This is a genomic window from Amycolatopsis sp. NPDC114503 (assembly GCF_055633655.1).
On sequence record NZ_JBVKDT010000001.1, the window covers coordinates 137,405 to 191,499 of the forward strand.

Sequence of the window (54,095 nt, forward strand, 5' to 3'; positions counted from 1 at the left end):
GCCAGCCCCGAGCCCCGATCAGCCGCAGGCCAACCAACCCCCCTCAGCCGACCTCCTCGATCTCCACCCGGTCCGGATAAAACGCGACATGCCCCTTGATCGGAGCCACCGCGTCATACGGAGCCTCGTAAACCCACACCGCGTTCTCGCCGTCCGGCACCGCGGCCAGGCTGTAGTACGACGCGTCGCCCTTGTACGGACAATGCGTCTTGTGCTCGGTGGACGACAGCATCGCCAGGTCGACGTCCTCCAGCGGGATGTACTGCACCGGCGGATAGCTCGCCTCCCGCAGCACCTGCGCGCGGGTGGTGTCGGCGATGGTCTTCTCGCCTGCCTTGACCACCACCCGCGCGGGGTTGGGCTCAACGGTGATCGGGTGGTCCGGCCCAGGGATCAGCTTGTCGGGCATCGTTCTCCTCCTCCGCGCAACGGAAGCGGTGCGCACTCCCAACACTAGGCCGGACCACCGACAAAATCAGACGTCGGCGACCGATCAGACCCCGGCGACCTGCGAGATCCAGCTGCGGTACCGCGTGATGTTGGTGTAGGCGGTGCTGCTCTGCCGGTCACTGGTCGAGGCGACGCCGACCTGCCGTCCGGACGCGAACATCGGGCCGCCCGAGTCGCCGCCGGCGGTGATGCCGTCGCCGTACGTCGCGCACACCGCGACGCCACCTTCGTAGTCGCTGCACGACGGCGTCGTCACGCGCACGTTGGCCACCTTCAGGTACCGCGACTGGCAGTTGATCTCCGAACCGCAGCGGCTCGTCGCGCCCCAGCCGTAGACCTGCACGGTCTGTCCGGCGCGGACGTCGGTCGACGTGCCGAGCGGCGAGTACGTCGCGTTCACCGAGCTGGACAGCCGGACGATGGCCAGGTCAGCGGCACCGGGGTAGCGCGTGATCGCGGTGCCGGTGGCCATCGTGCCGCCGCTGCTCTGGTCGAGGCTGCCGATGCGGAAGGTGTACGTACCGCTGGAAGCGACGCAGTGCTTCGCGGTGAGGATGTACTGCGGGGCGATGATCGTGGCAGTGCAGTTCTGCTGCCCGTTCACGAACAGCCGCGCCGCCCACGGGGCATTGGAGGCATAGCCGCCGCCGATGATCGCCGGGGTCGAGGACGGCCCGCTGGAAGCAGCGGCTTGACCGGCGAATCCGGCTAGGCCAAGCGCGGTAGCGAGCACGAGCAAACAGGTGCGCAAACGCATGGTCTCTCGTTTCTGCGGCGTCGTCGCCGCGGTTCCGGTGGGGACGGGGCCTCGATCATCAGGGCCGCGCCCGGGAACCAGAACCGGCGAAAGTAGCCGGGGACCACCTGTTCTTCTGCCGCCACCGCCGCTACGGACAGTTCCGCGTACTGTTCCTCAGACCCGCGTCCGGCGCAGCCAGTACAGCCCGATCACCGGAAGCACCAGCGGGATGAACAGATACCCCTGCCCGTACACCGACCACACCGTGGCGTCCGGGAACGCCTGCCGGTCGAAAATGCTCAGGGTGCCGACCGTCAGCACGCCCAGCAGTTCGGCCGTGCACGCAGCCAGCGCGATCCGCCACCACGTCCGGCCGCCGCGGGCGAGCGCGATCGTGGCCAGGATGTAGACCAGCGCGGCGAAGGCCGACAGCACGTACGCCAGCGGCGCCTCGTGAAACTTCGTGCCGATCTGGACGCCCGCCCGCGACGTCGCGGCGAGCGCGAAGATGGCGTACACCGCGACCAGGATCCGGCCGGGACCGGTGGCCGTCTTACGCGCTTGCTCCACTCCACACCTCGTTCAGTCGCAGCACCATCACCGGAATCGCCAGGCAGGCGATGCCGAGCACGACCGTGCTCGACCGGCTCTGCTCGGCAAGGGCCCACGCCGCGCCGACCGGCAGCACGACGAGGCAGCCGATCAGGTAGGCGAGGTAGGTCGCGAGGCTGCCCGGATGGTGCCCGCCGGCAAGCAGCACGATCCCGATCACGAGCTGGACGACCAGCAGCACCTCGATCACGCCGAGCGCGACGAGCAGCGGGGTGTCCGGCAGCCGTTTGCGCGCCGCCTGGACGAAACTCCACAGCGCGACGAGCGCCGCGCAGCCAGCGACCGCTATCGCGAACCCGACGATCACCCGTTCCTCCTTTTGCCCGCCGGGCTCAACGTACCCGCCTGTCCCACGGCCCCGGACGGGCGAGGGGCCGACGGCGTGGCCGGGGCCACGTTCACCGGAACGGGTTCCTGGCATTCCGTCAATTCCCGAATGCCACGGAAATCCCGCTCGACCGGGCGACGGTAACTCACTCTCGGTTCGCCAGTGCCGGTTTTATCCGCGCCCCTCCCGGGTCCGCCGAACGCTGAATTGGCGGATTGGCGCGGCGCTCAAGCTGTGCGGGAATAGTTTCCGTCGCCGGAGCACCGGAGAAGAGCACACGCGGAGGGACCCATTTTATGAACGTCCGGCACGAGGCATTCTGTCTCGCCGATCCGTGGTTCTTCGACCGCCGACGGGAAATATCCGCCGACGACCTCGCCGACGCCTCCTATGGTCCACTGTGGACAGTAGAGGAGACCGAGCACTGGCGCCACCTCCGCCCGCCCGGCACCGCGCTGCCGGAACAAGGCTGGGCCGTAGAGATTTCCGCCGCCCCCGGCAACGCCGACCGGGTACTGGACCGCGTCCGCGAGTACTGCCGGACCCGCCGGCTGCACCACCGGCACCTGCGTTCCCGGTCTCTTTTCCTCGACCACAATGCCGAATATCCGACGACCGGCGGAACCGGCGCGATCGCGACTATTTATCCACCAGACAATAACACGCTAGACCGGATCCTCGGCGATCTTTCCGAACTCCTCACCGGCGAGCCCGGACCGGATATCGACGGCGCGCTCCGCTGCGGAGAATGCCCGATTCACGTGCATTACGGCGGATTCACACAACTGTGGACCGAGTACGGCGGCGCCCGCGTGCCCGCGCTGCGCAGGCCGAGCAGCGCGCTCGAACCGGAGCACCAGGGCCCGGGCTTCTCCGTGCCCGGCTGGGTCCGGATTCCGGACTGCGTCGCGGAGTACACCGACGCGCCGGAGCCGCCGCACCCCGTCTCCGAGGTACTCCGCCAAGCCCATGGCACCGCCGTCTACCTGGCCGAACGCGGTGGCGAGCAGGTGCTCGTCGAGGAGGCCTGGCCCTACACCGGGCTCGACGGCAACGGCGTCGACGCGGTCGCCCGGCTGGAGCGGAAGTACGACCTCTTCCAGCAGCTCGCCGGAATCCCCGGCATCCCGAAAGCCCACGCGTACCTCGCCGGACAGCGCCACTACCTGGTGCGGGAGTACCGGCCCGGCGTGTCGCTGGACGCCTGGCTCACCCGGCATTACCCGCTCACCCGCCGCGACTGCCCGGAAAGCGACCTGGCCGCCTACCGCAAACAGGCGCTGGCCGTGCTGGCGCAAGTCGACCGCATCGTCGCCGAAGCCGGCGAGCGCGGCGTCGTCCTCGAAAACCCGCACAACATCCTGGTCGACAGCACCGGCACAGTGTCGCTGATCGGCTTCGACCGCGACGAAACAGCCCTGCGGCTGCGCCTTTTCCTGCCGCTGGCCCCGCTCTACCACCTGGTGCCGGAACGCCTCCGCTGGGCGGCTGAGCTCACCGAACGCCGTTTCTCGCTGCCCGCCGGATACGCCGACAGCATCGCTCCGCACACCGAGCCCGCGCACACCGAACTCGACGAACCGCGTCCGGACTGGACGTTGGTGCGCAAGCAGATCTCCGAAGCACTGCTCGCGTGCGCGACCCCGAACCGCCCGGATCGCCTGTTCCCCGGCGACATCGAGCAGTTCCGCGTCGGCGGCGCCACCTTCGGCACCGGCGCGGCAGGTGTCCTGCACTCATTGCACGTCGCGGGCGTCGGCCGCTTCCCCGAACACGAGCAGTGGCTCCTCGACGCGGTCGAGGGAGAACAGCCCAGCCGCGCGGGTTTCTACGACGGCAGCCACGGAATCGCTTACGTGCTGGAGGAATTCGGCTATCGGAAGGCCTCGGCCGCTCTGCTCGCCGCCTCGCGCGCGCTGGTGGACCAGACCGTCGGCCACGACCTGGCGAGCGGGCTGGCCGGCATCGGCCTGACCCGGCTGCACTTCGCCGCGACCCGCGGGGACAACGAATTCGGCAGGCAGGCGCTGAACATCGGCATCCGGCTGGCCGAAGCGCTGGACACCGCGGAACCGCCGGGCGCGACGGCGCAGGCCGGGCTGTTGTACGGCTGGTCCGGCCCGGCGCTGCTGTTCCTGCGGCTCTACGAACGCACCGGCGAACCGGCTTGGCTGTCGTTCGCCGACCAGGCGCTCGAACGCGATCTGGAGGAATGCGTGCCCGCACTGGACGGCTCGCTGCCGGTCCGCGACGGCAACCGGGGTTCGCGACGCGGTGCCGGGATCGGCAGCGCCGGAATCCTGATCGTCACCGAACAGCTGGCGCGGTACCGCCTCGACGCGAAGGCCGCGCGCAGCCTGCCCGCACTCCGCGTCGCGTGCCGCGGGGAGTTCGCGCTCCACCCCGGCCTGCTGAACGGCCGCTGCGGGCTCGCCGCAGGACTGGCGTTCAGCAGCACCCCGGACCGGCGCACCCAGGACGCGATCGACCGCCACCTGACCCGGCTTTCGTGGTACGCGGTCCCGTTCCGCGGCGGTCTTGCCTTCCCCGGCACCCACCTGCTACGACTGTCCGCCGACGTCGCCACCGGCGGCGCGGGAGTCCTGCGCACGCTCTCCGCGCTCCAGGACGGCACCGAACTGCTCCCGTTCCTCGGGCCGACCCCGCGAATCAGTCATTAGTCCACAGTGGACACAGGTTGTCGACATGTCACCTAGTCGGCAGTTTCACCACGCGGAACCTTGACTGAGTGTCCGGACACTTTTTGAATCACTCATTCAGCCCAGCCCGTTGGTCCGAAATCCGCAGTCAGGGCCGGGGCCTCGGAAAACGCCGGGGGAACTCGGCGCTACCGTCGGTAACCGCTGTCAAGACGGCGTTCGGCTGCTCGTTCAGCGGAACCACGAGGCCCCCGTTCGTGATAGAAACCGGGGCTGTTCCGTTCGGTGGGCCTACGAAGGGTGATCCGAGATTTCCGTGACGAGGACCACTCGCACCCACTGGCGTGTCCGCTTCCCCGGCCGTGTCCGCACTCTCGCCGAGGGTGACCCAGGAGTTCGTGAATCATCGTGGAGAACAAGGACGATCCCGGCAAGGCGTACGACAAGTCGATCCGGAAGAGGCTGACCCGGACGGTCCTGATCCCGAGCATCACCCTGCTCGTGCTGTGGGCGGTGCTGGCGACAGCCTTCTTCATCAACGGCTTGTACGTGCGGCTCGTCGCGGGCTCGGTGCGAGACGTTTCGATCCCGGCGCTCACCGCGCTGTCGTCGCTGCAGCAAGAGCGTCAGCTCGCCCTGCAATACCTCGACAGCCCCAGTTCCGGTCCGCAGCAGCTGCAGCAACAGGAGCAGGACAGCGACGGCAAGCTGAAGGGTCTGCAGGAAGCCTTCGCCGCCACCATTTCCAGCGCGCCGGACGAGATCGCCAGCAAAGTCACCGCGCTGAAGGCGCAGCTCGACCAGCTTCCGGTGCTGCGCTCGCAGGTCAACTTCCGCAGCATCAACCGCGCACAGGTCAACGCCTACTACAACGGCGTCCTCGACTCCGCCGCGACACTGTTCGACACGCAGGCGCGCATCGTCCCCGACGCGACCGCGGTGCAGGGCGCGATCTCGGCGACCTCGCTTTTCCGGGCGGGCGACCTGATGTCGCGCGAGACGTCGCTGGTGTCGGCGGCGTTCTCCGGCAACAACTTCGTGCCGGACGACTTCGTCCAGTTCTCCCAGCTGGTCGGCTACTACCGCACGCAGCTGGCGCAGATCTCGCCGTTCCTCGAACCGGCGGTGCGCCAGCACTACCAGCAGCTTTCGACGAGCGACGCGTGGAAACGGCTCAACGCGGCCGAGGATTCGCTGATCAAGCACGGTCCGTGGACCAGCAGCGACCAGAGCACCGTTCCGGTGTCGGCGGGCGAGTGGCACGCGCTGACCGCGCAGGTCGCGCAAGGTCTGAACCAGCTCACCATCGAACAGGCCGACCAGGTTTCCGCCGCCGCGATCGACTCCGGAAACGCGCAGCTGCGCAACGCCATCATCGGCAGCATCGTGGCCCTGCTCGCCTCGCTGGCCGCGATCATCGTCGCGGTGCGAGTGTCGCGTTCGCTCGTCGACCGGACCCTGATGACGCGGCTGGAGCGGCTGCGCAACGACTCGCTCGACCTCGCGCGCAACCGGCTTCCGAACATCGTCGGCAGGCTCAAGAGCGGCGACCCGGTGGACATCGAGGCGGAGCTGCCGAAGCTGGACCACGGTCGCGACGAGATCGGCCAGGTGGCCGAAGCGTTCAACACCGCGCAGCTCACCGCGGTCAACGCGGCGGCGAGCGAGGCGAAGGCGCGCAGCGGTGTGCACAACGTGTTCCTCGGCATCGCGCACCGCAACCAGGTCCTGGTGCACCGGCAGCTGCAGATCTTGGACGAAATGGAAAGCCGCGAAGAGAACTCGACTCAGCTGGCGTCGCTGTTCCAGCTGGACCACCTCGCCGCCCGTGCCCGGCGGACCACGGAGAACCTGATCATCCTCGGCGGCAAGCAGCCGGGACGGCGCTGGCGCAAACCGGTTTCGCTGATGGAGGTGCTGCGCGCGGCCGTCTCGGAAACCGAGCAGTACTCCCGCGTGCAGGTCGAGCAGGTGCCGGACGTCGCGATCGTCGGCACCGCGGTCGCGGACACCATTCACCTCGTCGCCGAGCTGGTCGACAACGCGACGTCGTTCTCCCCGCCCGGTTCTCAGGTCGAGGTGACGAGCCGGATGGTCGCGCGCGGCGTCGTCGTCGACGTGTCCGACCAGGGGCTCGGCATGAAGGAAGGCGTGCGCGAGTGGGCTAACGCGATGATGGCCGACGCGCCCGAATTCGACGCGATGGCCCTGCGCGCGGACTCCAGCCTCGGCCTGTTCGTGGTGGCGCGGCTGGCTTCCCGGCTCGGCATCACGGTCACCTTCGACCCGTCGCGCTACGGCGGCACCCGGGCGACCGTGCTGATCCCGTCGAACCACCTGGCCGACGCGAACGCGCCCGAAGCCGACGAGCCCCCTGTGCTCGCACCGGTCGGCGCGCCCGCGCAGGAAAGCGCCCAGCGACCGGTCCCGGAGACGCCGCAGCCGACGCCGCGGCCGTACCCCGCGCGCCCGCTTCCGACGCCGAGCCCGCGTACTCCGGAGCCGTATCCCCCGTCCGCGGGCCAGATCCCGGACGTCCCGGCCGCACCGCGCGCGTCCGCCGAACCGGACCTCAGCCGGCTGCAGGGCGACGACCGGCCCCGGCTCCCGCGCCGGCAGCCGCAGCAGAACCTCGTCGCCCAGCTGCAGGACGACCCGGCCGCCGAGGCCCCCGACGCGGACGTCACCAACGCGGGCGAGACCACGGCGCGGACGCTGATGGCGTTCCACAAGGGCACCCGCCGGGCGCGAGGCGGGCAAAATGACTCATAACGACCGAACACCTCACGACACCGAAAGTCAGGGTCTGTCCGCATGAACGAGTACGGGAACTCCACCCCTGATCTCAATTGGCTGCTCGACGACGTCGTCAACCGCGTCGTCGGCGCGCAGAACGCCATCGTGCTGTCCGCCGACGGCCTGCTGCTCGGCAAGTCGTCCGGGATGAGCAAGGACGACTCGGACCAGCTCTCGGCCATCGCGTCCAGCCTGCAGAGCCTCGCCAAAGGGGTGAGCAGGCAGTTCAACCGCGGTCCGGTGCTGCAGAACATGATCGAGATGGAACGCGGGTACCTCTTCGTCTCGGCCGCCGGGCAGGGCGCGTGCCTCGCCGTGCTCGCCGGCGCGGACATCGACGTCGAAATGATCGCCTACGAGATGAACCGGCTGGTCAAGCGCGTCGGCGACTATCTGGCCTCGGCGCCGCGCGAGGCCGCGAACCTGTTGCGGGAGGCGACATGAGCGACGACGGCTGGTACGACGAGGCCGCCGGGCCGCTGGTCCGGCCCTACACGATCACCAGCGGACGGACCCCGTCCGAACACCAGCTCGACCTCTCCACCCAGGTGATGACCCTGCAGCAGGGATCGGACCCGGTCGGGCTCGGCCCGGAGCACCTGGCGATCACGCAGCTGTGCCGCAGACCCTTGTCGGTGGCCGAGATCGCGGTGTACGTGAAGCTGCCGCTCGGCGTCGTGCGCGTGCTGTGCGGGGACCTGATCGACCGCGGCCTCGTCATCACCCGCGCCCCGTCCCGTCAGCCGGCCCAGGCGCCGGACCACGAAACTCTCCAGGCGGTTCTCGATGGCCTCATCAAGCTCTGAAGACGCCGCGGCGTCGGTGCCGACCCCGGTCAAGATCATCGTCGCCGGCGGGTTCGGCGCCGGGAAGACCACCATGGTCGCCTCGGTCAGCGAAATTCCGCCGCTGTCCACCGAGGAGGTGCTCACCGAGGCGAGCACCGGCGTCGACGACCTGTCCGGCGTGGAGCAGAAGAAGACCACCACGGTCGCGCTCGACTTCGGCCGGATCACCATCTCGCCGCGGCACGTGCTCTACCTGTTCGGCACCCCGGGCCAGGAACGGTTCTGGTTCATGTGGGACGACCTGGCGCGCGGCGCGATCGGCACCGTCGTGCTGGTCGACACGCGCCGGCTCGAGACCAGCTTCGCGGCGGTCGATTTCTTCGAGCGGCGGAAGATCCCGTTCGTCGTGGCGGTGAACTGCTTCGACAACGCGCCGCGCTACACCCCGGACGAGATCCGCGAGGCGCTCGTGGTGCCCGACGGCGTGCCGATCGTGATGTGCGACGCGCGGCAACGGGATTCGAGCAAGATCGCACTGATCCGGCTGGTGAAGCACGCGATGACGGTGGTTCCGCAGCCCGCCTGAGCCGGGTTTCAGACCAGCGAGGGGGTTCCCGGCGCGGGGAGCCCCCTCGTTCGCTTTCGTCTGTCCTTAGTGGACCGGTGCCATCCGGAGATTGAAGTGTCGCAGGATCTTCGGCGCTTCGACGATCCGGTACCCCGGCACCTGCTCCGGGTTCTTCGCGATGTCGCCGAGGATTTCGGCCACGTAGTCGTAGTGGCCCTGGGTGTACACGCGCCGCGGCAGCGCCATCCGGACCAGCTCGAACGGGGCAGGCGTGATCAGCTCGTTCTGCTCGTCGAGCGTGCCGAGGTAGAGCGAACCCAGTTCCACGCAACGGATTCCGCCGGCCAGGTACAGCTCGCAGGCCAGCGAGTGGCCCGGGAACCTCGAGGCAGTCAGATGCGGCAGCAGGCGGCCGGCGTTGAGGTAGAGCGCGTGAATGCCCGGCGGCTGCACGATGTCCACCCCGGCCTCGTTGGCCTGCTTCGCGAGCCGAGCCGCTTCGCCCGCACGCGCGGCGAGGTAGTGCGGGTCGACGACTTCCTGCAGGCCCTTCGCGACGCGGTCGAGGTCGTGCGCCGCGAGCCCGCCGTAGGTGCGGAAGCCCTCGGTGGCGATGAGGTTGGTTTCGCAGCGCTGCGCCAGTTCCGGGTCGGTCAGGCCGATGAACGCGCCCATCGGCGAGATGCCGTCCTTCTTCAGGCTCGCGACACAGCCGTCGACCAGGCTGAACGCCTCGCGCGCGACCTCGCGCGGCGTCTTGGCCGCGTAGCCCGCCTCGCGCTGGATGACCAGCCACGCGTTCTCCGCGAACCGTGCGGCGTCAAGGAAAACCGGCACGCCGTGCGCCCGCGCGAGCTTCGCCGCCGCGGCCAGGTTCGCCATGGAGACCGGCTGTCCGCCGCCGCCGTTGTTGGTGATGGTGAGCAGCACCTGGCCGACGCGAGCGCCGTCCGGGCCGCTGAGCAGGCGTTCGAGGGCGTCGAGGTCGATGTTGCCCTTGAACGGTTCGAGGCTGTCGAGGTCGCCGAACTCCGCGCACGGCAAGTCGATCGCCTCGGCGCCGAGCAGTTCGACGTTCGCGCGAGTGGTGTCGAAGTGCGTGTTGCTGACCGAGATCCGGCCGCTCTCCAGCACGTTGGAGAAGAGCACGCGCTCGGCCGCGCGGCCCTGGTGCACCGGCAGGAGATGCGGGTATCCGGTGAGGTCGCTCAGCGCGTCGCGGAAGCGGTAGAACGAATCCGACCCGGCGTACGAGCGGTCCGCGGCGGCCGCGGCGGCCTCCTGCGCGGTCGAGACCGCGCCGGTGCCGGAGTCGGTGAGCAGGTCGATGCTGACCTTGTTCGCGGGCAGGTTGAAGGCGTTGTAGCCCGCCGCGGCGAGCGCCTGCTCCCGTTCGGCACGGGTGGTGACCGGGATTTCGGCGACGACTTGGGCGCGGTACGGCGGGAAGGTCCGCATCGGGGTATTTCCTCCAGTTGTGGGTGACAGCCGAAAACTACCGCGTCAGGTGATCCGGCCGAGCACCGGACGTTTTCTCGGCGGCGCTACCGCATAAGCCTCCGATGACAGGTAGACCGTGATTCCGGAACCGAACTCGCCCATTCTCAGGGACACATGAGCGATCAGTCCGACGCCGTCGCGCAGTGGTCGCTCCGAAACCGCTGCCAGCGCTTTGTCCAGTTGTGTCGGGTCGAAGTCGTACTGCGCGAGAATGGCGTGCACCCGCGCCCGGGCGATCTCGTCGTCGGGCACGTAGCTCCGAATAGGCAGGTAAAGACTGTAGTTTCCCGGAGTACCGCCCATACCCTCGACAAATGAATAACTGGAAACCAGCGGACGGCCCTCGAAGGGACCTTTTCCGCCGCCGAGCACGGCGAGGAATTCGCGGATCAGCATCGGGTCCGTGCCGGGCACCAGTTCCGCCGCGCGCACCGCGTCCTCGGCCTCGGCGGCGTCGTGCGAGACGTACACCTTGACCCGGGAGAGCGGGTCGTCGTCGAGGTCGAGCGCGAAGAAGGTGAAGTTGTCGCTCTCGCCGCGGCGCAGCGCGTGCTCGACGACCGGGTCGAACGCCTCGCCGAGATTCAGCCGCCGGAACCCCTCGCTGACCAGGGAATCCGCCATCGTCGGACCGCTGATCTGCGGGTTCAGGTACACCTTGATTTTCGGCGCGGAGCCGTTGCGGAAGATCAACGAGTACCACAGCGTGAACGGCCCGCGGCGCTCCTCGTGCGGGAGGAAGAGGTCGGCCACCGCGTCGAGCCGGTCGGTGACCAGGCCGTACTCGCCGGCCACCTGAGCGAGGAACTCGCGTGGGTCCGGAGCCCCGACGGTCTCGCCGAGAACCCTTACCACACATTCGCCATTGGCGTCGAATGCGACCGAGAATTCAACAGGCGTGGTGTCGTCCGCCACATTGCACGGGAACTGCGCCGGGGCGTCCGTGGTCAATTCACCGGACTCGCCGAGCAACAACCGGAGAAGATCCAGGTGACGGCGTTCTTCGGGATCGAATCCCACTGCCTGGCACAGCCGGTCGAGTTGACCACCGGCGTGGGTGTACATCGACGACTCGACCATCGGCACACTCGCTCCGACCATGGCGCTGTATTCACCGTTTCATTCGTGCGTTCGGCCCCGCGAAGCATCCGCTGTTCGGCGGAGCGGGCGTTCACGGACCGCCGAGAAGATTAATCCCCGGAATGCCGATCACGATACCTCTGACGGAGCGACAACACCGTACGGAAACCGTGCCTGAGTGTGCTGATCAACACCGGAATTCACCTGAATTCCGCATCGACAGGACCGGATTCGCCAGCTACCCGGGTCCGCCGTGTGGCCTAGCCCACTGCGGTACGCGGCCGGTTTACCGTGCACCCGATGCGGCGGCTCCGCGGCGAAAATTGTCGGTGGCGGGTGAGACGCTCGTCTCATGACACAGACTCCGAAGCATCTGGCCAAAGTGGCCGAGAGCGACCGCCCGCCGATCCCCCGCGTCGCCGACGAACGCGAGACGCTGCTCGCTTACCTGGAGTGGCATCGGGAAACCCTCGAGCTGAAGTGCTCCGGCCTGAGCCAGGAAGCCGTGTCGGCGCGCGCGGTGCCGCCGTCCACAATGTCGCTGCACGGCCTGGTCAGGCATCTGGCGGGCGTCGAACGATGGTGGTTCCGCATCCAGTTCGCCGCCGAGGACGTCCCGCTGCTGCACTACTCGGACGACGATCCGGACCAGGACTTCGACCGGCTGGACGGCGATTTCGGCGAGGCACTGGCGTTGTGGCGCGCGGAGTGCGACCGGAGCCGAGAGATCGTGGCGGCCGCGTCCTCTCTGGACGCACAGGGAGTCGGGAAGACCACGGGAGAGCCGTTCTCGCTGCGGTGGATGCTGCTGTCGATGATCGCGGAGTACGCCCGCCACAACGGACACGCGGACCTGCTGAGGGAGGTGACGGACGGGGCCAAGGGACGGTGAGACGGCTGCCGTTCGAGTCCTGTTTGGAGGTGATGCACCGAGGTTTGCTTTCAGGTGATCGGCAACCGTCGCCCCCGCGCTCTCTCTGTCAGGTTCGCCTGAGTCGCGCCGCCGACACGTTTCCTCGCCGCGAGTAGCCGACGGCAGTGTCTCCAGCGCCGGTCAGAGAAGCTCGTGGCGGGTCAGGGAACCTCGTGCCCGGTCAGAGAACCTCGTGCCCGGTCAGAGAACCTCGTGCCCGGTCAGAGAAGCTCGTACCCGGTCAGGTCGAAGCCACCCGTGCCGCCGGTAACCAGCGACTCTCCCGCCCCAAGCCACCCGGCGTGCGATGCTGGACGGCATGATCGCCGATCCTGACTCCGGCCTGCTCTCCCCGGTGCGCGCCGGAACCCCGGCTGAAGCGGTGACCGGTGACCGGGCGTTCGCGGCTGCCATGGCGGAAACGGAGGCCGCACTCGCGCGGGCGCAGGCGCGGCTTGGCACGGTGCCGTCCGAGGCAGCCGAGCGGATCAGTGCTGCCGCGCGGTTGCTGGGCGAGGGCGAGCTCGACGTCGTCCAGCTGGCCCGTGACGCGCGTGCGACCGGAAACCCGGTGGTCAGCCTGGTGCGCACGTTGTCGGCAAAGGTCCCAGACGTCGCCGATTACGTGCACCGCGGCTCCACCAGTCAGGACATCGTCGACACGGGGATAATGCTCGTCGCGCGCGACGCTCTGCAGTTGATCAGCGCGGACCTCACGGCGATCGCGGACGCCCTCGCCGCGTTGGCGCGCGCCCACCGCGACACAGTCATGCCTGGACGCACCCTCACCGCGCACGCTGTCCCGACGACTTTCGGTCTGAAGGCAGCGATCTGGCGACAGGGCGTCCAGGAGTCCGCCCGCCGGATCGCTGAGGTGCGGCTGCCGGTGTCGCTCGGGGGTGCAGCGGGAACGTTGGCCGCGTACGTCCAGTACGGCGACGGCACCGACGACTACGCGGAACGGCTCGTCGCCGCCTTCGCCGAGGAAACCGGTTTGACCGCACCGATTCTTCCGTGGCACGCGGATCGCACGCCGGTGGCCGCACTGGCTTCCGCGTTGGCTGGGGTGACGACGGCGTTGGGCAAGATCGCCGTTGACGTTCAGGTGCTGGCTCGCACCGAGCTCGGCGAGGTGACCGAGGCGACCGGCGGTGGGTCGTCGGCGATGCCGCACAAGCAAAACCCGGTGCAGTCGGCGTTGATCCGGTCGGCCGCGCTGCAGGTGCCGGTGCTGGCGGCGGGAGTCACGCAGTCCGGGTTGGCCGAAGACGAACGCTCGGCCGGCGTCTGGCAGGCCGAGTGGCAGTTGCTGCGCGAATGCCTGCGCCTGACTGGCGGTGCGACGCATACGGCCGTGGATATGGTGCAGGGCTTGGACATTCACGCAGACCGAATGCAGCATAATCTCGCGCTGACCAACGGGTTGATTGTCTCGGAACGGCTGTCGGCAGCACTGGCCCCGATCATGGGCAAGGCCCGCGCGAAAGACTTGCTGGGCGACGCTTCCCGGCGGGCGATCGAGGAAAACCGTCCGCTGTCAGAGGTCCTCACTGAGACGCCGGAGGTCACGGCCGTCGTTGACACCGAAACGTTGGCCGACCTCTTGGACCCGGCGCAGTACGTCGGCGCGGCGGGGCGAATGGTGGACCGGGCACTGGAAAACCCCGCAGAATAAGCGCAAACGGGAACGCCGCCAGACGAAGTTCCGTCCTGGCAAGCGATCCCGCCGCGCGGTTATTCCATTGTGGACCAGCTAGTGGGCCAAGCCATGCCCGCCAGGTTCGGGACGACGCGGCGGAGCGGCCGAGTCGACCTCGACGGGTTCCTCGTCCTCGGGAAGCAGCACCCCGTGGCGTGCCGGGAGAACCGCGGTCAGCAGACCGAGAACCGCGATGCCGAGGTGCAGCCAGTTGTCCGCGTCGGCGAGGTTGAGCGGGTTGCCCAGGCTGGACACCGGGTTGACGGTGATCGTCCCGGCGAGCATCAGGCCCCAGACGAACAGCGCGCCGTAGCCGATGAGAAGCAGCCAGCCGAACGTCCGGGCGCGACCGGAGCCCAAGGCCAGCAGCAGGCCGATCACGCCGGTCACCACGTGGACGACGTTGTTCAGCGGATTGGCGGAAAATCGCCACAGAGTGACACCGTGTCCGGTGAAATCCCCGAACCCGGACTTCACGAGCCCGATGATGCCGTAGGCGAGAAACAGGACCCCGAGCAAAATGGCCAGCACCTGGGCGGGCTGTACCCCTTCCACCCGGACGCGGGCTCGATGCGCACGAACCATGACTCCAGTCCTTCCGTACCGAAGGTGACGGTGGGTCAACTCTGAAGGGATCCCCCGCCCCGACCGGCCCGAAACCCGAATTCGGCCGCCCCGGACCCGCCCGCTGGGCAAGATCGGCGACGCACGCCGGACTGTCGGGGCTGCTGAGCCGATCGGAGACCCGCGTGAGGTACGAGGTGGACCGGCTCGCGGTCTTGGCGGCGAAGAAGCCGAAGAGAAGAAGCCGAAGAATGGGCGCGGCGGGTCTTCCGGCCCCGGAAACGGGAGCGATCGGCAGACACGCGCGGCCTTCAGACCTGTGGAGCGACCAGCGGGACCCGCCACACCCAGACCGGCCCGACGACCAGCCCAACCCCCGCCGCACTCACACCAGCCCAGCGATCAGCAGGACCCGCGCCGCGCTCAGACCACCCAGCGACCAGCAGGCCCCGCCGCGCTCAGACCACCCCAGCGACCAACAGGCCCCGCCGCACCCAGACCGGCCCAACGACCAACCCAACCCCCGCCGCACTCAGACCAGCGCGGCGACCAGCAAAGCGAAAGCACCGATGATCACCGCGACTCGCACATAGTGGTAGCGGTCCCAGCGGTTCATCTGCTCTTTCCAGTCCGCGGGCCGGTTCTCCGGAGTCCAGGTCTTGCCCTGGTTGTTGATCGGGACGAGCAGCAGAATCGACATCACCACGCTCACCACCAGCAGCCCGGCTCCGATCACGACGAGCCCGGTGCCAGGGCGGTCCCACGCCGCGACAGCCCAGATCGCGCTCAGGACAAGCGACCCGATGTACCAGAACGGCATGATCGCGCCGAGCATCCGGCCACCGTGGGCGCGGCCTAGCTGATTGCTGTCGTCGGGGAGCCCGTTGAGGATCGGGTTGATGACGAAGGCGACGGAGAACTCCACCCCCACCATCACGCCGACGACCACGACGGTGCAGACCTCGAGTGCGCTGAGCATGATGACCTTCCTAAAATCTAGCAGTGCTAGCCGATGAGTCGATGCTAGTACTACTGCCGCTCGGTTGTCTAGCAATGCTAGACTCACCTCATGTCGGTACACGAACGCAAGCAGCGCGAACAAGCGGAACGCGAGCGCCTCATCGTGGCGACGGCCCGGGAGCTCGCCGAGCAGCAGGGCTGGGACTCCGTCACCACCCGCAGGCTCGCCGAGCGCATCGAGTACAGCCAGCCCGTCCTCTACAGCCATTTCCGCGGCAAACGCGAGATCATCGGCGCTGTCGCGCTCGAAGGGGCCGCCGAACTGGCCGCGGCGGCGCGGGCCGCAGCGAGCGCCGGAGGCGGCCCGCGCGCCAGGGTCACCGCCCTCGCCCTCGCGTACCTCGATTTCGCCGAGCAGCACCCGGCGGTCTACGACGCCATCTTCCAGCTCGACGGCGGCCTCGCGTTCGCGCAGGACGACACCCCGGAACCGCTGAAGGACGCCTTCGCCGCGCTGCTCGAAACACTCGGCGAGGTCGCCGGCGAAGGCGTCCACCCGGCTCTGTTCACCGAGCTGTTCTGGGCGTCCCTGCACGGGATCGCGACCCTGACGCGCGCGGGACGGCTGCCGCGGGAGTTCACCGAGCAGCGGGTCGAACTGCTCGTGGACCGGCTCGCCGTGGTCTGATCCACCCGGCCGGAAGCCGAGACCCACACCTGCTTGCCCGCAGACCACCCGGCCGTCACGCGTACTCGCCGGTACCGAGACCCATCCCACAAACCCGCCCGATTCGGCGAACCCTGATCAGGTGATCGGGGAAGTCGGGGCATGCGCAGGGCGAACTCGTTCCTTTTGGCCGGCCTCATTCTCGGTGCCGTCATCGCGTTTCTGGTCACCGAGGCCGGGCCGTACCGGCAAGTGGTCACCGCCGCCGCGCCGGCCAACGGGTCCGGCGTCATCTCCCCGGCAGGCGACTCGAGCACCCCCGATTCGAGCACCCCCGGCTCCAGTCCCGTCCCGAAACCGAGCACCGGCAGCGCCGCGCCGCAGCAGGGCCCCGACCTCAAGACCGAACTCGCCGCACTCGTCCCCCAGGGGCACGTCAGCGTGGTCGTCTACGACCGGGCCAGCGGCACGACCCCGGTTTCCCTCGACGCGCATCGGCGCTACACCTCCGCGTCCCTCGTGAAGCTCATGATCGCCCTCGACGCGCTAGATCGCGGCACCAATCCGGGCACCGTGCAGGAAATGCTGTCCCGCAGCGACGACGACACCGCCAACCGGCTGTGGGTCGCGGGCGGAGAGACGCGCATTGTCCGGGACGCAGTGGCCGAGATGGGCCTCGCCGAAACCACGCCACCGGAAAACCCCGGACGCTGGGGCGACACGGAAATCACCGCCGCCGACCTCACGCGCGTCTACCGCTACCTGATGGACCGCGCGCCGGCCCAGCAGCGCGACACGATTCTGCGGGCGCTGCGCGACGCCACCGAGAACGGTGCCGACGGATTCCGCCAGTACTTCGGCATCCCGGATGCTCTCGGCGACGCTTCCTGGGCCGTCAAACAAGGCTGGTCCTGCTGCAACCCCGGGCGCATCCTGCACACCTCAGGTCTCGTCAAGGACAACCGGTACCTCGTCACGGTCCTCACCGAGAATCCCCGCTCGGTCGGCTACGACACCGCCGAAGCTCAGGTCACCGAGGTGGTCAAGCACCTTCCCGGGATCCGCTGAGCGTCACTGCTCCACCGCGGTCAGCCCGCCGCGCGCGCCCGTGCTCGGCAACGGCCACGGCTTCACGCCGCCGGTGACGTCGGCCCGCGGCCCTGGCGCCGACGGTCCAGGAATCCGCTGCCCGATCCACGTCAGGACGTCCGGCAGCTGCGCCTTGAACGTGTTCATGTTGTGCCCCGCGTCCGGGATGCGCCACGTCGTGAACTGCACCGGAGCCTGTGCGGCCGCGCGCATCTGGTCGACCGCGCGGCTTTCGTTCTGTTCCTTCTCCCCGGAGATCGCGAGAAGTTCCAGCGGGGCCGGGTGCTGCCGGACGTTGATCTTGACATTGTTCGCGTCCTCGATGTCCTTGCGGCCGCGGAAAAGATTCTCGGTCTCACCGTCCACTTGCGCCTTTTCGTACCCGCTCACGCTCGCCGCCTGCGCGTACCACTGCGGATGCCGCGTCACGAGGTTCAGCGCGCAATAGCCGCCGGACGACCAGCCCGCGATCGTCCACGCCCGCCGGTCCGGGTTGACGCCGAGGCGCTGGATCGCCCACTCCCGGACGTCCGCGGACAGGTAGGTGTCGTTGGGGCTTCCGTTGACCTCGTCAACACATTCGGTGTCGTGGCCGATTTTCGGCGTTCCGGTCGGGTCCGGGATCAGCACGACCACCGGCGGCAGCAGATGCTTGTTGATCGCCGCGTCAAGCTGCTCGGGCAAGTGGTACCCGATCGGGGCGGTGGTGACCTCCGGGCCGGACGGGTAGTTCGGGATCCAGGTGATCGCCGGGAACCGCATCGACTTGTACGGATGCTGGAAGTATTGCGGCGGAAGGTAAACCGTAACGTCGCGGGTGAGCCCAGTGCGCCGTCCGGTCACCGTCACGTGCGCGATGGTCCCCTTGCCGACTCGCGCGTGCGCCACGCCCAGGTCGCGCGCCCGGCCGAGGTCGACTCCGTTGTCGCCGCCCTCGACGTCGATGCCCTCAGCGGCGAACGCGCCGGTTCCGAGCAGCGAGCCGAGCGTCGGGAAGAATCCGCCGATCATATTGCCGGTCAAGCCAAGCGTGACGATTACCAGACACAGCGCGACAACTATGGTGGCACTGCGGCCGATTTGCTTGCGCTTGCGCCATTTGTCCCAAAACCACGGTACCGAGACGACCGCGACGAACGCGAGCACGCCGATCACCGTCAGCGTGACGGGTGAATCCAACCTGATTTGGCTCAGGTGCACGGGAACCTCCAGGACCGATCGCGCGCCCGGAAGGCGGGACCCGCTGCTCTAGATACGTTTGAGGGGCCATTCTCGTTGTGATCACGTGACGTCGATCACGCCAGAATGGCCCCGTCAAACTCAGCAGAACCTCAGGATTGCCCGTTAGTCCCTGATTAGTTGCCGAATGCGCCACGCAACACCGTGATCGCCTGTGTGATCGCCGCTTCCGCCGCATGCGTTTCACGAAGCGCGTTCACCATCACGAAGTCGTGGATCACGCCCTGGTACCGCACCGCCGTCACCGGCACGCCCGCCTGACGCAGCTTCGCGGCGTACGCCTCGCCTTCGTCGCGAAGCACGTCCGCCTCGCCGGTGATCACGAGCGCCGGCGGCAGTCCGGCGAGCTGCTCCACAGTGGCGCGAAGCGGCGAAGCGGTGATCTCGGCGCGCTGTGCCTCATCGGTCGTGTACTGGTCCCAGAACCACTTCATGCCTTCGCGGCTGAGGAAGTAGCCGTCGGCGAACTTGGTGTACGACTCGGTGTCGAAGGCGGCGTCGGTGACCGGGTAGAACAGCACCTGCTGAAGGAACTTCACGTCGCCGCGCTCCTTCGCCATGAGCGTCAGCGCCGCAGTCATGTTCCCGCCGACGGAGTCGCCCGCGATCGCGATTCGCGTGGTGTCGAGCCCCTTCTCCGCACCGCTGCGGACAACCCACTTCACGGCGGCGTAGTTCTCTTCGATCGCGACGGGGTAACGAACCTCCGGCGAACGGCTGTATTCCGGGAAGACAACTGCCGCGCCGGTTCCGGCGGCGAGTTCGCGGACCAGCCGCTCATGGGTGTGGAAGTCGCCGAAGACCCAGCCGGCGCCGTGGATGTAGACGAGCACCGGCAGCGGCCCGGTGACGCCCTGCGGCTTCACGATCCGGACCTCGACGTCGCCGTTCGGTCCACCTGGGACGGTCAGTGTCTCGATGTCGGCGGGCGCGAGTTCGACGTCGCCGTCCTGCACGCCGTCGACCGCCTTGCGGCCTTCGGCGGGCGGGAGCTGGAAGAGGTACGGCGGCTGGTCGGTGGCCTCGGCGAACGCCTGGGCGGCCGGCTCGAGGGCGAGGTTCTGCGGGTTCGCGGTCATGACTTCCTCCGGTAGCTGCGTCGTGCGGACTGCCCAAAACATAACTCCACAACTTAGTTGTGCACAACCAGATGGCACACAATGAGATCTAGAGCACTTGAGTTGCCCTTCCCGACTCGGCGAGAGAGGATGGAGAGCTGGAAAGAAGAAATCCGCGGGAGGCCACCGATGACCAGCCCAGACACCGGAGAAACCGGTTCGCTGCTGCTTGACGACCAGCTGTGCTTCGGCCTGTACTCGGCTTCCCGGGCAGTCACCGCGCTCTACCGCGCGCTGCTCGAACCGCTCGACCTGACCTATCCGCAGTACCTGGTGATGCTCGCGCTGTGGCAGCAGGACGAGCAGCAGGTCAAGGAACTCGGCTCCGCGCTCAACCTCGACTCGGGCACGCTGTCGCCGCTGCTGAAGCGGCTGGAGAAGGCCGGGCTCATCAAACGCGAACGCCAATCCGACGACGAGCGCTCGGTCCGCATCCGGCTTACCGAAGAGGGAAACGCGTTGCGCGCCAAGGCGGAACGGATCCCGCCGCACGTCGGAGCGGCGATGAACCTGGACAACGCCGAACTCGGCCGGATGCGCGCCGCGATGGATCAGCTGACGGCTTCGGTCAACGCCTACCGAGAGTCCTACCGGCCGAGCTGAACCGGACGCCATGGTTAGCATGAGCGCCAGGGCGAGCGTGAGGACGGCGATGAGCACACAGGACGAAGCACTGCGCGCGGTGGAAGCGAGTCTGGACCGGCCGTCCGCGGCCCGCGTCTACGACTACTTCATCGGCGGCACCACCAACTACGCGATCGACCGCATCTTCGCCGAGAAGGTGCGCGAACGGCTGCCGCTGATGGGCGACTACTGCCGCACCAGCAGGCAGTTCCTCGGCCGCGCGGTGCGACAGAGCGTGCGCGAGGGCATCCGGCAGTTCGTCGACATCGGCTCCGGCCTGCCCACCGCGGGCAACGTGCACGAGGTGGCCGACGACGAGCGCCCGGAACACGACACTTCCGTGCTGTACCTGGACAACGAGCCGGTGGCGCTCGCGCACTCGCAGGTGCTGCTCGCCGACACCGCGGACGAGGACCGGCACCAGGCGATGGCCGCCGATCTCCTGCAGCCGGCCGAATTGTGGGATCGGGTCGCCGATTCGCACGTGATCGACATCCGCGAGCCGGTGGCGCTGATCGTCAACGCGGTGCTGCACTTCATCAAGGACGACCAGGACCCGGACGGCATCCTCGAGTTCTACCGCAAGCAGCTCGCGCCGGGCTCGTTGCTCATTCTTTCCCAGATGACCAACGAAAACCCGGTGGACGACAACGAACGCCAGGCGCTGGTCGACATCATCAAGTACTACGAGTCGACCACCAACCCGGGCATCCTGCGCACGAAGGCGGAGTTCGAACGGTTCTTCGGCGGCTGGCCGCTGCTCGAACCGGGCCTGGTGTACGCGCCGGCGTGGCATCCGGACGCCGACACGGTGTTCGCGAAGACCCCGTCGGAGTCGCGGGTGATCGGTGGCGTGGCCCGCAAACCGCAGGCCTGACAGGGGTTTTCCCACCCGGCCTCCACCCTCGGGTGGAGGCGCGGGACGGCTTGGCCCGGCACTGTTGGCGCTGTGCCGAACACCTTCGACAACATCCTGATCGGCCTGGTCGTCCTGACCTGGCTGATGTGGCGACAACTTCAAGTCCGCCGCGCCGACCGTCCACCGGTGGTGCTGCTCGTCATCAGCGTGCTCGGGGCCGCCTCCCTCGGCGTCGCGATCGCGAAGACCACGCCGACGACCGCAGCGATCCTGGTGCTCACTGGCAGTCTCGTGGTCGCTGGCGGTTTCGGCGTGGCCCGCGGGTACACCATGCGGATCTGGCGGGCCGACGGAACCCTGTGGCGGCAAGGGAATTGGCGAACCGCCGTGCTATGGCTCATTTCCTTCGGCGTCCACTTAGGACTTGACTTCGCCATCGACGCGACCAACGAAGCGAAAGGCCTCGGCGGCGCGTCAATCCTGCTCTATCTCGCGATTTCTCTTGTCACCCAACGACTCACCGTCCGCAGCCGCGCTCAAGACGCCTTGCGCAGGACATCCAACGCCGCGTAGACCGCGTCCCGCCCCAGCTCCACCGCACGCCGCAGCACCGCCGGATCCCGTTCCAGCACGGAAACATCCGGCGCGCCGGGCGGAGGCCGCACGCTCGCCAGCCGCGGATCTTCCCGCAGCTGGCGCTCATCCTCCAGATCCCGGTGGTACTGCGTGCGCCAGGCGTCGATGGTGCCCGGCGCGTGGCGGCGGAGAAACCGAGGCACGACAACGTCCTGCACGCGCGGCGGCCGCACTGGCAGTTCGTCCTCGCGCCGGGTCCGCAACACCAGGACATCCGTCGCGCCGTGGGCCAACGCGGTCCGGAACGGCAGCGGCTCGGCGATCCCCGCGTCCACGAACCGCCGCCCGCCCATCGCGATCGGCGGCCCGGCCAGCACCGGCATGCACGACGACGCCGCGAGCGCCGTTTTGATCCCGTCCACGTCCTCGATGAACGGATGCAGATCGGTCGACTCGCCGGTCTCGGCGTCGGTGGCGAGCGGATGGAAGCCGACCGGATTCGCCAGGATCGCCGGGAAATCCATCGGTTCGAGCACCGAGTAGACCTGGTGCACGAGGTACTCGAGATCGACCACCGCCCGGCCGCGCAGGGCGTGCAGCGGGTTGATGATCCGCCGCATGACCACGGGGTTCCACCAGGTCCGCACGCCGGTCCGCGAACGCCCGCACAACAGCCAGGCCGCGTTGAGCGACCCGGCGGAAGCGCCGTACACGTCGTCGAACGCCAGCGCGGCCCCGAGCTCGTCGAGCGCGAGCGCCATTCCACTCGAATACGTGCCGCGGCTGCTGCCGCCCTCCACAGCGAGCGCGAGCCTGCGGCCGTCCGTCCGCCGCCCCGGCACGCTGCCCTCGGCGATGCGCTCGGCAAGCAGTTCGAGAACCGGATCCACCCCTCCATCTTGATCCTCTTCACCGAGCGGATCGACCCGTTTTGCCCCCTCTGCGGGTGACCTGGCTTGCACTCAGTTGCACTGCACCTAGTTGCATATGACACTGTCCGGCATGGCACTGGAGCACGCGATCCTCGTCTCGCTGTCGGAGCGCTCCGGCTCGGGATACGAGCTGGCGCGTCGGTTCGAGAAGTCCATCGGGCTGTTCTGGAGCGCCTCCCACCAGCAGATTTACCGCGTGCTGAAGCGGATGGAGGAGGCCGGCCAAGTCGCCGTCGACGTGGTGGCCCAGGACGGGCGGCCGGACAAGAAGGTCTACACCGTCAGCGAGCCGGGTCGCGTCGAACTGCGGCGCTGGCTTGCCGAACCGTCGCCGCAGGCTGGGCCGCAGGAGTTGGCGGTGAAGCTGCGCGGGGCGTCGTTCGGCGACCCCGAAGCGGTCGCCGCCGAGATCACCCGGCACCGCGACGCGCATGCCGAGCGGCTTGAGCTGTACCGGCAGATCGAGAAGCGCGACTTCCCCGCCCCGGACCGGCTCCGCGGCCGTCCGCTGCACCAGTACCTCGTGCTGCGCGGCGGAATCCGGGTCGAAGAAGGCCAGGTCGAGTGGCTGGAAGAAATCCTGACCGCGTTGCAGGCCGACGAGAAGGACTGACGATGACCGAGTACCCGAACCTGCTGTCCCCGCTCGATCTCGGCTTCACCACGCTGCGCAACCGCGTCCTGATGGGCTCGATGCACACCGGGCTGGAGGACCGTGCGTCCCGCTTTCCGCAGCTCGCCGAGTACTACGCCGAACGCGCTCGCGGCGGCGTCGGCCTGATCGTCACCGGCGGGTTCGCGCCGAACCGCACCGGCTGGCTGTTGCCGTTGGCCTCGAAGCTGTCCACGGCCGCCGAGGCGAAGAATCACCAGCTGCTCACCAGCGCGGTGCACGCCGAGGGCGGCAAGATCGCGCTGCAGATCCTGCACGCCGGCCGCTACGCCTACCACCCGCTGAGCGTTTCCGCGTCGAGCCGCAAAGCGCCGATCAACCCGTTCCGCCCGCGCGCGCTCACGGCGTACGGCGTGCACCGCACCATTCGCGCGTTCGCCGATTGCGCCGCGCTGGCCCGCGACGCCGGGTACGACGGCGTCGAGATCATGGGTTCCGAGGGCTATCTGATCAACCAGTTCCTCGCCGAACGCACCAACCGGCGCACCGACGCCTGGGGCGGCACCGTGGAGAAGCGCCGCCGGTTCGCGGTCGAGATCGTCCGGCGCACCAGGGAAAAAGTCGGGCCGGACTTCATCATCGTCTACCGGCTGTCCATGCTCGACCTCGTCGAAGGCGGACAGAGCTGGGACGACGTCGTCGCGCTGGCCCGCGACGTCGAGGCGGCCGGGGCCACGATCATCAACACCGGCATCGGCTGGCACGAGGCGCGCGTGCCGACGATCGTCACGTCCGTTCCGCGCGGCGCGTTCACCTGGGTCACCGGCAAGCTGAAGCCGCACGTTTCGGTGCCGGTGGTGACCTCCAACCGGATCAACCTGCCGCACGTCGCGGAACAGGCGCTCGCCGACGGCGACGCGGACCTGGTCTCGATGGCCCGGCCGCTGCTCGCCGACCCGGACTGGATCCGCAAGGCCGAAACCGGCCGGGCGGACGAGATCAACACCTGCATCGCGTGCAACCAGGCTTGCCTTGATCACGCGTTCAGCCGGAAACCCGTGTCCTGCATGGTGAATCCGCGGGCCGGACACGAGACGACCCTGAACCTGCTGCCGACCCGGAAGGTCAAACGCGTCGCCGTCGTCGGGGCCGGACCGGCAGGGCTCGCCACCGCGACCGCGCTCGGCGAACGCGGGCACGACGTCGAACTGTTCGAGGCCAACGACGAAATCGGCGGCCAGTTCGGGATCGCGCAGCGGATTCCGGGCAAGGAGGAATTCGCCGAGACCATCCGGTACTACACCCGCCGCCTGGAGGTCACCGGCGTGAAGGTGCACCTCGGCACCCGGGTGACCGCCGCGGACCTGACCGGCTTCGACGAGGTCGTGCTGGCCACCGGCGTCACGCCGCGGGTCCCCGCGCTTCCCGGGATCGATCATCCGAAGGTGCTGTCCTACGTCGACGTCGTGCGGCACGGCAAACCGGTCGGAGAGCGGGTCGCGGTGATCGGCGCGGGCGGCATCGGCGTGGACGTCAGCGAATTCCTCACGCACAGCTCGTCGCCCGCGTTGGATCGCGACGCCTGGATGGCCGAATGGGGCGTCACCGACCCCGCGCTCGCGCCCGGCGGGCTGGCGAAGCCGAAGCCGGAACCGTCGCCGCGGCAGGTCTACCTGCTGCAGCGCAAGAAGTCGCCGATCGGGGCCGGGCTCGGCAAGACGTCCGGCTGGGTGCATCGCGCGGCCTTGCGCGCCAAGGGCGTGGAAAAGATCAGCGGCGTTTCCTACGACCGGATCGACGACGCCGGTCTGCACGTCACGGTCGACGGGAAACCGCGGCTGCTGGAAGTCGACACCGTGGTGGTCTGCGCAGGCCAGGAATCCGTGCGGGACCTCGCCGGCGCGCTCGGCGAGGTGCCGGTGCATCTCGTCGGCGGGGCCGACGAAGCACGGGAACTCGACGCCAAACGGGCCATCGACCAGGGCACCCGGCTGGCCGCCGTCCTGTAGCCGCTTGCGCGCACTGGCAGGATGGCCCCGTGCGAGACGTATGCGTAATCGGGCTCGGGCTCATCGGCGGTTCCCTGCTGCGAGCCGCCGCGGCGAGCGGCAGGACCGTATGGGGAACCACAGTGTCCGAAGTGGACGCTGACGCGGCGAGCCGCGGCGGCTACGACGTCACCACCGACGCCGAAGCCGCACTACAGCGGGCTGCGGCCGCGGACGCGATCGTGGTCATCGCGGTGCCGCTGCCCGCGGTGGAGAACCTGCTGCGGCAGGTCGCGCAACACGCGTCGCACTGCATCCTCACCGACGTGGTCAGCGTGAAGGGCCCGATGCTCGACGCAGTCCGCCGCCGCGCGCCGTACACGCGCTACGTCGGCGGGCATCCGATGGCGGGCACGTCGCACTCCGGCTGGCTGGCCGGCAACACGATGCTCTTCCGCGACGCGGCCTGGGTCGTCGGCGTCGAAGAGGAAACCGACCTCACCGCCTGGGCCGAGGTCACCCGGCTCGTGCTGGACGTCGGCGCGCACGCCATCCCGCTGCCCGCCGATTCGCACGACGAGACAGTCGCCCGGATTTCGCACCTGCCCCACCTGTTCGCCGCGATCCTCGCCTCGGTCGGCGCACAGGGCGGCCCGCTCGCGATGACGCTGGCCGCCGGCTCGTTCCGCGACGGCACCCGGGTGGCCGGGTCGTCGCCGGACCTGGTGCGCGCCATGACCGAAGGCAACCGCGACGCCCTGCTCCCGATCGTCGACGACGCACTCGGCCGCCTCGGTGCCGCCCGCGGCTCGCTCGCGTCCACCGGCGGCCTCGCCGCGACCATCAACGCAGGTCACGAAGGCGCTTTGGCGTTGGAAGCGGCTCGCGACGCGGCGTTGTCCGGCGTCCGCATCGACCTCACCGCCGACGACGCCCGCGAAGGGCTCGTGGCGCTCGGCGAACGCGGCGGCCGGATCACCGGACTGGACGGAGCGGTCGCACTCGGCGAAGTGTCTTGACTTGCCTGGAACGCCTGGTGTGTGACGATTGAATCCTCTCAATCCCAACCCCGGGGAGGCATTCGATGGGCATCAACTTCGACGAGCTCAAGAACAAGGCGACCGAGGCGCTCCGCGACAACAGCGGCAAGCTCGAGCAGGGTCTCGAGAAGGCGGCTGAATTCGCGAAGTCCAAGGTCAGCGGCCACGACTCGCAGATCGACGGCGGCGTGGACAAGGCGAAGGACCTGCTCGGCAAGGTCACCGGCAGCCGCGATGAGGGCGGCGAGAAGCCCGAAGACGGCCCGAAGCCCGAGGGCGGCCAGCCCGGCGGACAGCAGTAACCCTCCGCCTCCAGGTTGGGTTGGGTCGGGTCGCGCCCCAATGCGGCGTTCGGCGCATCCCACGCACCCGGTGGGGTTTTCTCAGCAGCGCGCAGGAGTTCCCCCGGTGCGCGATGCCAAGGTTCGTGAGGGCCACCCTGAGGGACTCTGATTCCCTCAGGGTTCCCCTCACGGACTTCCGCTACAGCGATTCCGCCGCGCACGGCAGCCTTCGGCGCAGAGTCGCGGCTCAGGTGCGCCGGTGGTACGGCAGGAACCGGCGCACCAGCCGCAGCGGCGACCGTTCCACGAGGTCCGGCCCGCGCACCGCGTCGAAGGTCGAGCCGAGCTGGTCCACCACCCCGGCGAGGCGCGGGTTGTCCGGCATCGGCACCGAATCCGGGTCCCGCTGCTCGCGGACCGCGGAAGCCAGCTCCGCCAACGCATCCGTGAGCAACTCGATGTCCGCGGGCGACGGGGCGGGCGCGCCCTCCCCGATCGTCACGCCGACCTCGGTCACCGCGTCGGTCACGCGCTCCAGGCCCGCGATCACCGGCCACCACGCCACCGCCTGCCGGCCCGCCGGCGACGGCTCCACGATCACCTGCTGAAACGCCGTCCGCAGGTCCGCGAGCGCGCGGTACGCCCCGCGCCGGGCCCGAGACCGGGCAAGCCGTGATTCGCTGGTCGAGTTCAGCACCATCGCGGTTTGGACGTACTTGGCGACAGTGTCGAAACTGTCCGCCAGCCGCCCGCCGACGGTCGGCCGCCGCGAACCCGGCCACAGCAGATAGCCGACGACGAGCACGATCACACAGCCGATCACGGTGTCGACCAGCCGCGCCAGCACGACGGTCCAGCTGCCGGTGTTCGCGAGGTCCATCTGCAGGATGATCAGCGGCGTCACGAACGTGCCGAGCATCCCGTAATTGCGCACCTTCCCCACCGCGGCCCCGCCGGCGAACACCGCGATCAGCGCCACCAGCACCCAGCCGCGCGCGCCGAAGGCGAGCACCACCGCGCCGATCCCGACGCCTACGACCGTACCCATCCCGCGCAGCACCGCGCGGCCGAACACCGAGCCGAAGTCCGGTTTCAGCACCACGCCGACGGTGAGCGTAATCCAGTACGACCGCTCGAACGGCACCATCAGCGCCACCACTTCGGCCACCGCGACGCACACCGTGAGCCGAAGCGTCGCCAGCCAGGTCAGCGGTCCGGAGAGCCCGCTCGCCCACTCGCGCACCCGGCGCAGCAGCGAAACCTTCTTGCGGCGCTTGCGGTCGTCGAGCTTTCCGATCCGCGCCAGCCCGGCGTAAAGGGCACTGACCACCGCGTCGGCGTTCTCGTCCGACAGTTCGGGCGCGGGCGGCAGCGGCTGGCTCGCGAGCACCGACGCGGCCACGCGCGTCAGGTAGTCGATCACCTCGTCCGGCACGCGCTGTCCGGCGTTGACCATCGCGACCGACGCCTCGACCGCGGGCGTCGTCGCGGACAGCCGGTTCAGCAGCCGGCGATACGTGGCGTCTCGACCGGACAGCCACGAGCGCGCGACCAGCAACCGGTCGTACGCCGTGCTCATCGCAGTGGTCAACTGGTGGCGCGCGACCCGCGAGGTCGGTTCGTCTTCAGCCGACAGCATCGCCGCGAGCTCGATGTAGACCTGCGCGACAGCCGTACGTTCGGGGCTCGTCGCGCGAAGCGTCCAGGTGCCGAGGGCGACCAGCAGGCCCCAGCCCGCGCCCGCGCAGAAGAGGCCGAAGAGCACTTCGGTGCGTACGCCGGTCGCGTGCTGCGCGGTGCCGAGTACGCAGAAGACGAACATCTGCAGCCCGGCCACCGAGGCGTTGCTGCCCGCCGCGCTGATGAGCGCGGAAACCGCGGCCACGACGACAATCGCCGGGATCGACCAGGCGAGCATGCCGCCGGTCAGCAGCCCGAGGAGGTACCCGACCGCGGCGGCGAACGTCGCCCCGCCCAGCCGACGCGCGCGGTAGCGGTAGGCCCCGGCCGCCTCGGACAGCACGGTCGGCAGCGCTCCGGTGGAGATCAGCGCGCCCACCGCGATGTCGCCCGCCGCATACGCGACCGCCAGCGGAGTAGCCAGAGCGACCACCGCGCGAGCGACCATGTTCCACGGAATGGGAACAGGTTTGGAACGCAGAAGCTGCGTCAGCCAGTGCGGCGCGGCGAAGTCGGGGCGGCTCACCGCACCATCTTGACCTACGGGGGCCGTCCGGGATTGATTTGTCACTCGGCCAACAACGTGTTCGAGGAGCTTTCATGCCGGGTCGCAGGTATTCGTTCGAGGTCAACAAGGTGAGCAGCGCGCCGCCGCCAGTGCTGTTCCGGCTGGAAAGCGACGGGACGCTGTGGTCGACGTGGGCGCGGCCGCTTGTCTGGCAGTCCCGGTGGTCGGCGCTCGGCGACGACGGCCGCGTCGACGCTGTCCGAGAAGTCGGATTGTGGCCGGTTCTGTTGCACGAGCGGACGCTGCAATACGTACCGGATCGACGGCACGTCTACACATTCGACGGTTTCAGCCCGGTTCACGACTATCGTGCGGAGGTGGTGTTCACGCCGAACGCCGACGGCGGCACGGACCTCAGGTGGTCGGGTTCGTTCGCCGAACGCATCCCCGGAACGGGGCCCGTCGCCCTCGCAGCGTTGCGCAGCGTGATCGGATTTCTCGCCACCCAGCTGGCCAAAGCGGGCAATCGTGCTGCCTGACGGGGGTGCGTTGGACCACAACGATCAACTCAGACCGGAGTACAGACGTCATCCCCTCGGGTGACCCCGAGGGAAAGGAAGCAGCATGGCGAAGCGGTGGCTGGCGGCGGCATTGGCCGGTTTGCTCGCATTGTCGGCGTGCTCCAGCCCTGATTCGAGTCAATCCCCGGAACAGGCGAACCCCGCTCCGGGGGCCGCGAAGCCGGGTCCGCCGCCCGGGCCGTACCCGTTCGGCACCGTGCAGCAGAAGGCCCCGGCGATCCAGGACGGCAAGGTCGGCGTGGTCCGCCGCATCCAGACCGACAAGCCGTACGTCTTCATCACCATGGACGACGGCGCGGTGAAGGATCCGTCCGCGCAGGGCCTGATCCAGCAGTCCGGCGGGCATCCGGTGCTGTTCCTGAACAACCGGTACGTGAAGGGCCACGAGGCGTACTTCAAGGCGATCCTGGACTCGACCGGCGCGGTGCTCGGCGACCACACGGTCAACCACCCGAACCTCAAGGGCAAACCGCTGGACTTCCAGAAGAAGGAAATCTGCGATGACGCGGACGACTTCCAGAAGTCGCTCGGGGTGCGGCCGAGCCTGTTCCGCCCGCCGTTCGGCAACTACGACCAGAACACGCTGAAGGCCGCCGCGGAGTGCGGCATGCGCGCGAGCGTTCTCTGGACTGCTTCGGTCAACGACGGCGTCGTCCAGTTCCAGTCCGGCGACAAGCTCCGTCCGGGCGACATCGTGCTGATGCACTTCCGCAAGACGTTCAAGGAAGACTACGAAGCCTTCATCGCCCAGGCCAAAAAGGACGGCCTGACGCCGGTGCCGCTGGCCGACTTCCTCGGCTGACCCGGCATCGCGCGTCTCGTGAGCGGCGGCCGGTTAGAACCGCCCGTCTCGTGAGCGGCGATACCGGTTCTAACCGGGACCAGCGCTCACGAGGGCCCGTCGCCGTAACCCTCCTCGTGCGCGGCGATGCCGGTTCTAACCGGCACCAGCACTCATGAGACCCGCGCCCCGCCGCTCACCGTCAGCCGCACGTGCCGCTCACCCGCAAGCCGCGCGCCGCCACACCTCCGCAAGCCGCCGCACCTCCGCAAGCCGCGCGCCGCCGCACCTCCGCAAGCCCACCCGCCACACCTCCGCAAGCCGCGCGCCGCGGTCCCCTGGCGTGTTCAGCCAGCCCCGAGGCACACGAACGGCCGCCGCATCGGGTCCACCGCCACCGCTTCGGCCAGTGCCAGCGCGGGTGAAGTCCCCTCCGCCAGCCGCCGGTGCAAGTCCGCCATCGTGTCGGCCGCCGCGCGGTCGCCGACTCGGGCCACCGCGCCGATGACCGTCCGCGAACCGCTCGCCAGCAGCGTTCCGGCGAAGCCCAGCGCTTCCTCGCCCGGCCGGATGTGGCTCATCGCCAGCTCGCACGCGGCCAGCACCACCCGCTCCGGCGGGTTCGCGAGCCGGGTCGTCTCGTGCGCGAACAGCGGGCCGTCCACTAGTTCCACGCGGGAGAACAACGCATTCGCCGGCTCGTGCGCACCGTGCGCGACCAGGTGCGCCAAGCGGGTGCCGTCAAGCGCGGTCAGGACCGTGGCGCTCGTCGCGTCGTCGCCCTCGACCAGCTGCGCGTCCGGGTAAACCGAACGCAGTTTGCTCACCTCGCCGACCGCACCCGGCACCCCGGGACCGCCCGCGAGCAGCACCGGCCCGTCCTCGGCCGGACGTTTCGCGGTGATCCACGCGGTCGCCGACGGAGCGATCGACACCGGATGCCCGCGCAGCGACGGCAACGCGCCCCACGGCATCGCGTACAGCTGCCCGATCGGAACGATCACCAGCTCGCGATCGTCGAGGGTTTTGACCAATGACGCGGAAATCAGCGCGTCGAGCTTCTCCGCCCGGCGGCGCGCGGACGCGGACACCGTCTCCGCCATGATCGGCGACAGATGGTCCGGCGCGAGCGCGTCGAGATCGGCGTGCAGCTGGGTCGCGGTCTCCACGATGTCGTCCAGCGGCCCCAGTTTGAGCAGCCGGAACGTCCCGCGGTCGACGACCAACGAGTACAGCTGGTTGTTGTACGGCACCAAACTCACCAGCACGCGATCGCCGAGCGCGGCGACGACCTCGTCCGGCGTCGCGACCGGACGCGGGCGGCCCCACTGGCTCGTGTACCAGCCGAGCCTGCTCGCCTCGCGCTGCAGCTGGGTGTAGCGCTGCTCGAGCGCCTTCACCGGCTCGCCTTCCAGCCGGGCGCGCTGGATGGTGCGCTGGACATGCCGCATCTCGTTGATGTGCTTGGCCAGCACCGGATCCTCGATCACCGGCAGCGGTTCGTAGCGGTAAACCTGCGCCCGGGTGCGTTCGAGCCACGCGAACATCCGCCGCGCGCCCGCCGCGTTCCGCCGCGCGCGGCGCAGCACGAGCCGCATCGCCAGCCTGCCGAGCTCCTCGCCGTGCACGGCCGTGCCGCACAACAGATCGAGCCCGCCCATCCGGTCGCGGATCGTGCCGAGCTCGCGCAGTCCGGCGCGGGCTTGGGCGAGAGCGGCGCGCGGCCGGTCCTCGGCGACGGCCAGCTCGGCCCGGCACAACCGGAACAGCATCCGGTGGTCGACCGGCGACGTCGCGCGCGGGGCGGGCACGTGTGTGAGCACGAGCGAGGCTTCGGCGATTTCCTTGCGGCGGATCAGCAATCGCACCGCGAAGAGCCGCGCGACCGCCGCCTCGTCGCGCAGTCCGAGCGCGGCCAGCCGTTCGGCGATGGAGACGAGTTCGGCGGGCAGCCGAGAGGTAGAGCGGCCTTCGCGGTCCGACAGCACCTGTTGCGCTTCCGCGCGAAACCGGGCGAGACCGGCGATCTCCGCCCACGTTCGGTTGCCACGCCGGAGAAATCGGCGGCGTGCGTCCGACGCGGACTTTCGCGCCAACGCGAAATCGCCCTCCAGCAACGCGGCCGCGGCCCGCGCGACCTCGGCTTCCGCGATGTGCTGGCCGGATCCGTTGGCACGCAACTCCGGAAGCGCTTCGTCGAGGTGCCTGGCCGCCTCGTCGGCGAGGCCCGCGGTGAGCAGCGCACGGGCTTGGTCGAGCCGGATCAGCGGGATCGAACCGGGCGATTCGGTGACGAGGATCCGCGCGGCTTGTTCGTAGCTGGACAGCGCCTGCGGGACGTCGCCGATGAGCTGCGCGTGGTCGCCGAGGTTTTGCCGGATCTTGCCTTCGAGCAAGGTGTGCCCGTTTTGGCGGGCGAAGCCGAGCGCGCGCTCCAGGTCGGCTTGCGCGGCGTTCGGATGGTTCAGCGCCATCTGCACGAGCGCGCGGTTCAAGAGCATGACGACCAGCGTCCGGCGGCCGTCGTCGAACTCGGCCTCGATTCCGGGGATGACGGCGTCGTACACCGCGAGCGATTCGCTGGACCGGCCGCCGCGCATCAGCACCACCGCGCGCTGGCCGGTGACCAACAAGCCCAGTTCGCGGGCGACCTTGCTCTCCGGGAGCTGGTCGCGGAGCTGGCGCGCGGTCTCCAGGTGCACGAGACCGGCGTCGGTGGAGGAGACCTCGGCTTCGGCCGCGCCGAGGCTTACCAGGACGCGGACCTGCAATTCCCGGTGCTCAGGCAGCGGTTCGGCGACGCGCGCCAGCCGCGTAAGAGCACTGCGGAACAACCGCACCGCGATGCCGGGCCGCTGGTCGGACGCGGCGGCCCGGCCGCGCGCGTACAGATCGGACGCCGCCGCGATCGTACGATCATGGACGGGCGCGGACACGGACTCTATGGGAGCACACCTCCGCCACTCTCCATAACGCCCGTCCGGGTTTCTCAGAGCACGACGGTCGGCGTGACGACGGTGCGGCGGTGCGCGCCGGCGCCGAGGTGCACGAGGATCTGCGTGGTTCCGCAGGGGACGCGTTCGAGCACGAAGCGGCCGCCCTCGTCGGTCGCCGTCGCGAACGTGCCGTGATCGGCGACCCGGACCTCCACGTCGTACTCGCCCGCGGGCGCGAGCCAGCCGTCGATCCGGTGCACCTTCCCGATTTTGGTCAGGTTGATCATCACCGTCAGGTCGCTGACGGTGAAGGTGATCGTGCCGGTCGCCGTGCTGCGCACGCCCGCCAGTTCGTCGAGCCGCTCCCAGCGCGCGACCTCGACGTCGAGGTTCTCGAGCTCGAGCGCGAACTGGACCCGCTGCACCAGATCGTCCGGCGGCGGGTCGAGTTCGTCGAGAAACCGGCCGATATCGGCCAGGATGGCCTCGTCGTCCGGAATCGCTTGGCCGTGTCCCGGCCTGCCGATGTTGTCGCTCACCGGGCACCCCCTTCTCCTGCGAGCAGATCGCGCATCGAGTCGAGGCAGCGGCCCCTGGTGGGCCCCACGCTGCCGCGCGGCATCTGCATAGCCTCGGCGACCGCGCGGTATTCGGCGCGGCCGGCGAGGACGGTCAGCCGCAGCAGCTCCTGGCAGCGTGCGGGCAGGCGGAGGAAGGCGCGCCAGACCCGGCGGTCCCGGTCGGCGCGGACGGCTTCCTCCTCAGGCGCGGGATGATCGCTTTCGAGCGTCGCGGCGACCTCGTCGGACAGCGGCACGGGCTGGGTGCGCCTGCCGTAGGGACGGGTCGCCTCGCGGCGAGTCGTGGTGATCAGCCAGGCGGCGAGCGCGCGGGGGTCGCGCAGCTTCGCGAGCTGGCTGAACAGAGCGAGCCACACGGTCTGGACCACGTCCTCGGCCAGCTGCCGATCGAGCCCGTTGGCGCGCGCGACGTGCCAGACGAGCGGCGTCAGCTCGTCGACGAGTTTCGCCATGGCGCGCCGATCACCGCCCTGTGCCGCTTCCATGCAAGCGGCGTGCAGGTCGGCGCCGGTCAGGCCTTCCCAGGGCGGGTCTACCTCGGTGGTGTGCACGTCGGTCACCGTAGCTGCCTCACTCCGGAGGTGGGCCGACCTGGGCGAGCAAGCCACCGGTCGTGTCGGCACGGCCGGGCTCGTCGCGGGTCGCCTCTCCGGTCGGGTACCGGATCGATCGTGAATTGTGCGCGCTCTTTCGGTGGGTTCGGTGATGCGGACGGTGTGCAGGGGCACGGTGTGTGCCCCGTGGGTGGGCTCTTGGTTGAGGAGCGGACAACTGGCTCTGGGATACATCAATCTCTGACTTTTTTTCAGGTGGGTTTTTCTCGGAGCCGGTTGGGGGCGGCTTTGGTGCTGTCTTGCTGCGGCTTTGGTGCTGCGGCTTGGGCGGTCTTGCCGCGGTTCCGGTGCTGCGGCTTTGGTGCGGTTCCGGTGCTGCGGCTTTGGTGCGGTTCCGGTGCTTCTTTGACGCGGCGGCTGTGCGGGTCTTGCTGCGGTTTTCGTGCCCGTTCGCCGGACGGGCGGCGATGTCTTGCGCAGGTGCGGCTGGCTCTTGCGGACCCGGCGGTCCCGACCGGGTGCCGGGACACGACCGGCCGGGCTCCCCCTCCAGCACGGTCGTGTCCCGACAGCTCCGTCGGACCCGATGAGTCCCCCAACGACCCATCGCGCCCCGCCGACCCGGATTGGCCGGACGGATCCCTCCCCTGAATCCGCCCTTCCGCACCGGCCCGGAAGCTGCCAGCCATTTCGTCGGTTCCCGCCGCCTCAGCCCGTCGACCGGATCGATCCCTCCCCCGGATCCACCCGGCCGACTCAGCTGCCGACGCGGTTAGCGGCACAGTTCAGGTCGGCTCACCGGCCCGGTCTGGCGGGGCGGATTCCTCCCCGAACCCGCCCGGCCACAACCGAACCGCAAGCCGACCTTCCAGCCGGACCGGCTCGAAAAGCCCACCGGCCCCGCGAACCCCTCCCCGAGATCCGCTCAGCCGGACGGGCCCGCAAGCCGACCCGCCAGTCCTGCCGAACCAGCCCGCGAGGCCCGCCAGCCGAACGGATCCCTCCCCGGATCCGCCCAACCACGCCAGCCCGCACGCCGGTCCGCGAGGTCTGACCGCCCCACCGCTCCAGCTCGCTCAGCGGCCGGCCGGGTCCCCTCCGAAACCCGTCCTGCCGGGCCGGGTCCCCCAGACCCGGGCCGAGCGGAGCTGGACCGGCGGTGTGGCCAGTCCTTGTCGTCACGTCCGTCTCTCGCTTCGCGCCGGCCGCCGGCCTGATCGCCCCCTTGTGCCGATCAGGTCGCCGGGTCAGCGCTCGTGCACGCGGAGCGTGCGGTCGTGCGGGTGCGCACCGGCCAGCGCGGGCTGTTCGCGCGCGCCGACCGGTACTCCCCGCCCCCATGAGGGCCCGCTCCCCTGTCGGGCCCCGCCGGAAGGGAATTCCTCCCCGAACTCCCTCCGGCCGACGACGTCCGGCAGCCCCCTCGGCTCCCGGGCGTCGCCCGTCTCGCTACTTGGCAGTACCGGTGTCGTCGAGCGGCTCGTGGTTGCCGTCCGGCTGCACTCCCCGGTTCGCCCCAGGTGCGGGGCTCGTCTTGACGGGCGGAACGGTGGTTCCCGGCTGCCGCTCGTCCTTCTGATCCGCAGGCATGTGGCCCTCCCTTTCCTTGGTTCGCCCCATAGGACGCATCCAGAGTGCGCCTAGATACACGGAGCGCCAAAGTTTTTGGGAATTTTGCGGGCCCGCCGGTCAGGACGGCCGTGTCACCTCCCCCGGATGCCAACCGTCAGTGACGATCGGTAATCCCTCCGAGAGCGCGGCGGCCCAAGCGCGGTAACCGTCCGGGCCGGGATGGAAACGGTCAGCGGCGAACATTCCCGGACGGAGCAATCCGGGCGCCAACGGGATGTGCGTGACCCCGGGAAGCCGGGTCAACTCGCGAGCCGCCCGGTCGAGCGCGACGGACCGCGCGCCGAGCACGTCCCGCAGCGGCCGGGGCAGGGACGGGAAACTCGCGAGCGGCGGCACGCCCGCGAGGACGACCGGGACGTCGCCGGCCCTCCGCCGCACCTCGACGACGATCGACAGCAGATCCCGCCGGTACCGCGCGGCCGAGTTCAGCTCCAGGGTGTCGTTCACGCCGAGGACGACGACCACGACGTCCGCCGCCCGGACGCGCGGAACCAGTTCGTCGAGCACGACCCTCGCCGACGCGCCGGTGATGCCCAGCGCGTGCCATCGCACCTCGCGGTCTGGGTACACGCGCGCCAGCCCCGCCGCGAGCTGGCCGGTGAGCGCCTCGGCGTGGGTGAGCGCACCGACGCCGTCCACCGTCGATTCGCCGATCACGGTAAGCCGCAGCGGTCGCCCGGAACCGAGCGTGCCTTCGATCGGCCCGTCGGCCCCGGGAAGCCGCGGAGTCGCCCGACGCACCCGCACCGCCTGTGCGACGAGCACGGGTGCCATCAGGAAGAGAAGGAACAGCCGTAGAACTGCCATGCCTCCGACAGTAACGAGGGCCTACGACAGATCCGGGCTCGCGGAGGGAGTTGTCCACAGGGGATGTGAGTTGTGGACAACCCTGGGGATAGTTTGGGGAAAGCCGCCAGCAACATGTCTGCAACTGCCGACAGAACCACCAGCCACCCACGTCAGCATCCGTGGGCACTCCCGCCGCAGGTGTCGGCAATCGCAGACAGTCTCGTCACTGCGCGATCGACACCGTCTTCCCGATCAAAGCATCGTCCTCGGCCGCGTCCAGCAAAAATCGCGCCACGTTCGCCCGCGGGATCTGGAACCTCCGCCGCACATCCCGCCCGACCTCGCTGCGCACCCGCTCCCGCGCGGGCTTGTTCGTCAGCCTGGTCGGGCGCACGATCGTCCACCGCACGTCCGAGGCCCCGTGCAGGATCGACTCCATCCGTTGCAGGTCGGCGTATCCGTTGCGCAACACCGCACCCAGCAACGGTTTCAGCACCAGCCTCGAGAACAGGCTGTCGCCATCCCCAGGCAGGCCGGACGCGCTCACCACCACGAACCGCGTCCGGGAACCGCGCAGCGCGGAGACCACGGAGCGGGTGCCGTCGGAGTTGACCGTCGTCGGCTTGAGGTCCGTGGGGCCAAGAGCCAGGACGACAGCGTCACGGCCGGTCACCGCATCGGCCAGGCCGGGGTCGGTCAGGAAGTGAACCGCGACGTCCAATCGGGGGTGCGCGGGGACGGTCAACCGCGCGGGGTCGCGGACCACGGCGGTGACGTGCCATCCGCGCGCCAGCGCTTCCCGCACCGCCAGGCCGCCGATCCGGCCGCTCGCGCCTAGGACGGTGATCTTCATGAGAGGCCTCCAGACAGGAGTGAGCAAACACTTACCAGCTAGGGTAAGTGAACACTCACCACACTGAGAAGGCCCTCAGGGAGCACGCATGGGAAGCCGCGAAGAGATCGTCGCCGCAGCAGCGACGGTCATGCGGGAGCAGGGGTACGCGCACGCCACGACCAAGGCGATCGCGCAGGCCTCGGGTTACTCGGAAGCCCTGCTGTACAAGCATTTCCGCGACAAGACCGCGCTCTTCCTGGCTGTACTGAAAGAGGAGCTGCCCGACCTTGTCGCCACCACGGCAAGGCTCACCGAAAACCCCGGGAAGGCAGAACTCGGCGACAATCTCGCCGAGCTGACCACCACGGCGCTGGCCTTCTACTGCGCGAGCTTCCCGATCTCCATCTCGATCTTCTCCTCGCGCGATCTGCTCCGCACCCATCGGGACAGTCTCGAAAACGGCCCCGACCTGCCGATCCAGCACGTCGCCGGCTACTTCGCCGCCGAGGTCGAGCTAGGCAGGCTGCGCAGCGACCTCGACGTCGAAGCGGCAGCCCGGCTATTGCTCGGCGCGTGTTTCCAGGAAGCGTTCCTGGCGTCCTTCGAGGAACGAGAACCCCGCCCAGACCTCGCACACCGGCTCGCCGCGACCCTCGGCAAGCTCGGCTAGTCGCGGTTTTTCCGCAACTCGTGCCAGCGGTCGTACAGGTTGTTGACCTCGACCAGCATGAACGCCAAGAAGTCCCGCATCTCGGCCAGCCGCTTCCCGGCGGGGGTGTCCTCGCCGAGGGCGTCGATGCCCTCGGTGGTCGCGTCGCGCCACATGATCAGGAAGCGGTCGCGCTTGAGGAAGGTCGCGTACCAGAGGTCGTCGTAGAGCCGGTAGTGGTCGCGGCGCTCGCCGGGTTCGCGGACCTTCGTGACGAGACCGACCTGGTCCAGATACCGCACCGCGCCGGAGATCGCGGCCGGGCTCACCGACAGCTGCTCCGCCAGCTCGGCGGCCGTCAGCTGTCCCGAGTCGGTCGTCATCAGCGCCGCGAAAACCCGCGCCGACATACGTTGCATGCCGATCTGGGACATCACCAGGCCCAGGCTCTCGACGTAGCGGCGGACGGCGTCCTCGTCACGCTCTGTCTCAGGCGTCGTCATCCATCCATCCTCTCCCAGCCGTTTCCAGAAGATCACTCGGTCCAGAGGTTTTCCAAACTTCACAACTTCGTGAAAAGAGTGTAGCTTCCGAGTCATGGGAAACGCCATTGCGATCTCCGGCCTGCACAAAGCTTTTGGCCGGGTGAAGGCCCTCGACGGCCTTGATCTTCAGGTTCCCGCGGGGGAAGTGCACGGATTCCTCGGCCCGAACGGCGCCGGGAAGTCCACCACGATCCGGGTGCTGCTCGGACTGCTTCGCGCCGACGCCGGCGAGGTCCGGCTGCTCGGCGGCGACCCGTGGCGCGACGCGGCGAGCCTGCACCACCGGCTCGCCTACGTGCCCGGCGACGTCAACCTCTGGCCCAACCTGTCCGGCGGCGAGGTCATCGACCTCCTCGGCAGGCTGCGCGGCGGGCTCGACCAGAAACGCCGCAAGGAACTCGTCGAGCGCTTCGACCTCGACCCGCGCAAGAAGGGCCGCACATACTCGAAGGGCAACCGGCAGAAGGTCGCCATCGTCGCCGCACTCGCGTCCACTGTGGACCTTCTGCTGCTCGACGAGCCGACCTCGGGCCTCGACCCGTTGATGGAGGCCACCTTCCAGGAAGTCATCCAGGAAGAGCGCGCGCAAGGCCGCACGGTGCTGCTGTCCAGTCACATCCTCGCTGAGGTGGAAGCCTTGTGCGACAAGGTGAGCATCATCCGGAGCGGCCGCACGGTCGAATCCGGCACGCTCACCGAACTGCGCCATCTCACCCGCACCTCGATCTCCGCGGAGCTGTGCGGACCGCCGAACGGCCTGGCCGAGCTCTCCGACGTGCACGACCTCAAGGTCGACGGCAACCGCGTCCGCTTCGACGTGGAAACCCGCTCGCTCGAGGACGCGCTGCGCCAGATGACCCAGATCGGCGTGCGCAGCCTGGAAAGCAGGCCGCCGACGCTCGAAGAACTCTTCCTGCGCCACTACGCGGACGACCTCGAGGCGGGGAAATGACCGGCACGCTCACCGGAACCGGACCGCTGGTCCGGCTGGCGCTTCGCCGCGACCGGATCATCCTGCCGATCTGGATCGTCCTGCTCAGCCTCATCCCGGTGGCCACGAGCAGCAGCTACGACCAGTTCTATCCGACCGCCGCGAGCCGGGCCGGGCTCGTCGCGTCGGCTGCCGCGAACCCGTCGTTCGCGCTGCTCTACGGCCCGGCGTTCAACCTCGGCACGGCGGGCGGGTTCATCGCCTGGCGGATGGGCGGGTTCCTGGCGCTGCTGACCGGGCTGATGGCGGTCTTCACGCTGACCCGGCACACCCGCGCGGAGGAGGACACCGGCCGCGCCGAACTGCTGGCGTCCACTGTGGTCGGTCGATACGCGCCGCTCACCGCCGCTCTGGCGGTAACCGGCGGGGCGAGCGTGCTGATCGGTGTGCTGCAAGCGATCACGCTGGCGTCGAAGGTTCCCGCATCGGGTTCCGTCGCGCTTGGCGCGAGCACCGCGCTCGCCGGACTGGTCTTCACCGGCGTCGCCGCGGTGGCCGTACAGCTCGGCGAATACTCGCGCACCGCGAACGGCATCGGCACGGCCGTGCTCGGCCTCGCGTTTCTGTTGCGTGGCGCGGGCGATTCGACCACCGACGCGCACTGGCTGTCGTGGCTGTCGCCGCTCGGCTGGGCGCAGCAGATCCGGCCGTTCGCCGGAGAACGTTGGTGGGTACTGATTTTGCCCGTCGCGACCGTGCTCGTACTGGTTGCCGTGGCGTATGTGCTGCTGCCGCGTCGCGACGTCGGCGTCGGTCTGCTTCCGCCGCGGCTCGGCCCCGGCGAGGCCGCGCCGTCGCTCCGGTCGCCGTCCTCGCTGGCCTGGCGGCTGCAGCGAGGCCCGCTGCTCGGTTGGCTGGTCGGGCTCGCGGTCGGCGGCGCGTTGTTCGGGACGATCGCGCAGGGCATTTCCGGCCTGGTCGGGGGCACCGAGCAGACCAGGCAGATCTTCGAGCGGCTCGGCGGATCGCACGGAATGGTCGACGCTTTCCTCGCGACGATGGTGAGCCTGTTCGCGATGCTCGCCTCGCTCTACGGCGTGCAGGCGACGCTGCGGATGCGCACCGAGGAAACCGCGATCCGGCTCGAACCTCTGCTGGCCACGCGGGTCGGACGGCTGCGCTGGGCGGCGAGCCACCTCGTGTTCGCGTTCCTCGGCAGCGCGTTGCTCGTGCTCGTCGGGGGCGTGCTGCTCGGGCTGTCGAACGGGCTGCGCAGCGGGGATGTCGGGGGCTCGGTCGGGAACATGGTCGCGGCCGTCGCGGTGCAGGTGCCCGCGGCGTGGGTGATCGTCGCGGTGGCCGCGCTGATCTTCGGGCTGCTGCCGAAGCTGGCGACCGCCGCCTGGGGCGTGGCGGCGCTGGCGTTGCTGATCAGCATGTTCGGGCCGGTGGTCAACGCCCCGCAGGTGCTGCTGGACGTCTCGCCGTTCCAGCATCCGCCGAAGGTTCCCGGCGAGGTGTTCACCGCGGTGCCGCTCGTGGTGCTGCTGGCGGTCTCGGCGGTCGTGCTGGCGGCGGGCCTGGCCGGCTGGCGGCGGCGCGACGTCGGCTGAGCTCAGCGTTCGTCGCGGAAGAACCCGGTGGTCGGGCCCAGCGTGGTCGGCGGGGGCGCCGACGGGCTCGAGACGGTCGGGGTGACCGACACCGTGGCCGTGGTCGTGCGCGGCGGCGGGGCCGGGGGCGTCGGCGGGCGATAGGTCACGGTGATCGGCGGCAGCGGGAGGCCGGTCACCGTGACCGTCGCCTGCTGCACGGGCGGCGGGGCGGGCGACGACTCTCCGGCCGGACGCGGAGTGCGACCGGCGACCAGCAGCGCGGCGACGAGCAGGCCGCCTGCCAGCCCGGCGAGACCGGTCACGACGACATAACCCCAGGTGGGAGCGGTGTCCGACATCCGGCACCTCCTCGCCGCACGGTCACTCGGCTACGAGGGTTTCGTCGCGTTGATCATAGGCGTCGTTACGCACTGTGCAACTTGATATCTACCGACTCAACTTATATAACACTAATCCTATGAGGGGGATTCTTCACTCGCCGGACTTCCGGCGGCTCTGGCTCGCCGACGGCCTCAGCCAAGTCGGCAACCGCATCGACTTCCTGGTGATCCCGCTGCTGGCCACCACGACGCTCGCCGCGTCCGTGGCCGAGGTTTCGCTGCTGCGGACGCTGAGCACGCTGCCGTACCTGGTGCTCGGGCTGCAGGTGGGCGCGTGGTGCGACCGGATGCGCAACCGGCCGGTGCTGATCACCGCCGACCTCGGCCGCGCGGTGCTCATCGGCTCCGTTCCGCTCGCCGCGCTGTTCGGATCGCTGACGCTGGGCCATCTGTACGTCGTCGTGCTGCTGGCCGGCGTGTTCACCGTCTTCTTCAACGTCGCGCACCAGACCTACCTGCCGAACCTCGTCGAGCGCGGCCGACTGCCGGACGCGAACGCCCGGCTGCAGACGAACCTGTCCGTCGCCGCGATCGCCGGACCCGGCCTCGGCGGGATGATCGTGCAGTTCATCGGCGGCGCGGGCGCGATGGCTGTCGACGCGTTGACCTACCTGTGGTCCGCTGCGTGGCTGGGCCGCATTCGCACGCCGGACGTCCGGCCCGAGCCCGCTGAGCGGAACCTCCGCCGAGAAATCGGCGAAGGCTTGCGGACGGTTCTGCGCAATCCGCTCCTGCGGGCGATCGCCATGCACGGTGCCGCTTCGAGCCTGTTCCAGTCGATGTTCATGGCGGTATCGATGGTGTTCATGGTCCGCGACCTGCATGTCGCGCCGTTCATGATCGGCTTGCTCGGCACGATCTCGCTGCTCGGAGCCCTGCTCGCGAGCGGAGTCGCCCGAACACTCGGCGCTCGCTTCGGAGCCGCGCGGGCGTTGTATTTCGGTGCCGCCGTGTACAGCGTTTCGTTCCTGTTCAACGCTTTCGCGACCCAAGGCTGGGGCCTCGCCTGGTGGGTAGCGGGCGGTTTCGGGTCGAGTTTCGGGATCATCGTGCTCGGCGTGTTCGAGACGAGCTTCCGGCAGGCGGTCACCCCGCACGAACTGCTGGGCCGGGTCTCGTCGGTGTCGCAGACGGTCATTTTCGGCATCGCCCCGATCGGCAGTCTGCTCGGCGGCTTGATCGCGGAACTCACCACAACCCGGGTCACGCTGTACGTGTGCGGCATCGGAATCCTTGCGGCGTCGGCGATTCTCGTTGCTTCGCCGCTTCGCAAGATGCGCGATCTGCCGCTAGCCGAGGACACGGTCAAGAAAGATTAGGGGAACCGCAAGCGCGGCTAGGACAGCTCCGATGAGGCTGACCCAGGTGAGAGCAGTGCCTTGAGTGAGCACGGCTGCCGCTAGGACGGGAGTCGCGCTGATGCCCAGCTGGAAAGCCGACACCGTGGTCGCGCCAGCGAGTGTCGGAGCGTCGGCCGCGATGGCGAAGACCCGGCCGTAGATCGCGGGGTTCACCACGAAAGCAGCGATCCCGAGCAGGAACACCGTGGGAATCACCGCCCACGAACTGTGGATCGCGAGGACCATGACCACCGAAAGAAGCACGATCGCGACGGCTCCGCTCACGAGCGCGGTGTGCGGTCGCTGGTCGGAGATGCGTCCGCCGACGGACAGTCCGACGAAAGCGCCGATGCCGAAGAGCGCGAGGATCGCGGGGATCCAGACCGTGGGGACGCCGGTGATCTCGGCGAGCATGGCCGAGAGGTAGTTGAACGTGATCATGTACGCCGCCGTGGTCAGGATCGTGATCCCGTAAATACCCCAGAGCCGCGGTTTGCGGATCGTGGCAAGCTCTCGCGACACGCTTGGCCGAGCCAATGACCGGGTCGCCGCGGGGATTCCGAGCGAGCAGCCGACGATTCCGGCGAGCGTCAGTGCGACGACGGCCCAGAATCCGCCGCGCCACTGGGTGAAGTGGCTGAGCAGGGTGCCCGCTGGTCCGCCGGCGACCATCGCCACGCTCAAGCCGCTGACCACGACCCCGGAGGCGCGGGCGTTGCGGTCCGGGGTGACCAGGCTGATGGCGGTCACGGACGCGACGGCGAAGAAACCGGCGTAGGCAACGCCTGAGACCACCCTGCTCACCAACAAGACCTGGTAGTCGCCCAGCAGCCCGACGGCGACACTGACCGCGAACACTCCTTGGGTGGCCATCAGTGCGGTGCGGCGGGGCCAGCGCAAGCTGAGCACGGCGAACGGCGGGCCGCCGAGGACGACGCCGAGCGCGAACGCGGTGATGAGAAACCCGGCTGAGGACAGCGAAACCTGGAGATCGCCCGCCACCGCGGGCAGCACGCCCGCCAGAAGGAACTCCGCGCTGCCCATCGCGAACAAGCTGAAGGCGAGCAGGTACACGCCGACGGGCAGTCGGCCGCTGCTCGTGTCGACGAGGCGCACGTCGTCGGTGATGCGGGTTCTCGGATCCATGTGGACCACCTCCACGAACAGGATCGGAAAGCTCAACCGGAAGCGGCAAGAAACGTTGCCGTTTCCGGGACGCATTGGTTGACTGCGCCGCATGAACGAGCATCCCGCCGTCGACTCCGTGCTCGAACAGATCGCGCCCCGGCTGCGGCGCGCCAGGGACAAGCAGGGCATCAGCCTCGCCGACCTCGCGCGGTCCACCGGCATCTCGACCAGCACGCTGTCCCGACTGGAATCCGGGCAGCGCAAGCCGAGCCTCGAACTGCTGTTGCCGATCACCGCGGCGCTGGGCGTCCCGTTCGACGAGATCGTCGCCGCGCCCCGGGTCGTCGACCCGCGCGTGCCTCAGCAGGCCGCCAAGCGGGACGGGCGCGTGCTGATCCCGCTGTCTCGGCACCAGGGAGAAGTCCGCGCGTACAAACAGATCATCCCGGCGCGCGACGAAGAGATCCACCTGCGCACCCACGACGGGCACGAATGGCTCTACGTGCTTCGCGGACGCCTACGCGTACGCCTGAGCGATCACGACTTCATCATGGGACACGGCGAAGCAGCCGAGTTCGACTGCCACATCCCGCACTGGTTCGGTGCCGCCGGCAAGGGCGACGTCGAAATCCTCAGCCTCTTCAGCAAGTCCGGCGAACGCATCCACCTACGCGTCGGCCGCCGCGACTAGACCTTGCGCAGACCGTCGAGCAGTACGCGCACGAGATGCCGACTGTCCGGCGTAAACCGCTCCACCGCGAGCGCACCAACGATGAGCGCGCGCAGGTCTTCGCCGTCGATATCGGCTCGTACAGCGCCCACGGCTTGCGCGCGTTCCAACAGCGCGGTGAGGTTCACGCGAAACCGCTCCGCTGCTTCGGCCTTGTACGCAGACCCGCTTGTCTCACCGAGCGCTTCGCAGATCGCACGGTTACGCGACGCCTGTTCGATGACGCGCGTGAAGTAGTCGTAGAACGCTTCGCCCGGGACGTCGGAGTCGATCAACTCCTGCGCCTCGACGCCGTATTGCTCCAGCCGCTCCACCACGACTGCCTGGAACAGCGCTTCCTTGCTGGGAAAGTGCCGATAGACGGTGCCCGCGCCGACGCCGGCCAGCCGCGCGATGTCGTCGAGCGGCACGGAGAGCCCGTCGACGGCGAAGGCCGCTTCGGCGGCAGCCAGCACGCGGGCGCGGTTCCTCCGCGCATCCGCGCGGAGCGCAGGCTTCTCCACCGGCCATCTCCTCTGCTCTCAAAGTGGTGCGGTCGTCCGATTCTTCCCCGGAACGTTCGCCGCCGCTTCTGACCGTGTCCCAGATCTCCGAGCCGTCGTTGACAAACGGAGTGAGAACTCCGTATCTTCGGAAGCGGGTGCCCCGTTCCGATTATCCGCCCGTCTTCCCGAATGAGGTTTCTGATGCCCCGCACCGTGTCCGAAGTGGCCGAGATCGTCGCGAACGCGCTGAGCGCCTTCGACGCCGCACCGTTCGCTGACGTCCTCGCCGAGGACGCCGTCTACGAAGTCCCGTTCACCGGCCACCGCTCGACCGGCCGGGACGCCGTGCTGGCCACGCTGGGAGCCGGCAGCACCGTCGCGGCCCGGATCGGCCTGGAGAGAGTCGAGGTCACCACTACGGAAACCGCGGACGGGTTCGCCGTCGAACTCGTCGCCGAGGGCCGCAATCCGCACACCGGCCACAGCTATCGGATCCCGTCGTCCGCCGGGCTGCTGACCGTGCGGGACGGCGAGATCACCCGGTACCGCGACTACCCGAACCACGGCGCGGCAACCGCGTTGATGGGGACCAAAGAGGTCTTCCAGCGCTTCCTCGACGCGGCCGTCGACAACCGCTGGGACGACCTCGCCGACCTGTACTCCGAGGACGTCGTGATCGAAATCCCGTTCGCGCCGGCGGGCGTGCCGAAGGTGACGCGCGACCGAGAGGAGTTGCGCAAACGCTTTCACGAGGCAGGGCAGCGCCGTCGGATCACCAAGGCGGACCGGGTCGTCGTGCACGAGACCGGCGATCCGGAGGTGCTGGTGGCGGAGTACGACCTGCACGGGGAGTTCGAGGGCAAGCCGTATGTGTCGACGTACGCGATGGTGCTGACGGTGCGGGACGGACGGATCGTGCACTCCCGGGACTACTCGGGCGCGCCTAGGTTCGAGGAGTAGCCCCGCGGAGGTCGTGGTCCGCACCAGGGGCCGTGAACTTCAGCAGGAGAGAACCTTCAGCCTCGACCTCCGCGCGTTCGGCGGCGGTCAGCGTCCGGAAAGGCTCGATCTCCAGCGTCGCCGACGTCTTGTCCTGCCGGAGTTTCCAGGCGCCGGCGACCTGACCGTCCATCAGGAAAGGGGCACGCATCCCGTTGCCGGTCATGACGCGTTTGCGGTCTTCGGCGGAGATCACCCGGGTGCGGTCGGCGTGCGAGGCCAGCAGGTTGTCGTACTCGGGCAGGAAGCGGGCCGGTGCGGGAGCGTCGGCGGCGGGACGTGGTGCGTCCGGCAGGTCGAACAGTTCCGTCCCGCGTTCGTCCCGGAAAACCGCCAGCCTCGGCCGCAAGCTTTCCAGCACCGGACGCAGCCGGGTCCGGCCTGCCCAGGTCTGCACGTCGGCGGCCGAGGCCGGGCCGAAGGCGGCGAGGTAGCGCAGCACGATCTGTTCGGCTTCAGCGGAGGAGGCCGGTTCGGTTCCGGTCCAGCCGGCCGCCTCCGCGTACCGGGTGGTGCCGCCGACGCCCCAGACCGCCCGCGGCGGCACCTGCACCAGCGGCACGCGGTTGCGCACGACGGTGGCGAGCGCGTGCGGGTCGCGGTCGGGCCACCGCTCGTGCAACGCCGCGCGGAGTTCCTTGGGAGTAAGCGGCCGGGCGCGGAGCAGCGCCCGGCCCGACTCCGCCACGGCCGCACGGTCCAGACCGGCCAGCGGCGCCTTGAACGCGGTGTCGAGTTCGCGGTCGAGCGCGTCCTGCGACCACGGACGCAAGACGCGATAGTCCGCCACGGTGACCAGGTGAACGGTGCTGCGCATCAGGGCGACCCGCACCAGGCGGCGTTCGGTCAGCGCGTCCGCCAAATCGGCGGTGCCGAATCCCCGAATCCGGCTCCACAGCCCGAAGTAGGGCGCATACGGCGCCTGCGCTTGCATGCCGACCAGCCGCGCGACCGCCTCCTCGACGGTCGCGTCGGCTCGTTCCAGCAGCCACTGGCGGGCCAGCAGGGCTCGTCCCAGCGCTCGCGGCCCCAGCACTCGCGTCACGGTGCGGTCCTTCCGGTCAGCTGCTGAAGTCGGCTCGGTGATCCGCGGTCCACTGGGCGTAGCCGCGGGCCGGGTGCCCGGTGATCCGCTCGACGAGATCGTTGACCGGTGCGGGTTTGCCGACCGACTGCGCCATGAGGTCGAACAGGGCCGCCAGGAATTCGGGGTCCATGAACTGGCTCATCTGTTCGCGGACGGGTTCCGGATCGAGGTCTTCGACAACGAGCGGGCGGCCCAGCGTCTCGCCGAGAATCCGGACCTGGTCCGCCTGGGTCAGCGACTCCGGGCCGGTCAGGTCGTAGGCTTGTCCCGCGTGCCCGCCGGAGGTCAGGATCCGCGCGGCCACCTCCGCGACGTCTCGCTCGTGCACAGCGCTGAACGCCGCTTCCGCATAGGGCGCGCGGATGACGTCGCCGTGCGGAAGCTGCATCGCGAACGTCAGCGAGTTGATGGCGGGGAACAGCAACCGCAGGAACGTCCACTCGATGCCGGTCTCCTCGACGGCCCGCTCCACGTCGCGGTGGTACTGGGCGATGACGTCGGGCTGTTGCTCGGCGCCGGGAACGACCGCGCCCGACGACAGCAGCACCAGCCGCCGCACCCCGGCGTTGACCGCGGCCGCGAGCAGCGGAGCGACGTCCATCCCGTATTGGAGGACCAGGAAGGCGGCCTCGACACCGGCCAGCGCCGGCGGCAGCGTCTCGGGCTTGGTCAGATCCCCGCGGACGACGTCGACTCCGTCCGGGAGCCCGGCCCGCTCCGGCGCACGGGTCAGCGCCCGCACCGGGGCGCCCGCGGCGACCAGCTCTTCCACTGCCTGACGTCCGAAGTGGGCCGTGGCTCCGATGACGAGATACATGGGGTGTTCCTCCGGGGGTTCGTTTCCTGACTTGTCCCCACCGTAGGAACGGATTAGGCAAGCTACGTTCCTATTCGCGCGAGATACTGAAAAAATGCTGGAAACCTCGGCGCGGCTGCTGCGCTTGCTCTCGCTTCTGCAGACACCCCGCGAGTGGACCGGAGCCGAACTGGCCGACCGACTGTCGGTCAGCGCCCGCACCATCCGCAACGACGTCGAACGCCTGCGCACCCTCGGCTATCCGGTGCACGGCAGCCGAGGCGCGGTCGGCGGGTACCGGCTCGGCGCCGGGGCCGCGCTGCCGCCGCTGCTGCTCGACGACGAGGAGGCGGTCGCGGTGGCGATCGGGCTGCGCACCGCCGCCGGAGGCACGATCAACGGAGTCGAGGAGACTTCGCTGCGCGCGCTGGCCAAACTGGAGAAGGTCCTGCCCGCCCGGCTCCGGCGGCGGGTCGAAGCCATTCAGCGCTACGCCGTCGCGGTGCCCAGGGACGACCTCGGCCCCAGGGTGGACGCGGACGTGCTCAGCACCCTCACCGCCGCTTGCCGCGACCACGAACGCGTGCGATTCGGCTACCTCGGCCACGACGGCGCCGAGAGCAGGCGAGACGTGGAGCCGTACCAGCTGGTCAACTGGGGACGGCGGTGGTACCTCGTCGCGTTCGACATCGAGCGGGCCGATTGGCGGACCTTCCGGGTGGACCGGATCAGCCCGCGCACCCCGGGTGGCCCTCGGTTCGTTCCTCGCTCGCTTCCGGAGGAGGCCGTCGACCGGGTACGCCGGGGCGCGTCTTCAGCCTCGTGGCGTTATCGCGCGCGGGTCTTGGTGCAGGTGCCCGCGGAACGGCTCGCGGAGCGGATCAATCCCGCTATCGGCGCTGTCACGCCGGTCGACGACAACCGTTGTGTGCTGGATACGGGCGCGGACAGCGTCGAGACTCTTGCTGTCCATCTCGGTTCGCTCGGGGTCGATTTCACGGTGACGGAACCGCCCGAACTCGTTGAAGCGCTGCGGGTTCTCGGGGAGCGGTATCAGCGCGCTATCGCATCGGAGTCGTGAGTCTCACTGATTCGCGGTCTGCGAAGCAGCCGGAGTGAACACATGCTCCACCGCGGCCACCGTCCAATCCCACACCCCCGGCACCAGCAGCACCCCCGCCAGCGCGAACACCGGGAACACCAGCCGCGTCTCCACCTTCTTCCCGGTGTGCAGCCGCAGCGGTTTGGGCGGGCGGAGTTCGTACCAGGTCTCCCCCGCGATCGGCAGCGGGAACAGGAACGGGCAGCCCGACTCGGTCAGCGAATCGCCGAGGCAGTGGACGAAACAACCGGCCGCGACAGCCACCCCCAGCCAGCCCGAGATGTCCGCCAGCTGGGCCACCCGGTCGTCCGGCGCGGTGAAGTACCACCAGGCCACCGCACCGCCGTAGGGCAGCAGCAGCCAGTCGCCAAGGGCGGCGACGGCGAGCAGCAGGCCGAACAAAAGCACGCCCAGCACAGCCCAAGCCCCGCCAGCGGAACAGCCGGCGGAGGTAGCCGCGCCGAGGGCGACAGCGAACAACAGCGTGTGCGAGAGGTGCCGGTGCGTGCCGGTCACCTTTTCGTCGCGCGGGCCCTTCGTCAGGGCGTATACAGCTGCAGACACCCGGCGCAGCAGCCAGGACAGCGCGCCGGTCAGCCAGCCGAACAGACGGGTCGCGCTGGCGCTGGGATGGTCCAGGTCCGGCAACAGCGCGAACCCGGCCGTGGTGGCCGCGAAGACCACCGCCTGGTGCACCGAGCCGACGCCGACCGCGGGCGCGAGGGCGAGCCCCGCGCACCAGCCGGTCAGGGCGTGCGTGCGCCCCATCATGATGGTTGTCCCCCAGGTCGCGGGCCGTTTTGCTCATCCGGCCACAAGCTAGGCCGTCAGTCCGCGCGACCGTATCGGGAGATCAGGCCGGAGGTTCCTCCGACACGCTCAGGTGTTCGGCCACGCCGGTGAGCTCGATCACCCGGCTAACCGCCGGGCTCGGCACGACCTCGAGTTCGACGTCCTGTTCCCCGGCCTGCCGCTGGGCGTGCAGGACGACGTTCAGCGCCGAAGAGTCGAAGAAGGTCACCCCGGTGAGGTCGGCCACCACGCGACGGGAATTCTTGTCCGCGATCAATCCGGCAAGAGCTTCCTGCAGCTGCGGGCTGGTGAGCAGATCGAGCTCACCCGTGACCACGACCCTCGGCTCGGCGGCCGCGGTGTCCAGCGTGATGCCGAATCCGGGCGGAGTGGCGTTCTGGTCGGCTGCGGGCATGCAGTTTCTCCTCGTCAGGCGCTGCTCCTGCGCCGGTACGCGCCTGTTGTCTCAAGAGGCAACCGTGTCACGGTCCCAAGCATCTGGAGACCCAACCCTAACCCAGTGGGTGACCGCCGCCGCGTCGGCACATGGCTACACCTTCACGCATGGGCTACCGGCGGACGCACAGCACCCCGCGCGCCGCAGGTGGGCGCGCGGGTCGTGGGGATCGGTCAGCTCAGGCGGACACCGTCTTGCGCTTCGCTCGCCGTTCGCGCATGAACAGCTCGCGGCGCTCGATCTCGCCGAGCCCGCCCCAGATTCCGTACGGCTCTTCGACGGTCATCGCGTGCTTGCGGCACTGCGCCAGCACCGGGCAGGTCTGGCAGATCGCCTTGGCACGGGACTCGCGGCGCTCGCGCGCGGAACCGCGCTCGTTGTCGGTATGGAAGAACAGGCTGCTGTCCGCTCCGCGGCACGAGCCTTGAAGCTGCCACTCCCACTCCTCGGCCACCACGTTGGGCAGTCGGCTCACGTCAGCCATGTCGTCCCCACCTTTCCCGGGATCAGCACCACTCGACGGCTACATGCCCGCCGGTCGCGGCGGTCAAACCCGGGTTTGGTTTGCTCACCCCCCGGGCATGTGGCAGATCGGGCACGAAAGACTGGCGTGGCACGCCGGAGAGAGGACAGCACGTGGAGGAGAACGCCCCGCTCGAGCGCGAGGACGCACAGCTCATCGAGGTGCGGACGGCGGCTATCCCGCACGTGGTGCCCACTCTGCGCACCATCGTGGCCGACATCGCCATGCGGCAGGACTTCGACCTGGACGCGGTCGAGGACCTGCGGATGGCCGTGGACGAGGCCTGTTCGATGCTGCTGCCCTCGGCCGCCGACGGCAAGCTGACCTGCGTGTTCTCCTGGCTGGAGGGCCGGATCGAGGTCACTGTGTCGGTGGTCTCCGACCGCGCCGACCACGGCGACGAGACCGGTCTGTCCTGGCAGCTGCTGACCGCGCTCGCGACCTCCGCGCGGCGCACCGTGACCCCGGCCAACGGCCGGTACCTCTCCCGGGTGCAACTGGTCCGGGAGAGTGAGGCGGCCAGCTCGTGACGAACCCCGCCGGCGGCGACAAGCCCACCGACGTGGCAGGCCTGTTCCACGAGCTGACCGAGCTGCCCGCGAATTCGCCGCGCCGCGAGGAGATCCGGGACCGGCTGGTGCGCGAGCATCTCGAACTGGCGCGCAACCTCGCCCGGAAATTCCGCAACCGCGACGAGGCGATGGACGACCTCGTCCAGATCGCGACCGTCGGCCTCATCCACGCCGTCGACCGCTACGACCCCTCGCAGGGCACGGACTTCCTGGCCTTCGCGGTGCCGACGATCTCCGGGGAACTGCGCCATCACTTCCGCGACAACAGCTGGTCGGTCCGGGTGCCGAGACGGCTCAAGGAACTCAACGCGACGATCTCGGCCGCGCGCGAGGAACTGACCGTGCGGCTGTCCCGCGCGCCGAAGCCCAGTGAGATCGCGCGCCATCTCGGCGTGCCGATCGAGGACGTCTACGAGGGCCTCCGGGCCGGACAAGGCCGGTACGGGGCCTCGCTGGACAACCTGCTGGAGAACTCCGCGCACACGCGCTTCGGCGCGCCGGACGCGAACCTCGGCCAGGCCGAACTGCGCGAGGCGCTGCGGCCGATGCTGGACAGTCTTCCCGAGCGCGAGCGCAAGATCGTGGCGTTGCGCTTCGGGTCCGGGATGAGCCAGTCGGACATCGCGCGCCGCGTCGGGGTTTCCCAGATGCAGGTGTCCCGATTGCTCGCCGCGACCCTGAAAAAGCTCCGTACCGGACTGGCCGAGACTGACATCACCGAGGGCACCTGATTCGCCTTCGGCCGAGTTGGGTAAACACCACATGCGAGCACAGCGGCCGGGAGGTGCGGAAGCCATGACGACGTCGAGGATGCCAACCAGGAGCACCGGGGCGGCCGCCGCCACCGTGCGCCTGGAGCTCCCGGACGACGTCACCGCGCCCGCCATCGCGCGAGCCCAGGTTCGCGCCGCTCTCGCCCAGCTCGACGTTCCCGCCCAGGTGCGCGACGACGTGCTGCTGGCGACCTCCGAGCTGGTCACCAACGCCTTCGAGCACGGGGACCGGCCGGACCGGCTCGAGCTCCGCCTCGAACACGGCGAGCTGATGATCCGGGTCTTCGACACCTCTGCCTCCATTCCGCAGCTGAAAGAACCGGTCGCCCCGTCCGCGACGCGCAGCCGGGGCCTTCAGCTGGTGCGCGCGCTGTCCCGGCGCTGGGGTTACGACCCGGCCGAGGGCGGGAAGTGCGTCTGGGCGGCGTTCGGCCTCGGCTGACGACTGCCGCCCACCACGAGCCCGGCCGCGCCGAGCGCTCCCAGCCCGACTCCGAGCCAGCCCGCGATCATCCGCGGCCGTTCGGCCACCGCGCAGCCTTCTTCGCCGTGCGCCTCGGCGATCAGCCAGCCCTCCGGAGCGCTGAGCGCCGTGCCGCAGCCGATCCGGACGCTCGTGGTGTCCGTCGGCGGATCGCCCTTGCCGAACATATTCGCGGGCAGTCCCAGCATCTGGTCGCTTCGCGTGCCGTAGATCGTCTGGACGTCGATGGGGTTTCCGTTGCCGTCGAGGTAATAAAGGGCAGTCACCGGCAGCAGGAAGAACACGATTCCGGCGATGAAGGCCGCCGCGCTCGCGAGCCCGATCCACAGCGCTGGACGACGGGCGAGCGGCCTCCGCGGTTCGCCGGGGAATGCCTGGTCATCCGGGCCGGGGGACGTCTCGGGGCGGGGATCGTCGGTCATCGTCGAGCCTCCTGATCGGGAGCGGCTGGCTCGGTTGTAGTCCGGTCCGCCGGGAGGGGTCCCCTGGCGGCGCTGTCCGGTTTTGTCTCGTTCGCTCCCGTTGCCGGTGCCTTACGCTCGCCGGATGCTGGACGCAATCGGGGTGACTGGGGACGAGGAGCGGGTCTACCGGCTCCTCGTCGGGATGTTCGACGCCGGACCGCGTCAGGTGGCCGAGCAACTCGGGCTCAGCCCGGCGCAGGTGTCGGCGATCCTGCGTTCGCTGCACGCTAAGGGGCTGGTCAGCCTGGTCGCTGGCGAAGAGCCGCGGTACGCCCCGTCGCCGCCGGACGTCGCCTTCGGGCCGTTGCTGATGCGCGGGCAGGAATCGCTGGAGTGGGCGCGCACCGCGGTGAGCCGGATGGCCGAGGAGTACCGCGGCGGCGCGCGCCGGCGGGACGCGACGCAGCTGGTCGAGGTGATCACCGGCAGCGCGGCGATCCGGCAGCAGCTGACGAACATCCAGGTCGGCGCCCGGCACGAACTGCTGTGGTTCTGCCGCGCCGGGCACATCGCGATGGCGTCCGGCGAGAACGCCGACGAGTACGACGCGCTCGCCCGCGGCGTGCGGTACCGGGTCGTCTACGAACGGGCGATGCTGGAAGAGCCCGGCATGATCGAGAACGTCGCGCACGGGATCCGGCACGGCGAGGAGGCGCGGTCGTCGACCGTGGTGCCGGTG

57 protein-coding genes (1 of these 57 cut by a window edge) are annotated in these 54,095 nt (G+C 69.3%); 29 read left to right on the forward strand and 28 right to left on the reverse strand.

The annotated features are described in order from the left end of the window. Window positions 1-43: 43 nt before the first annotated feature. The 4 genes from ACZ7OI_RS00710 to ACZ7OI_RS00725 form a co-directional block, all read right to left on the reverse strand. Window positions 44-409: a DUF427 domain-containing protein gene (locus tag ACZ7OI_RS00710; protein WP_470262154.1), complete on the reverse strand. Its 366-nt coding sequence runs from the start codon at window positions 407-409 to the stop codon at window positions 44-46. An 84-nt stretch (window positions 410-493) separates the two neighbouring features. Beyond that, window positions 494-1,207, reverse strand: a complete 714-nt coding sequence (locus ACZ7OI_RS00715) for a S1 family peptidase (protein ID WP_470262155.1) — start codon at window positions 1,205-1,207, stop codon at window positions 494-496. Window positions 1,208-1,363: 156 nt separating this feature from the next. Further along, a complete protein-coding gene (locus ACZ7OI_RS00720) occupies window positions 1,364-1,720 on the reverse strand; it encodes a hypothetical protein (RefSeq protein ID WP_470263411.1) in 357 nt (118 codons plus the stop codon). 22 nt (window positions 1,721-1,742) lie between these two features. Further along, a complete protein-coding gene (locus ACZ7OI_RS00725; protein ID WP_470262156.1) occupies window positions 1,743-2,108 on the reverse strand; it encodes a hypothetical protein in 366 nt (121 codons plus the stop codon). A 317-nt stretch (window positions 2,109-2,425) separates the two neighbouring features. Here ACZ7OI_RS00725 and ACZ7OI_RS00730 point away from each other — a divergent pair, with 317 nt between their 5' ends. The 5 genes from ACZ7OI_RS00730 (at window position 2,426) to ACZ7OI_RS00750 (ending at window position 8,959) form a co-directional block, all read left to right on the forward strand. Then, window positions 2,426-4,810 carry a class III lanthionine synthetase LanKC N-terminal domain-containing protein gene (locus tag ACZ7OI_RS00730; RefSeq protein ID WP_470262157.1) on the forward strand — a complete coding sequence of 795 codons (2,385 nt, stop codon included), beginning with the start codon at window positions 2,426-2,428 and terminating at the stop codon, window positions 4,808-4,810. A gap of 387 nt (window positions 4,811-5,197) precedes the next feature. Then, a complete protein-coding gene (locus ACZ7OI_RS00735; protein WP_470262158.1) occupies window positions 5,198-7,561 on the forward strand; it encodes a sensor histidine kinase in 2,364 nt (787 codons plus the stop codon). A gap of 42 nt (window positions 7,562-7,603) precedes the next feature. After that, a complete protein-coding gene (locus ACZ7OI_RS00740; RefSeq protein WP_009071597.1) occupies window positions 7,604-8,029 on the forward strand; it encodes a roadblock/LC7 domain-containing protein in 426 nt (141 codons plus the stop codon). After that, window positions 8,026-8,391: a DUF742 domain-containing protein gene (locus ACZ7OI_RS00745; RefSeq protein ID WP_009071595.1), complete on the forward strand. Its 366-nt coding sequence runs from the start codon at window positions 8,026-8,028 to the stop codon at window positions 8,389-8,391. The genes ACZ7OI_RS00740 and ACZ7OI_RS00745 overlap by 4 nt, the downstream gene beginning before the upstream one ends. Then, window positions 8,372-8,959, forward strand: coding sequence for a GTP-binding protein (locus ACZ7OI_RS00750; protein ID WP_067583957.1), 588 nt, complete (start codon window positions 8,372-8,374; stop codon window positions 8,957-8,959). Before ACZ7OI_RS00745 ends, ACZ7OI_RS00750 begins: the two co-directional genes overlap by 20 nt. Window positions 8,960-9,025: 66 nt before the next feature. On the opposite strand, the gene ACZ7OI_RS00755 is transcribed toward ACZ7OI_RS00750, so the two are convergent. After that, window positions 9,026-10,399, reverse strand: coding sequence for a tryptophanase (locus tag ACZ7OI_RS00755; protein WP_470262159.1), 1,374 nt, complete (start codon window positions 10,397-10,399; stop codon window positions 9,026-9,028). A gap of 45 nt (window positions 10,400-10,444) precedes the next feature. Continuing rightward, window positions 10,445-11,542 (reverse strand): tryptophan dimethylallyltransferase family protein, encoded by a 1,098-nt coding sequence (locus tag ACZ7OI_RS00760; RefSeq protein WP_470262160.1) that lies wholly within the window; start codon window positions 11,540-11,542, stop codon window positions 10,445-10,447. Between the two features lie 331 nt (window positions 11,543-11,873). On the opposite strand from ACZ7OI_RS00760, the gene ACZ7OI_RS00765 reads away from it, so the two are divergent. Together ACZ7OI_RS00765 and pcaB are read left to right on the forward strand one after the other, a co-directional pair. Next, the gene (locus ACZ7OI_RS00765) at window positions 11,874-12,413 is read left to right on the forward strand and encodes a DinB family protein (RefSeq protein ID WP_470262161.1); all 540 of its coding nucleotides are present in this window, start codon (window positions 11,874-11,876) and stop codon (window positions 12,411-12,413) included. A 340-nt stretch (window positions 12,414-12,753) separates the two neighbouring features. Beyond that, entirely contained in the window at window positions 12,754-14,109 is a 1,356-nt protein-coding gene (gene pcaB / locus ACZ7OI_RS00770) for a 3-carboxy-cis,cis-muconate cycloisomerase (protein WP_470262162.1), read from the forward strand. A 78-nt stretch (window positions 14,110-14,187) separates the two neighbouring features. Here pcaB and ACZ7OI_RS00775 read toward each other — a convergent pair whose 3' ends face one another. Further along, complete coding sequence (locus tag ACZ7OI_RS00775; RefSeq protein WP_470262163.1) at window positions 14,188-14,718, reverse strand: DUF4383 domain-containing protein; 531 nt, start codon at window positions 14,716-14,718, stop codon at window positions 14,188-14,190. 511 nt (window positions 14,719-15,229) lie between these two features. Beyond that, complete coding sequence (locus ACZ7OI_RS00780; protein ID WP_470262164.1) at window positions 15,230-15,676, reverse strand: anthrone oxygenase family protein; 447 nt, start codon at window positions 15,674-15,676, stop codon at window positions 15,230-15,232. 90 nt (window positions 15,677-15,766) lie between these two features. On the opposite strand from ACZ7OI_RS00780, the gene ACZ7OI_RS00785 reads away from it, so the two are divergent. Together ACZ7OI_RS00785 and ACZ7OI_RS00790 are read left to right on the forward strand one after the other, a co-directional pair. After that, window positions 15,767-16,345 (forward strand): TetR/AcrR family transcriptional regulator, encoded by a 579-nt coding sequence (locus tag ACZ7OI_RS00785; RefSeq protein ID WP_470262165.1) that lies wholly within the window; start codon window positions 15,767-15,769, stop codon window positions 16,343-16,345. A gap of 141 nt (window positions 16,346-16,486) precedes the next feature. Beyond that, window positions 16,487-17,392 carry a serine hydrolase gene (locus tag ACZ7OI_RS00790; protein WP_470262166.1) on the forward strand — a complete coding sequence of 302 codons (906 nt, stop codon included), beginning with the start codon at window positions 16,487-16,489 and terminating at the stop codon, window positions 17,390-17,392. Between the two features lie 3 nt (window positions 17,393-17,395). Here the strand turns inward: ACZ7OI_RS00790 and ACZ7OI_RS00795 are convergent, their stop codons facing one another. Both ACZ7OI_RS00795 and ACZ7OI_RS00800 read right to left on the reverse strand, forming a co-directional pair. Continuing rightward, the gene (locus ACZ7OI_RS00795; RefSeq protein WP_470262167.1) at window positions 17,396-18,613 is read right to left on the reverse strand and encodes an alpha/beta hydrolase; all 1,218 of its coding nucleotides are present in this window, start codon (window positions 18,611-18,613) and stop codon (window positions 17,396-17,398) included. A gap of 155 nt (window positions 18,614-18,768) precedes the next feature. Continuing rightward, window positions 18,769-19,731: an alpha/beta hydrolase gene (locus ACZ7OI_RS00800; RefSeq protein ID WP_470262168.1), complete on the reverse strand. Its 963-nt coding sequence runs from the start codon at window positions 19,729-19,731 to the stop codon at window positions 18,769-18,771. Window positions 19,732-19,899: 168 nt separating this feature from the next. Between ACZ7OI_RS00800 and ACZ7OI_RS00805 the strand changes: the two genes are divergently transcribed. The 3 genes from ACZ7OI_RS00805 to ACZ7OI_RS00815 all read left to right on the forward strand — a co-directional run bounded on the left by ACZ7OI_RS00805 (window position 19,900) and on the right by ACZ7OI_RS00815 (window position 21,826). Continuing rightward, on the forward strand, window positions 19,900-20,373 hold the full coding sequence (locus ACZ7OI_RS00805) for a MarR family winged helix-turn-helix transcriptional regulator (protein ID WP_470262169.1): 474 nt from the start codon (window positions 19,900-19,902) through the stop codon (window positions 20,371-20,373). Window positions 20,374-20,422: 49 nt separating this feature from the next. Beyond that, window positions 20,423-21,271, forward strand: a complete 849-nt coding sequence (locus tag ACZ7OI_RS00810) for an SAM-dependent methyltransferase (RefSeq protein ID WP_470262170.1) — start codon at window positions 20,423-20,425, stop codon at window positions 21,269-21,271. 72 nt (window positions 21,272-21,343) lie between these two features. Further along, complete coding sequence (locus ACZ7OI_RS00815; protein WP_470262171.1) at window positions 21,344-21,826, forward strand: hypothetical protein; 483 nt, start codon at window positions 21,344-21,346, stop codon at window positions 21,824-21,826. Here ACZ7OI_RS00815 and ACZ7OI_RS00820 read toward each other — a convergent pair. Continuing rightward, window positions 21,790-22,719, reverse strand: a complete 930-nt coding sequence (locus tag ACZ7OI_RS00820; RefSeq protein WP_470262172.1) for a patatin-like phospholipase family protein — start codon at window positions 22,717-22,719, stop codon at window positions 21,790-21,792. The genes ACZ7OI_RS00815 and ACZ7OI_RS00820 overlap by 37 nt on opposite strands. A gap of 112 nt (window positions 22,720-22,831) precedes the next feature. Here ACZ7OI_RS00820 and ACZ7OI_RS00825 point away from each other — a divergent pair, with 112 nt between their 5' ends. From ACZ7OI_RS00825 to ACZ7OI_RS00840, 4 genes are all read left to right on the forward strand, one after another. Continuing rightward, window positions 22,832-23,374 carry a PadR family transcriptional regulator gene (locus tag ACZ7OI_RS00825; RefSeq protein ID WP_470262173.1) on the forward strand — a complete coding sequence of 181 codons (543 nt, stop codon included), beginning with the start codon at window positions 22,832-22,834 and terminating at the stop codon, window positions 23,372-23,374. Between the two features lie 2 nt (window positions 23,375-23,376). Further along, window positions 23,377-25,383 (forward strand): oxidoreductase, encoded by a 2,007-nt coding sequence (locus tag ACZ7OI_RS00830; protein WP_470262174.1) that lies wholly within the window; start codon window positions 23,377-23,379, stop codon window positions 25,381-25,383. A 29-nt stretch (window positions 25,384-25,412) separates the two neighbouring features. Next, window positions 25,413-26,381: a prephenate dehydrogenase gene (locus ACZ7OI_RS00835; RefSeq protein ID WP_470262175.1), complete on the forward strand. Its 969-nt coding sequence runs from the start codon at window positions 25,413-25,415 to the stop codon at window positions 26,379-26,381. Window positions 26,382-26,446: 65 nt separating this feature from the next. Further along, window positions 26,447-26,704 (forward strand): antitoxin, encoded by a 258-nt coding sequence (locus tag ACZ7OI_RS00840; protein ID WP_470262176.1) that lies wholly within the window; start codon window positions 26,447-26,449, stop codon window positions 26,702-26,704. Window positions 26,705-26,933: 229 nt separating this feature from the next. Here the strand turns inward: ACZ7OI_RS00840 and ACZ7OI_RS00845 are convergent, their stop codons facing one another. Continuing rightward, window positions 26,934-28,892: an FUSC family protein gene (locus ACZ7OI_RS00845; protein WP_470262177.1), complete on the reverse strand. Its 1,959-nt coding sequence runs from the start codon at window positions 28,890-28,892 to the stop codon at window positions 26,934-26,936. A 74-nt stretch (window positions 28,893-28,966) separates the two neighbouring features. Between ACZ7OI_RS00845 and ACZ7OI_RS00850 the strand changes: the two genes are divergently transcribed. Further along, window positions 28,967-29,413, forward strand: a complete 447-nt coding sequence (locus tag ACZ7OI_RS00850) for an SRPBCC family protein (RefSeq protein ID WP_470262178.1) — start codon at window positions 28,967-28,969, stop codon at window positions 29,411-29,413. 85 nt (window positions 29,414-29,498) lie between these two features. Next, entirely contained in the window at window positions 29,499-30,257 is a 759-nt protein-coding gene (locus ACZ7OI_RS00855) for a polysaccharide deacetylase family protein (protein ID WP_354738935.1), read from the forward strand. A 326-nt stretch (window positions 30,258-30,583) separates the two neighbouring features. Here ACZ7OI_RS00855 and ACZ7OI_RS00860 read toward each other — a convergent pair whose 3' ends face one another. From ACZ7OI_RS00860 to ACZ7OI_RS00885, 6 genes are all read right to left on the reverse strand, one after another. Next, window positions 30,584-33,172, reverse strand: a complete 2,589-nt coding sequence (locus tag ACZ7OI_RS00860; protein ID WP_470262179.1) for a CHAT domain-containing protein — start codon at window positions 33,170-33,172, stop codon at window positions 30,584-30,586. A gap of 53 nt (window positions 33,173-33,225) precedes the next feature. After that, window positions 33,226-33,711, reverse strand: coding sequence for a carboxypeptidase regulatory-like domain-containing protein (locus tag ACZ7OI_RS00865; protein ID WP_344287786.1), 486 nt, complete (start codon window positions 33,709-33,711; stop codon window positions 33,226-33,228). Further along, window positions 33,708-34,313, reverse strand: coding sequence for an RNA polymerase sigma factor (locus ACZ7OI_RS00870; RefSeq protein WP_470262180.1), 606 nt, complete (start codon window positions 34,311-34,313; stop codon window positions 33,708-33,710). Before ACZ7OI_RS00870 ends, ACZ7OI_RS00865 begins: the two co-directional genes overlap by 4 nt. Window positions 34,314-35,756: 1,443 nt before the next feature. After that, window positions 35,757-35,897 (reverse strand): hypothetical protein, encoded by a 141-nt coding sequence (locus ACZ7OI_RS00875; protein ID WP_158242475.1) that lies wholly within the window; start codon window positions 35,895-35,897, stop codon window positions 35,757-35,759. A gap of 99 nt (window positions 35,898-35,996) precedes the next feature. Next, window positions 35,997-36,746 (reverse strand): SGNH/GDSL hydrolase family protein, encoded by a 750-nt coding sequence (locus tag ACZ7OI_RS00880; protein ID WP_470262181.1) that lies wholly within the window; start codon window positions 36,744-36,746, stop codon window positions 35,997-35,999. Between the two features lie 205 nt (window positions 36,747-36,951). After that, complete coding sequence (locus ACZ7OI_RS00885) at window positions 36,952-37,581, reverse strand: NAD(P)-dependent oxidoreductase (protein WP_470262182.1); 630 nt, start codon at window positions 37,579-37,581, stop codon at window positions 36,952-36,954. Between the two features lie 88 nt (window positions 37,582-37,669). On the opposite strand from ACZ7OI_RS00885, the gene ACZ7OI_RS00890 reads away from it, so the two are divergent. Then, window positions 37,670-38,233 carry a TetR/AcrR family transcriptional regulator gene (locus tag ACZ7OI_RS00890; protein WP_470262183.1) on the forward strand — a complete coding sequence of 188 codons (564 nt, stop codon included), beginning with the start codon at window positions 37,670-37,672 and terminating at the stop codon, window positions 38,231-38,233. Here the strand turns inward: ACZ7OI_RS00890 and ACZ7OI_RS00895 are convergent. Next, window positions 38,230-38,715: a GbsR/MarR family transcriptional regulator gene (locus tag ACZ7OI_RS00895; protein WP_470262184.1), complete on the reverse strand. Its 486-nt coding sequence runs from the start codon at window positions 38,713-38,715 to the stop codon at window positions 38,230-38,232. The genes ACZ7OI_RS00890 and ACZ7OI_RS00895 overlap by 4 nt on opposite strands. A gap of 94 nt (window positions 38,716-38,809) precedes the next feature. Between ACZ7OI_RS00895 and ACZ7OI_RS00900 the strand changes: the two genes are divergently transcribed. Then, the gene (locus tag ACZ7OI_RS00900; RefSeq protein WP_470262185.1) at window positions 38,810-39,709 is read left to right on the forward strand and encodes an ABC transporter ATP-binding protein; all 900 of its coding nucleotides are present in this window, start codon (window positions 38,810-38,812) and stop codon (window positions 39,707-39,709) included. Further along, window positions 39,706-41,301: an ABC transporter permease gene (locus ACZ7OI_RS00905; RefSeq protein ID WP_470262186.1), complete on the forward strand. Its 1,596-nt coding sequence runs from the start codon at window positions 39,706-39,708 to the stop codon at window positions 41,299-41,301. Before ACZ7OI_RS00900 ends, ACZ7OI_RS00905 begins: the two co-directional genes overlap by 4 nt. Before the next feature lie 2 nt (window positions 41,302-41,303). On the opposite strand, the gene ACZ7OI_RS00910 is transcribed toward ACZ7OI_RS00905, so the two are convergent. Continuing rightward, complete coding sequence (locus tag ACZ7OI_RS00910) at window positions 41,304-41,642, reverse strand: hypothetical protein (RefSeq protein WP_470262187.1); 339 nt, start codon at window positions 41,640-41,642, stop codon at window positions 41,304-41,306. A gap of 119 nt (window positions 41,643-41,761) precedes the next feature. Between ACZ7OI_RS00910 and ACZ7OI_RS00915 the strand changes: the two genes are divergently transcribed. Then, a complete protein-coding gene (locus tag ACZ7OI_RS00915) occupies window positions 41,762-43,003 on the forward strand; it encodes an MFS transporter (protein WP_470262188.1) in 1,242 nt (413 codons plus the stop codon). Here ACZ7OI_RS00915 and ACZ7OI_RS00920 read toward each other — a convergent pair. Continuing rightward, a complete protein-coding gene (locus ACZ7OI_RS00920) occupies window positions 42,974-44,170 on the reverse strand; it encodes an MFS transporter (RefSeq protein ID WP_470262189.1) in 1,197 nt (398 codons plus the stop codon). The genes ACZ7OI_RS00915 and ACZ7OI_RS00920 overlap by 30 nt on opposite strands. Before the next feature lie 91 nt (window positions 44,171-44,261). On the opposite strand from ACZ7OI_RS00920, the gene ACZ7OI_RS00925 reads away from it, so the two are divergent. Beyond that, window positions 44,262-44,843, forward strand: coding sequence for a helix-turn-helix domain-containing protein (locus ACZ7OI_RS00925; protein WP_470262190.1), 582 nt, complete (start codon window positions 44,262-44,264; stop codon window positions 44,841-44,843). On the opposite strand, the gene ACZ7OI_RS00930 is transcribed toward ACZ7OI_RS00925, so the two are convergent. Next, on the reverse strand, window positions 44,840-45,385 hold the full coding sequence (locus ACZ7OI_RS00930) for a TetR/AcrR family transcriptional regulator (protein ID WP_344287762.1): 546 nt from the start codon (window positions 45,383-45,385) through the stop codon (window positions 44,840-44,842). The two genes, ACZ7OI_RS00925 and ACZ7OI_RS00930, sit on opposite strands and share 4 nt — an antisense overlap. Before the next feature lie 183 nt (window positions 45,386-45,568). Between ACZ7OI_RS00930 and ACZ7OI_RS00935 the strand changes: the two genes are divergently transcribed. Then, a complete protein-coding gene (locus ACZ7OI_RS00935) occupies window positions 45,569-46,327 on the forward strand; it encodes a nuclear transport factor 2 family protein (RefSeq protein WP_470262191.1) in 759 nt (252 codons plus the stop codon). Here ACZ7OI_RS00935 and ACZ7OI_RS00940 read toward each other — a convergent pair. Together ACZ7OI_RS00940 and ACZ7OI_RS00945 are read right to left on the reverse strand one after the other, a co-directional pair. Beyond that, a complete protein-coding gene (locus ACZ7OI_RS00940) occupies window positions 46,311-47,411 on the reverse strand; it encodes a winged helix DNA-binding domain-containing protein (RefSeq protein ID WP_470262192.1) in 1,101 nt (366 codons plus the stop codon). The two genes, ACZ7OI_RS00935 and ACZ7OI_RS00940, sit on opposite strands and share 17 nt — an antisense overlap. A gap of 16 nt (window positions 47,412-47,427) precedes the next feature. Continuing rightward, window positions 47,428-48,270, reverse strand: a complete 843-nt coding sequence (locus ACZ7OI_RS00945; protein ID WP_470262193.1) for an NAD(P)H-binding protein — start codon at window positions 48,268-48,270, stop codon at window positions 47,428-47,430. A gap of 94 nt (window positions 48,271-48,364) precedes the next feature. Between ACZ7OI_RS00945 and ACZ7OI_RS00950 the strand changes: the two genes are divergently transcribed. Continuing rightward, window positions 48,365-49,330 (forward strand): helix-turn-helix transcriptional regulator, encoded by a 966-nt coding sequence (locus ACZ7OI_RS00950; RefSeq protein WP_470262194.1) that lies wholly within the window; start codon window positions 48,365-48,367, stop codon window positions 49,328-49,330. A 3-nt stretch (window positions 49,331-49,333) separates the two neighbouring features. On the opposite strand, the gene ACZ7OI_RS00955 is transcribed toward ACZ7OI_RS00950, so the two are convergent. The 3 genes from ACZ7OI_RS00955 to ACZ7OI_RS00965 form a co-directional block, all read right to left on the reverse strand. Then, window positions 49,334-50,119 carry a metal-dependent hydrolase gene (locus ACZ7OI_RS00955; protein ID WP_470263412.1) on the reverse strand — a complete coding sequence of 262 codons (786 nt, stop codon included), beginning with the start codon at window positions 50,117-50,119 and terminating at the stop codon, window positions 49,334-49,336. Window positions 50,120-50,204: 85 nt separating this feature from the next. Next, on the reverse strand, window positions 50,205-50,558 hold the full coding sequence (locus ACZ7OI_RS00960) for an STAS domain-containing protein (protein WP_009086015.1): 354 nt from the start codon (window positions 50,556-50,558) through the stop codon (window positions 50,205-50,207). Window positions 50,559-50,778: 220 nt separating this feature from the next. After that, window positions 50,779-51,084 carry a WhiB family transcriptional regulator gene (locus ACZ7OI_RS00965; RefSeq protein WP_116200661.1) on the reverse strand — a complete coding sequence of 102 codons (306 nt, stop codon included), beginning with the start codon at window positions 51,082-51,084 and terminating at the stop codon, window positions 50,779-50,781. A 152-nt stretch (window positions 51,085-51,236) separates the two neighbouring features. Between ACZ7OI_RS00965 and ACZ7OI_RS00970 the strand changes: the two genes are divergently transcribed. The 3 genes from ACZ7OI_RS00970 (at window position 51,237) to ACZ7OI_RS00980 (ending at window position 52,910) form a co-directional block, all read left to right on the forward strand. Beyond that, window positions 51,237-51,653, forward strand: a complete 417-nt coding sequence (locus tag ACZ7OI_RS00970) for an ATP-binding protein (protein ID WP_182893754.1) — start codon at window positions 51,237-51,239, stop codon at window positions 51,651-51,653. After that, entirely contained in the window at window positions 51,650-52,426 is a 777-nt protein-coding gene (locus ACZ7OI_RS00975) for a SigB/SigF/SigG family RNA polymerase sigma factor (RefSeq protein WP_470262195.1), read from the forward strand. The genes ACZ7OI_RS00970 and ACZ7OI_RS00975 overlap by 4 nt, the downstream gene beginning before the upstream one ends. Before the next feature lie 64 nt (window positions 52,427-52,490). Continuing rightward, entirely contained in the window at window positions 52,491-52,910 is a 420-nt protein-coding gene (locus tag ACZ7OI_RS00980) for an ATP-binding protein (protein WP_470262196.1), read from the forward strand. Here the strand turns inward: ACZ7OI_RS00980 and ACZ7OI_RS00985 are convergent. After that, complete coding sequence (locus ACZ7OI_RS00985; RefSeq protein WP_470262197.1) at window positions 52,856-53,374, reverse strand: hypothetical protein; 519 nt, start codon at window positions 53,372-53,374, stop codon at window positions 52,856-52,858. The genes ACZ7OI_RS00980 and ACZ7OI_RS00985 overlap by 55 nt on opposite strands. A gap of 124 nt (window positions 53,375-53,498) precedes the next feature. Here ACZ7OI_RS00985 and ACZ7OI_RS00990 point away from each other — a divergent pair, with 124 nt between their 5' ends. Continuing rightward, a protein-coding gene (locus ACZ7OI_RS00990) for a helix-turn-helix domain-containing protein (protein WP_470228952.1) crosses the window boundary here: on the forward strand, window positions 53,499-54,095 show its 5' portion. Its footprint extends 405 nt past the window's final position; the window shows 597 of its 1,002 coding nt (coding positions 1-597); its start codon is at window positions 53,499-53,501; its stop codon lies beyond the right edge, outside the window.

What these genes read in the sequence shown, in the direction of transcription:
- ACZ7OI_RS00710 (WP_470262154.1), bottom strand. Translation starts at nt 409, where the DNA reads ATGCCCGACAAGCTGATCCCTGGGCCGGACCACCCGATCACCGTTGAG.
- ACZ7OI_RS00715 (WP_470262155.1), bottom strand. Translation starts at nt 1,207, where the DNA reads ATGCGTTTGCGCACCTGTTTGCTCGTGCTCGCTACCGCGCTTGGCCTA.
- ACZ7OI_RS00730 (WP_470262157.1), top strand. Translation starts at nt 2,426, where the DNA reads ATGAACGTCCGGCACGAGGCATTCTGTCTCGCCGATCCGTGGTTCTTC.
- ACZ7OI_RS00740 (WP_009071597.1), top strand. Translation starts at nt 7,604, where the DNA reads ATGAACGAGTACGGGAACTCCACCCCTGATCTCAATTGGCTGCTCGAC.
- ACZ7OI_RS00745 (WP_009071595.1), top strand. Translation starts at nt 8,026, where the DNA reads ATGAGCGACGACGGCTGGTACGACGAGGCCGCCGGGCCGCTGGTCCGG.
- ACZ7OI_RS00750 (WP_067583957.1), top strand. Translation starts at nt 8,372, where the DNA reads ATGGCCTCATCAAGCTCTGAAGACGCCGCGGCGTCGGTGCCGACCCCG.
- ACZ7OI_RS00755 (WP_470262159.1), bottom strand. Translation starts at nt 10,399, where the DNA reads ATGCGGACCTTCCCGCCGTACCGCGCCCAAGTCGTCGCCGAAATCCCG.
- ACZ7OI_RS00760 (WP_470262160.1), bottom strand. Translation starts at nt 11,542, where the DNA reads ATGGTCGGAGCGAGTGTGCCGATGGTCGAGTCGTCGATGTACACCCAC.
- ACZ7OI_RS00765 (WP_470262161.1), top strand. Translation starts at nt 11,874, where the DNA reads ATGACACAGACTCCGAAGCATCTGGCCAAAGTGGCCGAGAGCGACCGC.
- pcaB (WP_470262162.1), top strand. Translation starts at nt 12,754, where the DNA reads ATGATCGCCGATCCTGACTCCGGCCTGCTCTCCCCGGTGCGCGCCGGA.
- ACZ7OI_RS00775 (WP_470262163.1), bottom strand. Translation starts at nt 14,718, where the DNA reads ATGGTTCGTGCGCATCGAGCCCGCGTCCGGGTGGAAGGGGTACAGCCC.
- ACZ7OI_RS00780 (WP_470262164.1), bottom strand. Translation starts at nt 15,676, where the DNA reads ATGCTCAGCGCACTCGAGGTCTGCACCGTCGTGGTCGTCGGCGTGATG.
- ACZ7OI_RS00785 (WP_470262165.1), top strand. Translation starts at nt 15,767, where the DNA reads ATGTCGGTACACGAACGCAAGCAGCGCGAACAAGCGGAACGCGAGCGC.
- ACZ7OI_RS00790 (WP_470262166.1), top strand. Translation starts at nt 16,487, where the DNA reads ATGCGCAGGGCGAACTCGTTCCTTTTGGCCGGCCTCATTCTCGGTGCC.
- ACZ7OI_RS00800 (WP_470262168.1), bottom strand. Translation starts at nt 19,731, where the DNA reads ATGACCGCGAACCCGCAGAACCTCGCCCTCGAGCCGGCCGCCCAGGCG.
- ACZ7OI_RS00805 (WP_470262169.1), top strand. Translation starts at nt 19,900, where the DNA reads ATGACCAGCCCAGACACCGGAGAAACCGGTTCGCTGCTGCTTGACGAC.
- ACZ7OI_RS00810 (WP_470262170.1), top strand. Translation starts at nt 20,423, where the DNA reads ATGAGCACACAGGACGAAGCACTGCGCGCGGTGGAAGCGAGTCTGGAC.
- ACZ7OI_RS00825 (WP_470262173.1), top strand. Translation starts at nt 22,832, where the DNA reads ATGGCACTGGAGCACGCGATCCTCGTCTCGCTGTCGGAGCGCTCCGGC.
- ACZ7OI_RS00830 (WP_470262174.1), top strand. Translation starts at nt 23,377, where the DNA reads ATGACCGAGTACCCGAACCTGCTGTCCCCGCTCGATCTCGGCTTCACC.
- ACZ7OI_RS00840 (WP_470262176.1), top strand. Translation starts at nt 26,447, where the DNA reads ATGGGCATCAACTTCGACGAGCTCAAGAACAAGGCGACCGAGGCGCTC.
- ACZ7OI_RS00850 (WP_470262178.1), top strand. Translation starts at nt 28,967, where the DNA reads ATGCCGGGTCGCAGGTATTCGTTCGAGGTCAACAAGGTGAGCAGCGCG.
- ACZ7OI_RS00855 (WP_354738935.1), top strand. Translation starts at nt 29,499, where the DNA reads ATGGCGAAGCGGTGGCTGGCGGCGGCATTGGCCGGTTTGCTCGCATTG.
- ACZ7OI_RS00875 (WP_158242475.1), bottom strand. Translation starts at nt 35,897, where the DNA reads ATGCCTGCGGATCAGAAGGACGAGCGGCAGCCGGGAACCACCGTTCCG.
- ACZ7OI_RS00880 (WP_470262181.1), bottom strand. Translation starts at nt 36,746, where the DNA reads ATGGCAGTTCTACGGCTGTTCCTTCTCTTCCTGATGGCACCCGTGCTC.
- ACZ7OI_RS00885 (WP_470262182.1), bottom strand. Translation starts at nt 37,581, where the DNA reads ATGAAGATCACCGTCCTAGGCGCGAGCGGCCGGATCGGCGGCCTGGCG.
- ACZ7OI_RS00890 (WP_470262183.1), top strand. Translation starts at nt 37,670, where the DNA reads ATGGGAAGCCGCGAAGAGATCGTCGCCGCAGCAGCGACGGTCATGCGG.
- ACZ7OI_RS00895 (WP_470262184.1), bottom strand. Translation starts at nt 38,715, where the DNA reads ATGACGACGCCTGAGACAGAGCGTGACGAGGACGCCGTCCGCCGCTAC.
- ACZ7OI_RS00900 (WP_470262185.1), top strand. Translation starts at nt 38,810, where the DNA reads ATGGGAAACGCCATTGCGATCTCCGGCCTGCACAAAGCTTTTGGCCGG.
- ACZ7OI_RS00905 (WP_470262186.1), top strand. Translation starts at nt 39,706, where the DNA reads ATGACCGGCACGCTCACCGGAACCGGACCGCTGGTCCGGCTGGCGCTT.
- ACZ7OI_RS00910 (WP_470262187.1), bottom strand. Translation starts at nt 41,642, where the DNA reads ATGTCGGACACCGCTCCCACCTGGGGTTATGTCGTCGTGACCGGTCTC.
- ACZ7OI_RS00915 (WP_470262188.1), top strand. Translation starts at nt 41,762, where the DNA reads ATGAGGGGGATTCTTCACTCGCCGGACTTCCGGCGGCTCTGGCTCGCC.
- ACZ7OI_RS00920 (WP_470262189.1), bottom strand. Translation starts at nt 44,170, where the DNA reads ATGGATCCGAGAACCCGCATCACCGACGACGTGCGCCTCGTCGACACG.
- ACZ7OI_RS00925 (WP_470262190.1), top strand. Translation starts at nt 44,262, where the DNA reads ATGAACGAGCATCCCGCCGTCGACTCCGTGCTCGAACAGATCGCGCCC.
- ACZ7OI_RS00935 (WP_470262191.1), top strand. Translation starts at nt 45,569, where the DNA reads ATGCCCCGCACCGTGTCCGAAGTGGCCGAGATCGTCGCGAACGCGCTG.
- ACZ7OI_RS00945 (WP_470262193.1), bottom strand. Translation starts at nt 48,270, where the DNA reads ATGTATCTCGTCATCGGAGCCACGGCCCACTTCGGACGTCAGGCAGTG.
- ACZ7OI_RS00950 (WP_470262194.1), top strand. Translation starts at nt 48,365, where the DNA reads ATGCTGGAAACCTCGGCGCGGCTGCTGCGCTTGCTCTCGCTTCTGCAG.
- ACZ7OI_RS00955 (WP_470263412.1), bottom strand. Translation starts at nt 50,119, where the DNA reads ATGGGGCGCACGCACGCCCTGACCGGCTGGTGCGCGGGGCTCGCCCTC.
- ACZ7OI_RS00960 (WP_009086015.1), bottom strand. Translation starts at nt 50,558, where the DNA reads ATGCCCGCAGCCGACCAGAACGCCACTCCGCCCGGATTCGGCATCACG.
- ACZ7OI_RS00965 (WP_116200661.1), bottom strand. Translation starts at nt 51,084, where the DNA reads ATGGCTGACGTGAGCCGACTGCCCAACGTGGTGGCCGAGGAGTGGGAG.
- ACZ7OI_RS00980 (WP_470262196.1), top strand. Translation starts at nt 52,491, where the DNA reads ATGACGACGTCGAGGATGCCAACCAGGAGCACCGGGGCGGCCGCCGCC.
- ACZ7OI_RS00985 (WP_470262197.1), bottom strand. Translation starts at nt 53,374, where the DNA reads ATGACCGACGATCCCCGCCCCGAGACGTCCCCCGGCCCGGATGACCAG.